Source organism: Streptomyces sp. NPDC051180 (assembly GCF_040689545.1).
Taxonomy (GTDB): domain Bacteria; phylum Actinomycetota; class Actinomycetes; order Streptomycetales; family Streptomycetaceae; genus Streptomyces.
Window position 1 is genome coordinate 395,019 of the sequence record NZ_JBFBBC010000001.1, and the last position, 55,978, is coordinate 450,996.

At 72.3% G+C, this 55,978-nt stretch carries 53 protein-coding genes, 2 pseudogenes and 1 riboswitch (2 of these 56 only partly in view); of the genes and pseudogenes, 26 read left to right on the forward strand and 29 right to left on the reverse strand.

What is annotated here, in order from left to right:
• On the forward strand, positions 1–923 hold the 3' portion of the coding sequence (locus tag AB0424_RS01745) for an amino acid permease (RefSeq protein WP_366301365.1). 610 nt of this gene lie to the left of the window's left edge; only the last 923 of its 1,533 coding nucleotides appear in the window; the start codon falls outside the window, past its left edge; the stop codon is at positions 921–923.
• Positions 924–980: 57 nt separating this feature from the next.
• On the opposite strand, the gene AB0424_RS01750 is transcribed toward AB0424_RS01745, so the two are convergent.
• Positions 981–1,745, reverse strand: a complete 765-nt coding sequence (locus AB0424_RS01750) for a GntR family transcriptional regulator (RefSeq protein ID WP_366301366.1) — start codon at positions 1,743–1,745, stop codon at positions 981–983.
• 184 nt (positions 1,746–1,929) lie between these two features.
• On the opposite strand from AB0424_RS01750, the gene AB0424_RS01755 reads away from it, so the two are divergent.
• Positions 1,930–3,270 carry a DUF2252 domain-containing protein gene (locus tag AB0424_RS01755; RefSeq protein WP_366301368.1) on the forward strand — a complete coding sequence of 447 codons (1,341 nt, stop codon included), beginning with the start codon at positions 1,930–1,932 and terminating at the stop codon, positions 3,268–3,270.
• A 127-nt stretch (positions 3,271–3,397) separates the two neighbouring features.
• Here the strand turns inward: AB0424_RS01755 and AB0424_RS01760 are convergent, their stop codons facing one another.
• On the reverse strand, positions 3,398–4,789 hold the full coding sequence (locus tag AB0424_RS01760) for an FAD-dependent monooxygenase (RefSeq protein WP_366301370.1): 1,392 nt from the start codon (positions 4,787–4,789) through the stop codon (positions 3,398–3,400).
• Between the two features lie 186 nt (positions 4,790–4,975).
• Here AB0424_RS01760 and AB0424_RS01765 point away from each other — a divergent pair, with 186 nt between their 5' ends.
• Positions 4,976–5,365, forward strand: coding sequence for a hypothetical protein (locus tag AB0424_RS01765; protein WP_366301371.1), 390 nt, complete (start codon positions 4,976–4,978; stop codon positions 5,363–5,365).
• A 42-nt stretch (positions 5,366–5,407) separates the two neighbouring features.
• Here AB0424_RS01765 and AB0424_RS01770 read toward each other — a convergent pair whose 3' ends face one another.
• The 9 genes from AB0424_RS01770 to dhaK all read right to left on the reverse strand — a co-directional run bounded on the left by AB0424_RS01770 (position 5,408) and on the right by dhaK (position 13,320).
• Complete coding sequence (locus AB0424_RS01770) at positions 5,408–5,944, reverse strand: PadR family transcriptional regulator (RefSeq protein WP_366301373.1); 537 nt, start codon at positions 5,942–5,944, stop codon at positions 5,408–5,410.
• Positions 5,945–5,990: 46 nt separating this feature from the next.
• Positions 5,991–8,006: an NADPH-dependent 2,4-dienoyl-CoA reductase gene (locus tag AB0424_RS01775; RefSeq protein WP_366301375.1), complete on the reverse strand. Its 2,016-nt coding sequence runs from the start codon at positions 8,004–8,006 to the stop codon at positions 5,991–5,993.
• A 115-nt stretch (positions 8,007–8,121) separates the two neighbouring features.
• Complete coding sequence (locus tag AB0424_RS01780; protein WP_366301376.1) at positions 8,122–8,991, reverse strand: ATP-binding cassette domain-containing protein; 870 nt, start codon at positions 8,989–8,991, stop codon at positions 8,122–8,124.
• On the reverse strand, positions 8,988–9,737 hold the full coding sequence (gene cbiQ / locus AB0424_RS01785; protein WP_366301377.1) for a cobalt ECF transporter T component CbiQ: 750 nt from the start codon (positions 9,735–9,737) through the stop codon (positions 8,988–8,990). Before cbiQ ends, AB0424_RS01780 begins: the two co-directional genes overlap by 4 nt.
• A gap of 6 nt (positions 9,738–9,743) precedes the next feature.
• Entirely contained in the window at positions 9,744–10,160 is a 417-nt protein-coding gene (locus tag AB0424_RS01790) for an energy-coupling factor ABC transporter substrate-binding protein (RefSeq protein ID WP_366301853.1), read from the reverse strand.
• A 5-nt stretch (positions 10,161–10,165) separates the two neighbouring features.
• Positions 10,166–10,864, reverse strand: coding sequence for an energy-coupling factor ABC transporter permease (locus tag AB0424_RS01795; RefSeq protein ID WP_366301379.1), 699 nt, complete (start codon positions 10,862–10,864; stop codon positions 10,166–10,168).
• 28 nt (positions 10,865–10,892) lie between these two features.
• A riboswitch (cobalamin riboswitch) is annotated at positions 10,893–11,128 on the reverse strand.
• Between the two features lie 50 nt (positions 11,129–11,178).
• Positions 11,179–11,571, reverse strand: coding sequence for a PTS fructose transporter subunit IIA (locus AB0424_RS01800; RefSeq protein ID WP_366301380.1), 393 nt, complete (start codon positions 11,569–11,571; stop codon positions 11,179–11,181).
• A 26-nt stretch (positions 11,572–11,597) separates the two neighbouring features.
• Entirely contained in the window at positions 11,598–12,296 is a 699-nt protein-coding gene (gene dhaL / locus AB0424_RS01805; RefSeq protein ID WP_366301381.1) for a dihydroxyacetone kinase subunit DhaL, read from the reverse strand.
• A 31-nt stretch (positions 12,297–12,327) separates the two neighbouring features.
• Positions 12,328–13,320, reverse strand: a complete 993-nt coding sequence (gene dhaK / locus AB0424_RS01810) for a dihydroxyacetone kinase subunit DhaK (protein WP_366301382.1) — start codon at positions 13,318–13,320, stop codon at positions 12,328–12,330.
• Positions 13,321–13,725: 405 nt separating this feature from the next.
• On the opposite strand from dhaK, the gene AB0424_RS01815 reads away from it, so the two are divergent.
• From AB0424_RS01815 to AB0424_RS01825, 3 genes are read left to right on the forward strand one after another with little or no spacing between them, the layout of a single operon-like run.
• Positions 13,726–14,166: a hypothetical protein gene (locus AB0424_RS01815; RefSeq protein ID WP_366301384.1), complete on the forward strand. Its 441-nt coding sequence runs from the start codon at positions 13,726–13,728 to the stop codon at positions 14,164–14,166.
• A gap of 50 nt (positions 14,167–14,216) precedes the next feature.
• Positions 14,217–15,659 carry a hypothetical protein gene (locus AB0424_RS01820; protein WP_366301386.1) on the forward strand — a complete coding sequence of 481 codons (1,443 nt, stop codon included), beginning with the start codon at positions 14,217–14,219 and terminating at the stop codon, positions 15,657–15,659.
• Positions 15,656–16,168 carry a hypothetical protein gene (locus AB0424_RS01825; protein WP_366301387.1) on the forward strand — a complete coding sequence of 171 codons (513 nt, stop codon included), beginning with the start codon at positions 15,656–15,658 and terminating at the stop codon, positions 16,166–16,168. Before AB0424_RS01820 ends, AB0424_RS01825 begins: the two co-directional genes overlap by 4 nt.
• Positions 16,169–16,610: 442 nt before the next feature.
• On the opposite strand, the gene AB0424_RS01830 is transcribed toward AB0424_RS01825, so the two are convergent.
• A complete protein-coding gene (locus AB0424_RS01830; RefSeq protein WP_366301388.1) occupies positions 16,611–17,792 on the reverse strand; it encodes a cytochrome P450 in 1,182 nt (393 codons plus the stop codon).
• A gap of 269 nt (positions 17,793–18,061) precedes the next feature.
• On the opposite strand from AB0424_RS01830, the gene AB0424_RS01835 reads away from it, so the two are divergent.
• Both AB0424_RS01835 and AB0424_RS01840 read left to right on the forward strand, forming a co-directional pair.
• The gene (locus tag AB0424_RS01835; protein WP_366301389.1) at positions 18,062–19,645 is read left to right on the forward strand and encodes an adenosine deaminase; all 1,584 of its coding nucleotides are present in this window, start codon (positions 18,062–18,064) and stop codon (positions 19,643–19,645) included.
• Between the two features lie 491 nt (positions 19,646–20,136).
• The gene (locus tag AB0424_RS01840; RefSeq protein WP_366301391.1) at positions 20,137–20,556 is read left to right on the forward strand and encodes a TOBE domain-containing protein; all 420 of its coding nucleotides are present in this window, start codon (positions 20,137–20,139) and stop codon (positions 20,554–20,556) included.
• 62 nt (positions 20,557–20,618) lie between these two features.
• On the opposite strand, the gene AB0424_RS01845 is transcribed toward AB0424_RS01840, so the two are convergent.
• The 6 genes from AB0424_RS01845 to AB0424_RS01870 all read right to left on the reverse strand — a co-directional run bounded on the left by AB0424_RS01845 (position 20,619) and on the right by AB0424_RS01870 (position 28,351).
• A complete protein-coding gene (locus AB0424_RS01845) occupies positions 20,619–22,571 on the reverse strand; it encodes an ABC transporter permease (RefSeq protein ID WP_366301392.1) in 1,953 nt (650 codons plus the stop codon).
• A 91-nt stretch (positions 22,572–22,662) separates the two neighbouring features.
• Positions 22,663–23,478 (reverse strand): molybdate ABC transporter substrate-binding protein, encoded by an 816-nt coding sequence (gene modA / locus AB0424_RS01850; protein WP_366301394.1) that lies wholly within the window; start codon positions 23,476–23,478, stop codon positions 22,663–22,665.
• A 92-nt stretch (positions 23,479–23,570) separates the two neighbouring features.
• On the reverse strand, positions 23,571–23,963 hold the full coding sequence (locus tag AB0424_RS01855) for a helix-turn-helix transcriptional regulator (RefSeq protein ID WP_366301395.1): 393 nt from the start codon (positions 23,961–23,963) through the stop codon (positions 23,571–23,573).
• Between the two features lie 109 nt (positions 23,964–24,072).
• Positions 24,073–24,582 (reverse strand): molybdopterin-dependent oxidoreductase, encoded by a 510-nt coding sequence (locus AB0424_RS01860; RefSeq protein ID WP_366301396.1) that lies wholly within the window; start codon positions 24,580–24,582, stop codon positions 24,073–24,075.
• A 131-nt stretch (positions 24,583–24,713) separates the two neighbouring features.
• Positions 24,714–27,512, reverse strand: a complete 2,799-nt coding sequence (locus AB0424_RS01865; RefSeq protein WP_366301398.1) for a molybdopterin-dependent oxidoreductase — start codon at positions 27,510–27,512, stop codon at positions 24,714–24,716.
• Positions 27,509–28,351, reverse strand: a complete 843-nt coding sequence (locus AB0424_RS01870) for an FAD binding domain-containing protein (protein ID WP_366301399.1) — start codon at positions 28,349–28,351, stop codon at positions 27,509–27,511. The genes AB0424_RS01865 and AB0424_RS01870 overlap by 4 nt, the downstream gene beginning before the upstream one ends.
• 228 nt (positions 28,352–28,579) lie before the next feature.
• Between AB0424_RS01870 and AB0424_RS01875 the strand changes: the two genes are divergently transcribed.
• Complete coding sequence (locus tag AB0424_RS01875; RefSeq protein WP_366301401.1) at positions 28,580–30,115, forward strand: PucR family transcriptional regulator; 1,536 nt, start codon at positions 28,580–28,582, stop codon at positions 30,113–30,115.
• 20 nt (positions 30,116–30,135) lie between these two features.
• On the opposite strand, the gene AB0424_RS01880 is transcribed toward AB0424_RS01875, so the two are convergent.
• Positions 30,136–30,534: a helix-turn-helix transcriptional regulator gene (locus AB0424_RS01880; RefSeq protein WP_366301403.1), complete on the reverse strand. Its 399-nt coding sequence runs from the start codon at positions 30,532–30,534 to the stop codon at positions 30,136–30,138.
• A gap of 191 nt (positions 30,535–30,725) precedes the next feature.
• Here AB0424_RS01880 and AB0424_RS01885 point away from each other — a divergent pair, with 191 nt between their 5' ends.
• Positions 30,726–31,550, forward strand: coding sequence for a maleylpyruvate isomerase family mycothiol-dependent enzyme (locus AB0424_RS01885; RefSeq protein ID WP_366301405.1), 825 nt, complete (start codon positions 30,726–30,728; stop codon positions 31,548–31,550).
• Positions 31,551–31,716: 166 nt separating this feature from the next.
• Positions 31,717–32,016, forward strand: a complete 300-nt coding sequence (locus AB0424_RS01890) for a dsRBD fold-containing protein (RefSeq protein ID WP_366301406.1) — start codon at positions 31,717–31,719, stop codon at positions 32,014–32,016.
• A 160-nt stretch (positions 32,017–32,176) separates the two neighbouring features.
• Here AB0424_RS01890 and AB0424_RS01895 read toward each other — a convergent pair whose 3' ends face one another.
• Positions 32,177–32,815: a CBS domain-containing protein gene (locus tag AB0424_RS01895; RefSeq protein ID WP_366301408.1), complete on the reverse strand. Its 639-nt coding sequence runs from the start codon at positions 32,813–32,815 to the stop codon at positions 32,177–32,179.
• 174 nt (positions 32,816–32,989) lie between these two features.
• Here AB0424_RS01895 and AB0424_RS01900 point away from each other — a divergent pair, with 174 nt between their 5' ends.
• Together AB0424_RS01900 and AB0424_RS01905 are read left to right on the forward strand one after the other, a co-directional pair.
• Positions 32,990–34,288: a YncE family protein gene (locus AB0424_RS01900; RefSeq protein WP_366301409.1), complete on the forward strand. Its 1,299-nt coding sequence runs from the start codon at positions 32,990–32,992 to the stop codon at positions 34,286–34,288.
• A 197-nt stretch (positions 34,289–34,485) separates the two neighbouring features.
• Positions 34,486–36,327, forward strand: a complete 1,842-nt coding sequence (locus AB0424_RS01905; RefSeq protein WP_366301410.1) for a cellulase family glycosylhydrolase — start codon at positions 34,486–34,488, stop codon at positions 36,325–36,327.
• A gap of 73 nt (positions 36,328–36,400) precedes the next feature.
• Here AB0424_RS01905 and AB0424_RS01910 read toward each other — a convergent pair whose 3' ends face one another.
• The 6 genes and pseudogenes from AB0424_RS01910 to AB0424_RS01935 all read right to left on the reverse strand — a co-directional run.
• Positions 36,401–38,473: a discoidin domain-containing protein gene (locus AB0424_RS01910; RefSeq protein WP_366301412.1), complete on the reverse strand. Its 2,073-nt coding sequence runs from the start codon at positions 38,471–38,473 to the stop codon at positions 36,401–36,403.
• Between the two features lie 123 nt (positions 38,474–38,596).
• Positions 38,597–39,190, reverse strand: coding sequence for a TetR/AcrR family transcriptional regulator (locus AB0424_RS01915; protein ID WP_366301413.1), 594 nt, complete (start codon positions 39,188–39,190; stop codon positions 38,597–38,599).
• Positions 39,191–39,223: 33 nt separating this feature from the next.
• Positions 39,224–40,000, reverse strand: coding sequence for an ABC transporter ATP-binding protein (locus tag AB0424_RS01920; protein ID WP_366301415.1), 777 nt, complete (start codon positions 39,998–40,000; stop codon positions 39,224–39,226).
• Positions 39,987–41,027, reverse strand: a complete 1,041-nt coding sequence (locus tag AB0424_RS01925; protein ID WP_366301416.1) for a glycine betaine ABC transporter substrate-binding protein — start codon at positions 41,025–41,027, stop codon at positions 39,987–39,989. The genes AB0424_RS01920 and AB0424_RS01925 overlap by 14 nt, the downstream gene beginning before the upstream one ends.
• A gap of 79 nt (positions 41,028–41,106) precedes the next feature.
• Positions 41,107–41,988: an ABC transporter permease gene (locus tag AB0424_RS01930; RefSeq protein WP_366301418.1), complete on the reverse strand. Its 882-nt coding sequence runs from the start codon at positions 41,986–41,988 to the stop codon at positions 41,107–41,109.
• Positions 41,985–42,560: pseudogene (locus tag AB0424_RS01935) on the reverse strand (LLM class flavin-dependent oxidoreductase); the annotation flags it as partial. The pseudogene AB0424_RS01935 and the gene AB0424_RS01930, both read right to left, overlap by 4 nt.
• Between AB0424_RS01935 and AB0424_RS01940 the strand changes: the two are divergent.
• The 4 genes and pseudogenes from AB0424_RS01940 to AB0424_RS01955 all read left to right on the forward strand — a co-directional run bounded on the left by AB0424_RS01940 (position 42,504) and on the right by AB0424_RS01955 (position 44,942).
• On the forward strand, positions 42,504–43,253 hold the full coding sequence (locus AB0424_RS01940) for a VCBS repeat-containing protein (RefSeq protein WP_366301419.1): 750 nt from the start codon (positions 42,504–42,506) through the stop codon (positions 43,251–43,253). The pseudogene AB0424_RS01935 and the gene AB0424_RS01940 sit on opposite strands and share 57 nt — an antisense overlap.
• A 179-nt stretch (positions 43,254–43,432) precedes the next feature.
• Positions 43,433–43,981, forward strand: a complete 549-nt coding sequence (locus AB0424_RS01945) for a GNAT family N-acetyltransferase (RefSeq protein WP_366301420.1) — start codon at positions 43,433–43,435, stop codon at positions 43,979–43,981.
• 103 nt (positions 43,982–44,084) lie between these two features.
• Positions 44,085–44,819, forward strand: coding sequence for a hypothetical protein (locus AB0424_RS01950; protein ID WP_366301421.1), 735 nt, complete (start codon positions 44,085–44,087; stop codon positions 44,817–44,819).
• A 35-nt stretch (positions 44,820–44,854) separates the two neighbouring features.
• Positions 44,855–44,942 (forward strand): annotated as a pseudogene (locus AB0424_RS01955).
• A 206-nt stretch (positions 44,943–45,148) separates the two neighbouring features.
• Here the strand turns inward: AB0424_RS01955 and AB0424_RS01960 are convergent.
• On the reverse strand, positions 45,149–45,457 hold the full coding sequence (locus AB0424_RS01960; RefSeq protein WP_366301423.1) for a hypothetical protein: 309 nt from the start codon (positions 45,455–45,457) through the stop codon (positions 45,149–45,151).
• A gap of 189 nt (positions 45,458–45,646) precedes the next feature.
• On the opposite strand from AB0424_RS01960, the gene AB0424_RS01965 reads away from it, so the two are divergent.
• The 8 genes from AB0424_RS01965 (at position 45,647) to AB0424_RS02000 (ending at position 53,927) form a co-directional block, all read left to right on the forward strand.
• Complete coding sequence (locus tag AB0424_RS01965; RefSeq protein WP_366301424.1) at positions 45,647–48,424, forward strand: lanthionine synthetase LanC family protein; 2,778 nt, start codon at positions 45,647–45,649, stop codon at positions 48,422–48,424.
• A gap of 44 nt (positions 48,425–48,468) precedes the next feature.
• Entirely contained in the window at positions 48,469–48,624 is a 156-nt protein-coding gene (locus tag AB0424_RS01970) for a VenA family class IV lanthipeptide (protein ID WP_366301425.1), read from the forward strand.
• A gap of 247 nt (positions 48,625–48,871) precedes the next feature.
• A complete protein-coding gene (locus AB0424_RS01975) occupies positions 48,872–49,984 on the forward strand; it encodes an ATP-binding cassette domain-containing protein (protein ID WP_366301426.1) in 1,113 nt (370 codons plus the stop codon).
• Complete coding sequence (locus AB0424_RS01980) at positions 49,981–50,988, forward strand: ABC transporter permease (RefSeq protein ID WP_366301428.1); 1,008 nt, start codon at positions 49,981–49,983, stop codon at positions 50,986–50,988. Before AB0424_RS01975 ends, AB0424_RS01980 begins: the two co-directional genes overlap by 4 nt.
• A gap of 141 nt (positions 50,989–51,129) precedes the next feature.
• Positions 51,130–52,170, forward strand: coding sequence for a vWA domain-containing protein (locus tag AB0424_RS01985; protein WP_366301429.1), 1,041 nt, complete (start codon positions 51,130–51,132; stop codon positions 52,168–52,170).
• Positions 52,171–52,305: 135 nt separating this feature from the next.
• The gene (locus tag AB0424_RS01990; protein ID WP_366301430.1) at positions 52,306–52,746 is read left to right on the forward strand and encodes a DUF6086 family protein; all 441 of its coding nucleotides are present in this window, start codon (positions 52,306–52,308) and stop codon (positions 52,744–52,746) included.
• 247 nt (positions 52,747–52,993) lie between these two features.
• Positions 52,994–53,287, forward strand: coding sequence for a hypothetical protein (locus AB0424_RS01995; RefSeq protein ID WP_366301431.1), 294 nt, complete (start codon positions 52,994–52,996; stop codon positions 53,285–53,287).
• A gap of 160 nt (positions 53,288–53,447) precedes the next feature.
• The gene (locus tag AB0424_RS02000) at positions 53,448–53,927 is read left to right on the forward strand and encodes a hypothetical protein (RefSeq protein WP_366301433.1); all 480 of its coding nucleotides are present in this window, start codon (positions 53,448–53,450) and stop codon (positions 53,925–53,927) included.
• 159 nt (positions 53,928–54,086) lie between these two features.
• On the opposite strand, the gene AB0424_RS02005 is transcribed toward AB0424_RS02000, so the two are convergent.
• A complete protein-coding gene (locus tag AB0424_RS02005) occupies positions 54,087–54,926 on the reverse strand; it encodes a LysR family transcriptional regulator (protein WP_366301434.1) in 840 nt (279 codons plus the stop codon).
• A 105-nt stretch (positions 54,927–55,031) separates the two neighbouring features.
• On the opposite strand from AB0424_RS02005, the gene AB0424_RS02010 reads away from it, so the two are divergent.
• Positions 55,032–55,757 (forward strand): SDR family NAD(P)-dependent oxidoreductase, encoded by a 726-nt coding sequence (locus AB0424_RS02010; RefSeq protein WP_366301435.1) that lies wholly within the window; start codon positions 55,032–55,034, stop codon positions 55,755–55,757.
• A 99-nt stretch (positions 55,758–55,856) separates the two neighbouring features.
• Here the strand turns inward: AB0424_RS02010 and AB0424_RS02015 are convergent, their stop codons facing one another.
• A protein-coding gene (locus AB0424_RS02015; protein WP_366301436.1) for a hypothetical protein crosses the window boundary here: on the reverse strand, positions 55,857–55,978 show its 3' portion. The gene runs 379 nt beyond the window's last position; only the last 122 of its 501 coding nucleotides appear in the window; the start codon falls outside the window, past its right edge; it ends in the stop codon at positions 55,857–55,859.

Below are 55,978 nucleotides of genomic sequence, written 5' to 3' on the forward strand. Positions count from 1 at the left end.
CCTTCGTCCCCGACCGCCACCAGTCCGCCGGATTCGTCTTCACCGAGTTCGTCAACGACACCGGCTGGGCCAACCCGTTCTACGTCGCCGCCGTCGGCCTGCTCCTCGCGCAGTACACCTTCTCCGGCTACGACGCCTCGGCCCACCTGTCCGAGGAGACGTCCAACGCCTCCGTCACCGCCGCCAAGGGCATCGTGCGGGCCATCTGGGTCTCCTGGATCGCCGGCTTCGCCCTCCTCGCCGGACTGACCTTCGCCATCCAGGACTACGCCGCCACGCAGAACAGCGCCACCGGCGTCCCGCCCGCCCAGATCTTCCTGGACGCCCTCGGCTCCGGCGGCGCCACCGCGCTGCTGCTCGTCGTCATCGTCGCCCAGCTCTTCTGCGGCAACGCCGAGGTCGCCGCCGCCAGCCGCATGGTCTTCGCCTTCAGCCGCGACAACGCCCTGCCCGGCTCGGCGATCTGGCGCAAGGTCAGCGGCCGCACCCAGACCCCCGTCCCCGCGGTGTGGCTCGCCGTCGCCGTCGCCGCGGTCCTCGCCGTCCCCTCGCTCTACTCGGCGACCGCGTACGGCGCCGTCACCGCGATCAACGTCATCGGCATCACGCCCGCCTACGCCATCCCGATCTACCTGCGCCTGCGCGCCGGCGACCGGTTCGTCCCCGGTCCCTGGAGCCTGGGCCGCTGGAGCAAGCCGATCGGATGGACCGCCGTCGTCTGGGTCGCCGTGGTCACCGTCCTGTTCTGCCTGCCCCAGAAGTCCCCGGTCACCGTCGACACCATGAACTACGCCGTCATCGCGCTCGCCGTCGTCCTCGTCCTGGCCAGCGTGTGGTGGTACGTCGCCCGCCGGTCCTACGGCACGCCCACGACGTACGGAACGGCCCGTGAGGAGGCGGAGATCGCCGAGGGCATCGTCTGAGCGAGCAGGGCGCGGTGGGGGCGTCGGGCCGTGCGGCCGGACGCCCCCACCGTGACGTCAGGCGCTGAACTCGTAGGTCCAGGAGGCCGACTGGGCCGAGAAGTCGATGTCGGTGATCTCCAGGGCGTGCCCGTGCTGGTCGCTGACGACCCGGTGGACGAACAGCCGTGCCGCGCCGCCGGCCGTCGTCGTGGTGGGTCCCGGGGGCACGCCCACCGACTCGCGGTGGGTGATCCGCAGCCCGGCCTGGTGCATCCAGTGGTACAGGAGGCGGAGATCGGGCTGCCGGTGGCCGTCCCGGTCCCGCCGGTAGCGGGCGAGTTGGGGGATCTCGGTGAGTGCCGCCCGGGAGAACCAGGACACCGCGCGCTGGAGCGCCGACCCGTGCGGCCCGAGGATCACGTGCCGGTGCACGAGGGTCGGTTCGCCGGGGGCGAGCAGCAGCCGGGGTGTCAGCGGGGTGGGCGGCGGCTCCCAGGTCAGCGAGGCCCGCACCTGTGCCCCGGCCGCGCGCGGGCCCCCGGGGAAGGTGGGCCGACGGGCCGTGAGCGCGGGCGCGGCCGGGTCGGCGTCGGCCGCGTCACCCCCGCCGGCGGCGAACGTGCCCCGTCGGTCGGTGACCACCAGGCGCTCGTCGCGCAGGAGCTGGAGCGCGCTGCGTACCGTCTGCCGGTTGACGTGGTAGCGCTGGACCAGGGAACGTTCCGACGGGAGCCGGCTGCCGGGGGCGATGCGCCGGCCGGTGAGGTCCTCGCGCAGGGCGGCGGCGACCCGGAGATAGAGCGGCGCTTCCGCCGCAGCCTCGGAATCGGGCTCGGCCATGTTCAACCCTCTCTTCGCTCAGCGTGACCACATGGGTCGTGTGGGTGATCAATTCCTATCATTGGTCTAAACCATTTTGCTAGGGCGGCCCCGCAGAGTGGCCGAAAGGAGCACCGCGCCTTCTAATGAGGTTCCAGGTGAAGGAGACGAGGCCGCGGCGGCGGAGGAGGGCGGGTGAGGCCGGATGACGACACCGTCGGAACGCGCCGACCGGGGCCGGGCGGCCCGCAAGCGCGTCTCCCGCTCCTCGCACGGACGCTGGATACCGAGCTCCCAGCGCCCCGACCCGCTGGACGTCCTGGAGCGCCAGTCCGTGGACCGGCTCCCCGAACTCGCCCCCCTCCGCTACGGCAGGATGGCCGTCTCGCCCTTCGCGTTCCTGCGCGGCGCCGCGGCCGTGATGGCCGCCGACCTCGGCGCCCAGCCCCACACCGGACTCACCGTCCAGCTCTGCGGCGACGCCCACCTGCTCAACTTCGGGGTCTACGCCTCACCCGAACGGACGCTCCTGTTCGACGTGAACGACTTCGACGAGACCCTCCCCGGCCCCTTCGAGTGGGACGTCAAGAGGCTCGCCGCCAGCGTCACCGTCGCCGCCCTCCAGAACGGCAGCGCCAAGCCCAAGGCACACCGGGCCGCCCTCGTGACCGTCGAGGCGTACCGGACCGCCATGCGCCGCCTCGCCGCCCTCGGCGAGCTCCCCCTCTGGTACGAGCGGATCGCCGCGGACGACCTCCTGCCCCTGGTCCACCGGGACGAGCGCGCCCGCGTCGCCGGCCGTCTCGCCCGCGCCCGCCGCCGCACCAGCCTCCAGGCCCTCGGCAAGCTCACCGAGACGGACGCCTCCGGTGCCCGGCACTTCGCCGACGACCCGCCGCTCCTGGAACGGACCACGGACCTCGACCGCGTCACCCTCGGCAAGATCTTCAGCGACTACCGCAGCTCGCTCTCCGAGGAACGACGGATCCTGCTCGACCGGTTCCGCTTCGTCGACGCGGCCCGCAAGGTCGTCGGCGTCGGCAGCGTCGGCACCCGCTGCTTCGTCATCCTGCTCGAAGGCCGTGACGCCACCGACCCCCTCATCCTCCAGATCAAGGAGGCGGCCCACTCCGTCCTGGAGCCGTACCTCACCCCGTCCGCATACGCGCACCAGGGCCGCCGCGTCGTCTGCGGGCAGCGCCTCACCCAGGCCGCCAGCGACATCTTCCTCGGCTGGATGACCGGCCCCCAGGAACGCCACTTCTACTGGCGCCAGCTGCGCGACATGAAGGGCTCCGCCGAGGTGGAGACCATGTCCCCGGCCCGGCTGCGCGACTACGGGCGGCTCTGCGGCCGCGCCCTGGCCCGCGCCCACGCCCGCACCGGCGACCGGGTCGCCATCGCCGCCTACCTCGGCTCCACCGACGTCTTCGACCGCTCCGTCGCCGACTTCGCCCTCGCCTACGCGGGCCAGAACGCCGACGACTACGCGGCCCTCGGCGCGGCCATCGCCGCCGGCATGATCACGGCGGCCCCGGGCGTCTGAGCCGGCGACCTTGCCGCCGCGCACCCGCCGTGCACCGGAGGACGGCACCACACGCCCGTCCCCGGCCGGGGCGGACCGGAAGGGGCCCCAGGCCCCCTCGGTCCGCCCCGGCCGGCGGGACGCCCCGCTACGCGTCGCGCCGCAGCGGCGGCTCCGACGGCGTCTCGCGGACCGGCCCGAAGAGCACCGCCCGGGCGACCGCCGGCGCGAACAGGGCCGACAGCGGCTCCGTCAGCGTCAGGGCCGCGCGGAAGGGCGCCCCCACCACCGGGTCGCCCGCAGCCCGCTGCTGCACCCTGCTCATGTACCAGCCGACCGCCTTGTCCGCCGGTCCCGGGCGGGCCGCGTCGCCCACGGCGCCCGGCATCTTCTTGTCGGCGCCCGCCGAGATGTCCCATGCCTGCCGCGACGCGTCCAGCAGCGCCCGCTGCACCTGGCGGGTGGTCGCCGTGCGCTTCGGGTCGGCGAGCGCCCGGCGCAGCGCGACCGCGGTCAGCGCGGCGACCGCCATCCCCTGCCCGTAGATCGGGTTGAAGGCGCACAGCGCGTCGCCGGTGGCGAGGAAGCCGGCCGGGCGGCGTCCCGGACGGTCGTACCGGCGGCGGATGTTGGCCGTCCTGCGGAAGCCGTACACCGGCGACTCCGCCTCGGCCCGCGCCAGCCAGTCGCTGACCACCGGGTGCGGCAGCCGCTTCGCGTACTCCTCGAACGCGCCCTCGTCCGTGGGCGGTTCGTCACCGCGCAGCCCGGACAGCGTGACCAGGTGCCGGCCGTCGCCGAGCGGCAGCACCACACCGCCGTACACCTGCGTCGGGTTCGGCACGACGTAGTAGCCGATCGCGTCCGTGCCCGGCACCTCGGCCGGCGAGCGGTAGACCCGCGTGGCGTACGCGAGTCCCGTGTCCAGGGTCTCCTCGTGCGGCGCCTCGGCCCCGATGTCCGCCAGCCAGTCGGCCGCCTTCGTGGACCGCCCGGACGCGTCCACGACCAGATCGGCCTCCAGGACGCGCGGCTCCTTGTCGGTCCCCGCGCCGCGCTCCCGCAGCCGGACGCCCCGGACGCGCGAGGAGTCGCCCGTCAGCCCCACCGTCTCGGTGCCCTCGACCAGTTCGATCCGCGGGTCGGCCAGCACCCTCTGCCGCACCAGCCACTCCAACTGGGGACGCGGGCCGGTGTAGAAGTGCGCGGTCGCCGGCGTCCGGCGGAACCACTTGCCGTTCTGCCACTGCACCATGTCCTCGGGAACGCCCACCTTCGGCGCGCCGAGCTCCCGCAGCTCGTCCATGAACCCCGGCAGCAGCTCGTCGAGCGCCCGCTGCCCGCCCGCGATCAGCACGTGCAGATGCCGCCCCTGCGGCACACCCGGCCGGGGCTCAGGGCCCTCCGGGAACCGGTCGCGCTCGACGACCGTCACCTTCTCCGCGTGGTCGGCCAGCACCCGCGCGGCAAGCAGTCCAGCGAGACTTCCCCCGATGACCACCGCATGACGTGTCACGCGATGCCCCAAGTCGTCGGCCATACCCGCCCTTTCCTGTCGTGGAACTCCAACCCCCCAGTATCCACACCCCCGCGTCCGCCGTCGCCCCTGCCTCGCCCCCACCCGGCCCCCTTAGGGTGGTCCCCCTGGCATCCGAACGCGCGACCGGACGCACCGGCTTCCGGTAGCCGCCGGGAGACACCCGGCGGTCGTCACCCATGGAGTCGTATGGCACGCACCGCACATCACATCCCCCGCTCGCGCCGCCCGCTGCCGGACGACCGGCTCCGGGGCGACCCCTGGTGCTCCCTCCTCGTGAGGGACCTCAGGTACAGCGCCGCGTCTGCCGCCGAGGCCGCGCGGAATCGTTCCAGGCCCCAGCCCCAGTCCGTCCGCAGGGCCGTCGACCTCCACAGCTGGCCCCGCTTCCGGCAGGACCGGTCCGTCGCCCGCTGGGCCGCGGAGGAGGAGCGCAAGGCTCGGCAGCGGCTGCGGGCCCGGACGCGGACGCTGACGCGTCTGGTGAACGGCGTCGGGGTCGCGATCGCCCACACGGCGTCCTCCACCGTGGACGTGCCGCCGGCCCGGCACCGACGGTGCGCGCTCTGGTGGGCGTAGAAGCGTACGGCCGGGGGGTCTGCTCCCGGCCGTCGCCGCTCCTCACCCCTCGCCGAGTTCCTTCAGCGCGCCGGTCAGCCATTCCACCCAGAAGCGCTCCATGTCGATGCCGCCGCGCAGGACGAGGTGGCGGAGGCGGTCGGGTTCCGAGCGGCGTCGCTCGGACGGGAAGTCGCGGGACTCGATGGCGAGGTACTCGTCCAACTGCTCCTGGTGGAGGACGAGATGGCGGTGCAGTTCGGCGCGCAGCCCGGAGGCGCCGACGACCGCGGCGGCGCGCATGCGCAGGAGGAGGGCGGCCCGCATCGGCTTGGGGTCCTCGGTGCGGGCGACCCAGTCGCCCAGTTCGGTCCGGCCCGCTGCGAGGACCTCGTACTCCTTCTTCTGTCCCCGTGCGGGGACCGGGGCGGGCAGGGCGCGGATGTGCCCCGCCTGCTCCAGCTTCCCCAGCTCGCGGTAGATCTGCTGGTGCGTGGCCGACCAGAAGTAGCCGATCGACTTGTCGAAGCGGCGCGTCAGTTCGAGGCCGGAGGACGGCTTCTCGAGCAACGCGGTGAGGATCGCGTGCGGGAGGGACATGCTCGCATCCTAGGTTCGGTCGGCCACGGCGATCAGGGGGCCGTCGTCACAGGGTGGCGGCGAGCCGGGTGCCCTGGTCGATGGCGCGCTTCGCGTCCAGCTCGGCGGCCACGTCCGCGCCGCCGATGAGGTGCGGCGTGCGGCCGGCGGCCACCAGCTCCTCGTACAGGTCGCGGCGGGGCTCCTGGCCGGAGCAGAGCACGACCGTGTCGACGGGCAGGAGCTGCTGCTCGCCGTCGATCGTCAGGTGCAGGCCCTCGTCGTCGATGCGGTCGTAGGAGACGCCCGCGACCATGGTGACGCCGCGGTGCTTGAGCTCGGTGCGGTGGATCCATCCCGTCGTCTTGCCGAGGCCCGCGCCGACCTTGGAGCTCTTGCGCTGGAGCAGGTGGACCCGGCGCGGCGGCGCGTTGCGCTCGGGGGCGCGCAGTCCGCCGCGGTTCTCGTAGGAGGTGTCGACGCCCCACTGCCGGAAGTACGTCTCGGGGTCCTGGCTCGCGCCCTCGCCGCCGTCCGTGAGGAACTCCGCCACGTCGAAGCCGATGCCTCCCGCGCCGATGATCGCCACGCGCTCGCCGACGTGCGCGCCGTCGCGCAGCACGTCGAGGTAGCTGACCACGCTCGGGTGGTCGACGCCGGGGATGCCGGGCGTGCGGGGCGAGACGCCGGTGGCGACGACGACCTCGTCGAAGCCGTCCAGGTCGCCGGCGGCGACGGGGGTGCCGAGCCGCACCTCGACCCCGCGCTCGTCGAGCTGGACGCGGAAGTACCGCAGGGTCTCGTCGAACTCCTCCTTGCCCGGCACCCGCCTGGCGACGTTCAGCTGGCCGCCGATCTCGGCAGCGGCGTCGAAGAGCGTGACGGCGTGGCCGCGCTCGGCGGCGGACACGGCGCACGCGAGGCCGGCCGGGCCGGCGCCGACGACGGCGATCCGCTTGGCGAGGCGGGTGGGGGAGAGGACGAGCTCGGTCTCGTGGCAGGCGCGCGGGTTGACCAGGCAGGACGTGATCTTCAGGTTGAAGGTGTGGTCCAGGCACGCCTGGTTGCAGCCGATGCAGGTGTTGATGGTGTCGGCGCGGTCGGCAGCGGCCTTGGCGACGAAGGCGGGGTCGGCCAGGAACGGCCGGGCCAGCGAGACGAGGTCGGCGCGGCCGTCGGCGAGGATCTCCTCGGCGACCTCGGGCGTGTTGATCCGGTTGCTGGTGACGAGCGGCACGGACACCGCGCCCATCAGCTTCTTCGTCACCCAGGTGTACGCGCCGCGCGGCACGGAGGTGGCGATGGTCGGGATGCGGGCCTCGTGCCAGCCGATGCCGGTGTTGATGATGGTCGCGCCCGCGGCCTCGATCTCCTTGGCGAGCCGGACGACCTCCTCCAGGGTGGAGCCGCCGGGCACGAGGTCCAGCATGGACAGGCGGTAGACGAGGATGAACTCCGCGCCGACCCGCTCGCGGATCCGGCGGACGATCTCCAGCGGGAAGCGGACGCGGTTCTCGTAGGAACCGCCCCAGCGGTCGGTGCGCTGGTTGGTCGCGGCCGCGATGAACTCGTTGACGAGGTAGCCCTCGGAGCCCATGACCTCGACGCCGTCGTAGCCGGCCTCCTTGGCGAGCTCGGCGCAGCGGGCGTAGTCCTCCACGGTCTGCTCGACCTCGGCGTCGGTCAGCTCGTTCGGCACGAAGGGGCTGATCGGCGCCTTGATCGCACTGGGGCCGACCAGGCCGGGGTGGTAGGCGTACCGGCCGAAGTGCAGGATCTGCATCGCGATCCGGCCTCCCTCGGCGTGCACGGCGTCGGTGATCAGCCGGTGCTCGGCGACCTCCTCGTCCGTGGTCAGCTTGGCGCCGCCGTCCCACGGCCGGCCGGCCTCGTTGGGTGCGATGCCGCCGGTGACGATCAGGCCGGCGCCGCCGCGCGCCCGCTCGGCGTAGAACGCGGCCATGCGCTCGAAGCCGTGCTCGGTCTCCTCCAGGCCGACGTGCATCGACCCCATGATCACCCGGTTGGGCAGGGTCGTGAACCCCAGGTCGAGCGGGCTCAGCAGGTGCGGGTACGGGGTCATCGGGGCGCCTCCTCGCGCAGGATCGTCGCCCTCAGTTCTAGGGGACCCGTCCGCCTTATGCAACTAGTTGCAGAAGAATCGGGGAGTGATGTCTACTACTCGGTAACCTCAAGGATCACAGGCTCCCCGCACCCGCCCACGCGTCCAGGTCCTCGGGCGTGCGGGGCTCCGGCGCGTCCGGGTCGAGCAGACCGCGGGCCCGGAGCAGCCGCGCCACCGCGGTGGCCCAGGGGCGGCGGAGCCGGGCGTCGGCGAGGAGCTCGTCGTCCGCGAGGAGGTCGGCGACCGGTCCGGTCCGCAGCCCCGCGGGGGAGAGGACGGCGGCCTCGTCGGCCCAGCGCAGGGCGAGGTCCACGTCGTGGGTCGCCATGACCACGGTCGTGCCGCCCTCGCGCAGCCGCCCCAGGGCGTCGAGCAGCCGCTCCTGGCCGTGGGGGTCGAGGCCGGCCGTCGGCTCGTCCATGATCAGGACCCGCGGCCGCATCGCCACGGCGCCCGCGATCGCGGCCCGCTTGCGCTGCCCGTACGAGAGCAGGTGCGTCGGCCGGTCCTCGAGGGCCACGATGTCCAGCGCCTCCAGGGCCTCGCGCACCCGCAGCCGCACCTCGTCCTCCGGCAGCCCCAGGTTCGTCGGCCCGAAGGACACGTCCTGGCCCACGGAGGCGGCGAAGAGCTGGTCGTCCGGGTCCTGCACGACCAGCTGCACGGTGGTCCGCAGCCGGGTCAGCCCGCGGCGGTCGTACGCCACCGGCGCCCCGTCCAGGAGCAGCGCGCCCCTCCCGCACTTCAGGCCGCCGCTCAGCAGGCGCAGCAGCGTCGTCTTGCCGCTGCCGTTGCGGCCCAGGAGCGCGATCGCCCGTCCCTCCGCCACCGCGAAGTCCACGTCCTCCAGGACCGGGGGCCCGTCCTCGTAGGCGAATCCCGCCCTCACCAGCTCCACGACGGGAGCCGGGCCCTGAGGCGTCGTCGGGTGCGGAGGCGTCACGGAAGGAACCTTTCGAGTACGAGGGTGAGGGCGACGAGGCCCCCGAGCAGCAGAGCCGTCGCCGCGAGGAACCGGCGGGAGACGGCGCACGCGGGCACCAGCACCCGGAGCGTCCCGTCGTACCCCCGGCCGGCGAGCCCCGACTGCAGGCGCTGCGCCCGGTCGAAGGCCCTGACGAAAGTGGTCGCGCCGAGGCCCGCCAGCGAACGCCAGGTCGCGGCCCGGCTGGTGTGCCCCAGCCGGGCCGCCTGCGCCTGCCGGATCCTGGCCAGCGAGTCGAGCAGCAGGAAGATGATCCGGTACATCACCAGGGCCACGTCCACCACCGGCGCCGGCACCCCCGCCCGGACCAGCCGGGGGAGGACGTCGGACACCGGCGTCGTGAACGCGAACAGCAGCACCCCGAGCGAGGCCGACGAAGTACGCAGCAGCAGCTCGACCGCGTGCGCCGGGCCGTCCGGCGCGAGCGCCACCGGCCCCCGGGCCCCGCCCACCTCGAAGAGCAGCGGAACCGCGCCCGTGACACAGAAGCCGAGCGGCACGCGGAACGCCCGCCACAGCTGACGGCCCGCCACGCCGGCCGGACCGAGCAGCACCCCGAGCGTGGCCGCCGCCACGAGCACGGCGCCCGGCCACGGCGGCAGACACACCGCGCACAACGTCAGACCGAAGCCGAGCAGCGCCTTCTCGGCGGGATGGCGGGCACGCCAGCGGCTGCCGTGCGCCGCCGCGTCGATGGGCAGCATCGGCGGCTACGCGTCCCGGCCGGGGACGGGGGCGTCGGCTCCGGCGGCACCGTCCTTGCCCGTGTCGCCCGCGGAGCGCTTCTCGGCGGCCCGCTGCTCGCCGTCGCCCGCGGCCGACGCGGCCCGCGCAGCGCCCTGGCGACGGCCGCGACGCAGACCGAAGTAGTACGCCAGGACGCCGGCGCCCAGTGCGGCCTGGAGGGCGAACAGGGCAGACTCGATCTCCCCGGAAGGAGGTTCGTACAGGGGGCTGAACCAGGGCTCGTAGTCCGGGTGGAGCTCGGTGATCGCGGTCTCCGCCTCGGCGTCGGCCCCGGTGAAGGGCTCCTCCTTGTGGTCGCCGAGGCCCAGCACGAGCGGCAGCACCGCGAGCGCCGCGACGGCGAGGAGCAGAAGGGCGTTGATCCTGGTGTTCCGGCTGATCCTGCTCATCGTGCGGCCGCCTCCTCGTGGCGCTCGGCGGACCGCGGGGCGAGGACGCCGAGACGGGTCAGCTCGCCCTTGCTCGACTGGGTCAGCAACCGCATCACGAGCACGGTCAGCAGGCCCTCGCTCACCGCCAGCGGGATCTGCGTCACGGCGAAGATGCCGCCGAACTTGGCCAGCGCCCCCGCGATGCCGCTGCCCGGGTCGGGGAAGGCCAGCGCCAGCTGCACACTGGTCACGCAGTACGTCGAGAGGTCGGCGACGAACGCGCCGAAGAAGACGGCGACCATCAGCGGCGCACCGAACCGGCGCACCAGCCGGTAGGTCCCGTACCCCGCCCAGGGCCCGACGATCGCCATCGAGAACGCGTTGGCGCCGAGCGTGGTGAGGCCGCCGTGGGCGAGCAGCAGGGCCTGGAAGAGCAGGGTGATCGTCCCCAGGACCGCCATGATCGGCGGCCGGAACAGGATCGCGCCCAGGCCCGTGCCGGTCGGGTGGGAACAACTGCCCGTCACCGAAGGCAGCTTGAGCGCCGACAGGACGAACGTGAAGGCGCCGGAAGCGCCGAGCAGCAGGGTGGACTCGGGGTTCGCGCGCACCTCGCGGGTCAGGGAGCGCACCCCGTGGACGACGAACGGGGCGGCCGCGACGCCCCAGGCGGCGGCGTGCGCAGGGGGAAGGTACCCCTCGGCTATATGCATGGTCGGAAGACCCTCTCCAGCACCTCGTGGATGGACAACGCACCCTGGCCGGTCTCCTGGCTGACGGTCATGCCGTCCGACTCCGCCTTCCCACACCGCGGCGGTCTCCCGTCGCGGTCCAGTGGCTTCCCCGAGGGTGTTCCCCGCGGAGGTGGAGCCGGACCTCCCGATCACAGTGGCGAGGGCCGCACCGGTACTGCACCGGTTTCCCGTACACCAAGGCCCTGCGACATTAGTGCGTTGACCAGGTACATCACAACACGGTCGCCACCCGGTGCGGCCTCTCCGTCACTCCGCGCACCCGCCGCCGGAGGTCACTCCTTGCGGTAGGAGTACGCCTCCGAGGCCGCTGCCGCCACCGCGTCGAGGTCCCCGCCGGCGCTCGCCGTCACCAGCGCCGCCACCGCTCCCTCGACGAACGGCGCGTCCACCAGACGGGATTCCTCCGGGAGTTCGTCGCCCTCGGCGAGCAGCGCCTTCACGGTGAGCACGGCGCTCCCCAGATCGACCAGGAGCGCCACCCCCGCCCCGCGGTCCACGGCCTGCGCCGCCGCCGAGATCAGCTCCGCGCTCGTCCCCAGCCCGCCGTCCGGCAGGCCGCCCGCCGCAGCCAGCGGCGCGAGGTCCCCGCCGCCCGCGAGCCCCGCGGCCAGCTCGGCGACGGCCGCCGCGACCGCCGAGCTGTGCGAGACGAGCACGATACCCACGGGCGCGGCCCCGCCCCCCGCCGGGCTCACGACGCCTCCCCGGCGCCGTGCCCCTCCCCGACGCCCCGGTCCGCGGCGCTCGCGTTCCCGGACGCCGGGTTCCCGGCCGACAGGCCCTCGGCCGCCGCCGTCTCGGCGAGCGCGGCGAACAGCAGGGCCGACGACGTCGCCCCCGGATCCTGGTGCCCCGTCGAGCGTTCGCCGAGGTAGCTGGCCCGGCCCTTGCGCGCCCGCAGGGGTACGGTCGCCAGCGCGCCCTCGTCCGCGGCGGCGCGGGCCGCCGCGAACGAGGTCCGCAGGCCCTCCACCGCCGGAGTCAGCGCGTCCAGCATGGTCTTGTCGCCCACCTGGGCACCGCCCAACCGGGACACGGCGGCCACCCCGGAGTCCAGCGCCTCCGCCAGCCGCTCCCGGGTGACCCCCTCGTCCTCGCCCAGGGTCTTCCCGGCGCTCCGCAGCAGGGTTCCGTACAGCGGGCCCGACGCGCCGCCGACCGTGGAGATCAGCTGTCGCCCGGCGGCGGTGAGCACCGCGCCGGGCGTCGCCGGCGGCTCCTTCGCCAACAGGTCCGTGACCGCGGCGAAGCCGCGCCTGAGATTGGCGCCGTGGTCGGCGTCCCCGATCGCCGAGTCCAGCTCGGTGAGCCGGTCCGCCTCCCGGTCGACGGCCCCGGCGACCGCGTCCAGCCAGCGCACCAGGAACGCGGCGCCGAAGGTCTCCGTCATGCCCGCTCCCTCGTCCGTACCCACCGCCGCCTCACCGGCCCCAGCGCAGCGCGGCCGTCTCGACCGGCGCGTCCCACAGGCGGAGCAGCTCCTCGTCCACCTCGCACAGGGTCACCGAGCAGCCGGCCATGTCGAGGGAGGTCACGTAGTTCCCCACCAGCGTCCGCGCCACCGGCACGCCCCGCTCGGTGAGCACCCGCTGCACCTCCGCGTTGAAGCCGTACAGCTCCAGGAGCGGTGTCCCGCCCATCCCGTTGACCAGCGCGATCACCGGGCCGTCGGGGTTGAGGTCCTGGACGACCGCGTCCACGGCGAAGTCCGCGATCTCCCGCGAGGTCATCATCGCCCGCCGCTCCCGGCCCGGCTCGCCGTGGATGCCGACGCCCAACTCCAGTTCTCCGGCCGGGAGATCGAAGGTCGGTCTGCCCTTGGCGGGAGTGGTGCAGGCGCTCAGCGCCACGCCGAAGGACCGCGACCGCGCGTTGACCCGGCGTGCGATCGACTCCACCCGCTCCAGCGGGGCGCCCTCCTCGGCCGCCGCGCCCGCCATCTTCTCGACGAACAGCGTGGCCCCGGTCCCGCGCCGCCCCGCCGTGTACAGACTGTCCGTCACCGCCACGTCGTCGTCGACCAGAACCTTGGCGACCTGAATGCCCTCGTCCTCCGCGAGCTCCGCCGCCATCTCGAAGTTCAGCACGTCACCGGTGTAGTTCTTGACGACGAACAGGACCCCGGCACCGCTGTCCACCGCCGCAGCGGCCCTCACCATCTGGTCGGGGACCGGCGAGGTGAAGACCTCCCCGGGACACGCCGCCGCCAGCATCCCGGGCCCCACGAACCCCCCGTGCAACGGCTCGTGCCCCGACCCGCCCCCCGACACCAGCGCCACCTTCCCCGCCACCGGCGCGTCCCGCCGCACCACCACCCGCCGCTCCACGTCCACGGTCAGCTCGGGGTGCGCGGCTGCCATCCCCCGCAGCGCGTCGGCGACGACGGTCTCGGGAACGTTGATCAACATCCTCATGGGTACCTCCTGGTGAGACGGGCAGGGAAGCTGCTGGGCAGTGTCTTTGCAGGTCAGGGCAGGTGAGGCAAGTGATGGATCGTGGCGGTTCGAGGCGGCGAGAGGCTGTTCCGAGCGGTACTGACGCCGACTCGATGCCGACTTCCCTGGTACACCATCAGGTCAGGGAGCCGCGTCCGGCCTTTGCGAGTGCGCATCATGGCGTCATTATCGGCGCGAGATCGTGAGCGCGCACGGGTGCGTGGGGCACTCCTGGTCGTGGCTGAGCACGACCTCCCGTAACGGCCGCCGCCCGGGCAAGCGCATCGCGAATCAGCCACTCCAACGCCCTCTGACCCGATCCAACTTTCTGTATGCAGCACCCGTTCCGTAAGTTATTTGAGGGACCATCAACGGGGGAGACGCATGGCTTGGGACGAATGGGAGCAGATCAAGGCGGGCGCGGAAGCCGGGCCGTCCGCGTCGATGCGGCTGAACCAGGTCGCTCCGGCGGCGGGAGGCGGCGGTTCCGGCAAGCCGGACCTGGCCTCCAGCCCGGCCGCCAAGAAGGCGGCGGCGAAGGCGATCGACGACGACCTGGAGCCGGGGGTCACGAAGGACGGCAAGCACGCTGCCGAGACCACGAAGGACGCGGCCAGGGCGTTCGGGGCGAAGGACGGCCACGGCTGGGACACCTCCGGTGCGCTGAGGAGAGCCCACGAGACGTGGGAGAAGCAGGTCAAGATGCTGCTCGGGCGCCTGTCCTCGGAGAAGCAGGCCCTCAGTGCGACCGGCATCAGCGTGCAGAACAACGAACTCGACATCGCCGCCCGGCTGGCCCGCCAGTCGCGGATCCAGGGCATCTGACGGACCGGCTGACCGGTCTCAGGGGAGTCATGCCGACCTATCACGAAGCCATGAGCACCGACCTGTCCACGCTGACCGCCGCCGCGGGCACGTGGGAGGAGATGGCCGCCAAGTTCAAGACACTCGAGGACCAATACGAGAAGGACGTCCACGGCGTCTCGCTCGGCGAGTCCTGGATCGGACTGAGCGCGAACGCCGCCAATGCCAGGTTCACCGTCACGCTCAAGGAACTCCAAGGAGCGCAGAAGGAGGCGAAGGCGGTCGCACGCATCCTGCGTGACGCGCACACCCAGCTCACCGACCTCCGCAACCGGCTCAAGACGATCCGTGAGGACGCCGTCAAGGCCGGCATGCGCGTCTCCGACCAGGGCGCGGTCGCCTTCGACACGGAACGGCTCACCCAGACCGAGCGCACGGCCTACGTCCACGACCCCGACTTCCAGCAGACCGCCCGCACCCAGGCGAACGAGTGGGCCGAAAAGCTCGTCCAGGCGGTCAAGGCGGTCACCGACGCCGACGACGGCATCCGCCTCGCTCTCGACGCCGCCGTCCTTGACTCCGACCCCATGGACGGCACCTTCAACGGCTTCAACCGGAACCCCCAGGCCAGCCCCTACCCCTCCCTGGAGGAGGCCGGCAAGGCCGCCAACATGCCCAAGGACCGCAAGGACGTCCCCGCGTGGTGGCGCAGCCTCGACCCGGTCACCCGCGGCATCCTCCTCCAGGAACGTGGCGACGAACTGCGAGCGGCCGGAATAATGGACCCGCAGTACCAGTGGAAATCCGCCGACCCGGGCTCCGGCCCCTTCAACGTGGAAGACCCCACACCACGCGACGTGGAATTCCATGCCTTGGCCCTCGGCCTCGCTACGGTTGGCGACATCACCGGCGAAACCGGAGCATCTCGGAACATGCTGCACTACCTGCGTGGCACCGGCGAAACCCTAGACGTCGACGTGAATCGCATGCTGCACGACGACGCCAAATTCCGGTCCGACATCGAAGAGATCCATATCGCGCGAAACCAGGAAGAGTGGCGTAGGAAGGCGCTGGCAGAATTCGAGAAGGCCGGGGGTGACAAACCCGTCACCATTCCGGTGGAGAGCCATCAGTACGGCGGTACGTTCACCAAGGACACCGACTGGTACCACGCCCTGGGGTCGCACCAGCAGACCATCTCGGGCATGGTCACAGTCAGACCCGGCGAGGGCGGCAAGCCTGACGTGTCACTGGATTACCAGGTCAACGTGTGGGACCGATACAACTGGGACAAGGGCAAGCAGACGCCATTCGATGGCGGAATCGTCATCAAGGATGACGATATGGGTCACCTGCATACTGTCGGTATCGCCCAGGAGTTCGACATGCGCGGTAGCAGCTCGATGTTCACCCACAACTTGAACGGCGACGCGAGCCCTACAGTGAACCCTGCCGACCCTGGCCGATCGGGCGGCCGCGGGGACGTCTCGCGGGGCGACGAGGAGAACCGGTGAACAGGCGACACAAGACGCGCGGACGTCTCTTCGTCGCGCTGATCTCCGCGCTGGTTCTGACGTCCTGCTCGACCGGGGCCCCCGGCAGCGCTACGCGCGAGAGCTCTTATCCCTATTGGGAGAAGGGTGCCGGCGCCACCGAAGCGGCCGCGTTCATGAAGATTCAGATCCCCAAGGGCGCCACGGAAGTGAAGGGCGCCGTGCAGGTCAACCCACGCGAAGACGAGTACATCCTTTCCTTCCGTACGGGCAAGGCCACCGCAGCCCAGGTCGCCAAGGACCTGCACTCCGAAGAGCCGCTGGCGCCATGGGGCATCAAGTCGACACAAGAGTCCGAACTCTTCGGGCACCTTGGACTCGCAGAGCCGAAAGCGCTCAAAGATGCCCTCTGGGCGGGTGTCTGCCCGCCGTGTGTCAAGGACTACCGACGTCGCGGCGTAGCGTGGATGGAGATCTACATCGAGAACCTGGACTCCGAGCAAGCCCGGGTGTACCTCCGCGCTTTCTGACCGCGACCGGCCGATGGCTCTCCCGGGCCTGTCCGAGAAAGGTCGCCGTACCCTGGCGCGAAAGTACGGTTCAGGCATGCGGCTGACGGGTGAATCGCAGCGGCCGGCCGGGTTCGAGTGGAAGGGCGACGTCCTTCACGGGCGCCTCATCGCTGAGGACGGGGGCGACGCCCTGGAGGTGCTGATCGCCGATCCGGTGAGGGGAACGCGGAGGCCATTGGCCGCCGCGTTCCGCCCCACGACGTAGCGGGAGGACGGATGTCGTCCTGGGCGAAGGCGTTCGACACGTTCTGCCCGCTCGGGCCGCTGAGCGGTGTTCCCGCAGGTCGGCGCGGGGAGGTGGCTCGGACCGGTACCCGGCGTGGCGAGACGGCTCCCTCCTCCGGTGTCACACGCTCCGACTCTTACCGGAGAGGGCCGGGAGAACCCCGTGACCGAGCGGCTATGTCAGGACGGGAAGCGACACGAGGCCGCGGACGAGCCGGGTGCGCCGCCACTCCAGCCGCTCCGGGGGCACGGCGAGCCGGATCGCGGGGAAACGCGCCAGGACCGCCCGCAGGGCGATCTCCGCCTCGGCCCTGGCGAGGTGGGCGCCGAGGCAACGGTGGATGCCGTGGCCGAAGGCGAGGTGGGCGGCGGCCTCGCGGTCCAGGTCGAGCAGGTCCGGTTCCGGGAACCGCTCGGGGTCGCGGTTGGCCGCCCCGAGGGAGATCTGTACGGGGACGCCGGGAGGGAGCTCGACGCCGCCGAGCGTGACGGCCTGCGTGGTGAACCGGAAGGTGGCCGTGGCGACCGGGGGATCGAAGCGGAGCAGCTCGTCCAGGGCGCCGGGGATCGCGTCCGGATCCTTCCGGAGCCGGTCCAGCGCGGCCGGATGCCGGAGCAGGGCCAGGACGGCGTTGCCGAGGAAGTGCGTGGTGGTCTCGTGACCGGCCACGAGGAGCAGCGCGGCCAGGGAGACCAGCTCCTCCTCGCTCAGGTGCTGGTCCCCGTTCCGGTCCTCGTCGCAGGCAGGGACGAGCCGGTCGAGGAGGGAGTCCCCGGGGTGCCGGCGCTTGGCGGCGACGAGCTCCGCCAGGTAGCCCGCCAGTGCGTGCGAGGCCGTGTCGACGGCGTGCGGATCGCCCGCGGAGAACAACTCCGCGGACCAGCGGCGGACGTCGGGCCGACCGGTCTCCGGGACCCCGAGCAGCTCGCAGATCACGATGACCGGCAGCGGCACCGCGAGCCCGCGCACGACGTCGAACGGCCCGCCGCCGGTCCACCGGTCCAGCAGCTCGTCGGTGACGCGGGCGATGAAGGGGCGCAGCCTCGTGACGGCACCCGCCGTGAACGCCCCGGTCACCGACCGGCGCAACCGGGTGTGCCGGGGCGGATCGGTGGCCAGCATCGTGTGGGCGACCGCCGGGTGCAGCGTACGAGGCGACCCCTTCCCCGCGAAGAAGGCCGCCGTGTCCTTCGACAGGCGCCCGTCGGCGAGGGTCTCCCGGGCCTCCGCGTACCCGGTCACCAGATAGCCGGAGCGCCCGCCGGAGCCGGTCGGCACGGACCGCACGGGGCACCCTGAACGCAGGGCCGCGTAGGGGGAGTAGGGGTCCTGGGGGCAGGGGGAGTCCTGAGACATGGCTCCATTGTCGAGGCGGTCGCACGCGCGTCCCGCCGTCCACCGGCGGTCCGGCCCGAGCGGCCGCGGGGGATCGCCTCTCCGCCGACCGGGTATCTCGTATGAAGGAATCCCTCATGCGGGTGGACTGACGGGCCACGGGCCCGTCACGGGCCCCGACCGGCACCGCGACTCGCGATCATGCCCCAGTGATCAATTCCGCACCCTCACCCTCACCCTCACCAGAGCTCAACCGCCCGGCGCCGCGCCGCACTTCACGCCGCCGCACGGTGCTCGTCGCCGCACTGTGCCTGCTGCCGGCCGCCGTCGCCGCACCCGCGGGCCCGGCGAGCGCCGCGCCCGGCGCCCCCGGCGGTCACGCGGCCGCGTCGCGTCCGGTGCCGACCGCGGGCGAGGTGGTGGCCTCCGCCCGGCTCGCCGGAATCCGGGACGACCCGGCCGCGCTCCAGTCCTTCTTCCGGGCCCTGCCCAAGGGCGGCGAGCTGCACAACCACCTGTCCGGCGCGGTCACCACCGAGTACCTGATCCGGCTCGCCGCCGAGGACGGGCTGTGCGTCGACACGGCGACCCTGACGGCCGTCGTGCCGCCGTGCGGCCCGGGCACCCGGCCGGCCGCCGACGCGAACACCGACACCGTCTTCCGCGACGCCCTCGTGCGCGCCTGGTCGATGCAGGACTTCCCGCCCGGCGGCAACGGCCACGACCACTTCTTCGACACCTTCGGCAAGTTCGGCGAGGTGACCTGGCGCAACCGGGGCAAGCTGCTCGCCGAGTTCGCCGACACGGTCGTCCGGCAGAACCAGTTCTATCTGGAGACCATGGTCAGCCCGGCCTCCGAGAGCGCGAAGAACCTCGCGAACCAGGTCGGCTGGGACGCCGACCTGGCCCGGATGCACGCCCGGCTCGTCGCCGACGGCAAGCTCGACAAGGTCGTCGCCGAGGCCCGCAAGGAGGCCGATGACGGCGACGCCGAGTTCCGCACCGAGGCCCGGTGCGGCACCGGCGCGGCCCGCCCCGGCTGCGGGCTGACGGTCCGCTGGATCTCCCAGGTGAACCGCGGCAGCACCCACGAGCGGGTCTTCACCCAGATGGCGCTCGGCATGCGACTGGCCGAGGCCGACCCGCGGTTCGTCGCCGTCAACCTCGTGCAGCCCGAGGACTGGGACACCTCCCTGGCCAACTACCGCACCCAGATGCGGATGCTGAAGTACCTGCGCGGCGTCTACCCCAAGGCGCACCTGACCCTCCACGCGGGCGAGCTGTGGCCGGGCCTCGTCAAGCCCGAGGACCTCGCCTTCCACATCGGCGAGGCCGTGGACGTCGCCGGCGCCCAGCGCATCGGGCACGGCGTCGACCTCGTCCACGAGGACGACTGGCAGCGGGTGGCCGGCACCATGGCCGCGCGACGGATCGCCGTCGAGGTGCCCTTCACCAGCAACGCCCAGATCCTCGGCGTCAAGGGCGCCGACCACCCCTTCGAGACCTACCGCGCGCACGGCGTCCCGGTCGTCCTCGCCACCGATGACCCGGGCGTCTCCCGGATCGACGTCACCCACGAGTACCGCTACGCCGCCGAGACCTACGGGCTCGGCTACCGGGAGCTGAAGGACCTGGCCCGCGCTTCCCTGGAGTACGCCTTCCTTCCGGGCGCGAGCCTCTGGAGGGGCAACCCCACCCGCGACGGCTACCGGCCCGTCGCCGCCTGCCGTCACGACGAGCCCGGCGCGGGCCGTCTCCGTCCCGCCTGCCGCCGCCTCCTCGACGCCAGCCCCAAGGCCACCGTCGAATGGCGCCAGGAAGCCGCCTTCCGCGCCTTCGAACGCCGCCTCACCCTCGGCCGTACGGCCGGCTGACCGCGCCGTCCAGCCGTCTGCTCCGGGCGGGCGGCGGGCCCCCACGCGACGAACACCGCGGACGGCGCGTGGGGCCCGCTGTGCCGGCTCACCCTTCACGGCGAGAGCCACTCCTCCGCGCCGGGGCCGACAGGAGGAGTCAAGCAGGCTCCGACCTCCGAGGGCGATTGGATCGGGGCACAGGATCGTGGGGTTTCGGCCTGCCCCCATGCGGTGGATCATCCAAGAGGACATCATGGCGATACACCTCACATCTGCGAGGTCGGTGGGGGATGCGTACTCGCCGTTGCGCTCGGGTGGCTCTCCGGCGTCCTCCCCGTCGCACGGAGGCGCTCCCGTCGCGCTCGTGGAAGGTGCGAGGACTCCGCGTCCATTCGGCGGGCGAATGAGACGCCTGCCGCGAAGCGGAATTACTTTTCCGATAGCGTCGACGACAGTGCAGGTCACAGGAGTGACGACTGCTCGTACCCAGCTTTGTGAGGCGCTTTCCCATGAGCCTGTCCATTCGCAACCAGCTCCCCGGCACCGTCACCGCCGTCACGACGGGCGAAGCCATGGCATCGGTGAAGGTACGCCTGACCGGTGGCCAGGACATCACCGCCGCCATCACCGCCGACGCGGTCAAGGAGCTGGGCCTGACCGAGGGCTCGGCGGTCAAGGCCCTGGTCAAGTCCACCGAGGTCGCCCTCGCGACCGGGCCGGTCGAGGGCATCTCCATCCGCAACCAGCTCGCCGGGTCCGTCACCGAGGTCGCGACCGGTGGCGCCATGGGTTCCGTGAAGGTCTCCGTGGAGGGCGGCGACCTGACGGCGGCGATCACCAAGGACGCCGTCGAGGACCTGGGCCTGGCAGCCGGCTCCTCCGTCGTCGCCCTCATCAAGTCGACGGAGATCTCCCTCTCCCTCGGCTGACCGCCGCCACGACATGCCAGGGCCGCGCCCCCTTCGAGGGGGGCGCGGCCCTGGCGCGTTCCTCAGAGCGTGACGACCGTCGTCTCGGTCGCCTTGACGCTGGTCCAGACGGGCACGCCGTCGGCCAGGCCGAGTTCGGCGGCCGCCTGAGGGGTGATCTCGGCGACGAGGTCGGGGCCCTCGGAGGAGGTGACGAGGACACGGAGCCGGCTGCCGCTGGCGGTGATCTCGCGGACGGTGCCGGGCCAGACGTTACGGGGGCTGCCGACGGGTTTCTCGCGGTGGACCGACACCGCCTCCGGCGCGACGATCGCGAGCGCCGGGGTCCCGGACTCCGGCGGATCGACCGCGACGAGGACTCCGCCGCCGTCGAGGGCCACGCCGTCCGCGGTGGCCGTGCCCGGCCAGGCGTTGCGGCCGAGCATGCGGGCGACCCACGGGGAGCGGGGGTGGCGGGTGACCTCGGCCGGGGTGTCGTCCTGGAGGGCGCGGCCGTCGTCGAGGACCAGGACCCGGTCGGCGAGGGAGACGGCCTCCACCGGGTCGTGGGTGACGATCAGGCACACGCCGCCGAAGCCGGCCAGATGGGTGCGGAGCGTGTGGCGCACATGGGCGCGGGTCGTCTGGTCGAGCGCCGCGAGCGGTTCGTCGAGGACGAGGAGCCGGGGGCGGGCGGCCAGGGCGCGTGCCAGCGCGACCCGGCCGGCCTGGCCGCCGGACAGCTGGCCCGGCTTGCGGTGGGCGAGGTGGCCGACACCGAGCCGGTCGAGCCAGGTCCGCGCCTCCCGACGGGCCTCGGCCCGCGCCACGCCCTGGGCGCGCAGGCCGTACGCGGTGTTGGCGAGGGCGGTCATGTGGGGGAAGAGGGCGCCGTCCTGCGGGACCCAGGCGACCCGTCGCCGGTGCGGGGGCAGGGAGGTGACGTCGGTGTCGCCCAGGGAGAGGTCCGCGTGGGCGCGGGGGGTGAGGCCGAGGAGGGCGCGGAGCAGGGTGGTCTTCCCGGCGCCGTTCGGTCCGACGACGGCGATGGTGGTGCCCGGCTCTGCGTCGAGGGTGAGCCGTGTGAAGCCGGTGACCTCGGCGTGCAGGGCCCAGCGCTCGCCCGCCGGGACCGCGGGTCCCGCCGGTGCCGGCGACACGGCGGCGATCGGCGGCGTGGTGACCGGTTCCGGGCCGGGGTCGGGGGCCGTGGCGGGGCGGTCGCGGTCGACCGGGGTGCCCGTCCACCGGCCCCGCAGGGCGACCAGGACGGTCATCGCGATGGCGAGCAGCAGCAGCGAGACGGACGTCGCCGCCTCCGGCTCGTCCTGGAGGAGCAGGTAGACCTGGAGCGGGAGCGTCTGGGTGGTGCCGGGCAGGTTGCCGGCGAAGGTGATCGTCGCGCCGAACTCGCCGAGCGCCCGGGCCCAGGTCAGGGCCGCGCCGGCGATGACCCCGGGCGCCACCATCGGCAGGGTGACGGTGAAGAAGACCCGGACCGGTGAGGCGCCGAGCGAGGCCGCCGTCTCCTCGTAGCGCGGCCGGAGCCCGCCGAGCGCGCCCTCCAGGCTGATGACCAGGAACGGCATGGCGACGAACGTGGCGGCCAGGACGGCGCCCGAGGTGTGGAACGGCAGGGTGATGCCGAAGGTGCCCTCCAGCCACGGGCCGAGGAGCCCGCGCCGGCCGAAGGCCAGGAGCATGGCGACACCGCCGACCGTGGGCGGCAGCACCATGGGCAGCAGGACGAGCGAGCGGACGAACGCCTTGCCGGGGAAGGACACCCGGGCCAGCAGCCAGGCCAGCGGGACGCCCAGCAGCAGGGAGAGGCCGAGCGCCCAGAAGGAGACGAGGAGCGACAGCTTCAGTGCCTGGACCGTGCCCGGCGAGCCGAGGTGCCCGCCGAGCCCGCTCCACTCCGTCCGTACGAGGATGCCGACCAGCGGCAGGGCCAGGAAGGCCACGGCCACCAGCGCGGGCAGTGCCAGCGCCAGGGGCGGTCGGGCGCCGGATGCGGCTGCGCCTGGTCGTTTCATCGAAGGTCCCGAGAGGTGTGGAGAGGCGGCCGAGGGGCTGCCCGTCCCCCCGGTCCGGGCAGCCCCTCGCGTTCTGGTCGATCCCCGACGGCTACGGCTTCTGGAAGCCGGCGTCCTGGAGGATCTTCTGGCCCTCGGGCGAGGACAGCCAGGCGACGAAAGCGGCGGCGGCCTCGGCGTTCTTCGAGCCCTTCAGCGCGGCCGCGGGGTACTTGGCGATCGCGTTCTGGGCGTCGGGGATCTCGACGGCGTCGACCTTGTCCTCGGCGCTCGCGGCGTCGGTCTTGTAGACGAGTCCGGCGTCGGCCTCGCCGAGCTCGACCTTGCTGAGCACGGCGCGCACGTTGGGCTCCTGGGAGACCGGCTTCACCGTGATCTTCTGCGCGTCGAGGATCTGCTTGCTGTACTTGCCGGCCGGGACCTCGGGGGCCGCGAGGACGACCTTGAGCTTCGTGTCGGCGAGGTCCTTGAGGTCGTCGACCTTGAAGGGGTTGCCCTCGACCGTGGCGATGACGAGCCGGTTCTTCGCGATGATCGCGGGCTCGCCCGTCTCGGCCTTCACCTTGTCCATGCTCTTGGTGTCGGCCGTCACCAGGACGTCGGCGGGCGAGCCCTGGGAGACCTGTGCGACGAGCTCCTGCGAGCCGGCGAAGGAGAAGGTGAGCTTCGTCCCCGGGTGGGACTTCTCGTACGCGGCACCGGCAGTCTTGAACACGTCGGTGAGGGAGGCGGCCGCGAGGACCGTCAGGTTCGCCTGGGGAGCGGCACTCGCGGAGCCGGACGCCGGCGACCCGGCGGTGTCCTTCTTCGTGTCGTCGCTCGAACAGGCCGCGAGCGGCACGAGCAGCGCGGCGGTGAGGGCGGCGGCGGCGGCACGACGTCTGGCCGGGGTGAGGGTGAGGAACATGAGGGTGTGAACTCCTTGGGGACGTAAGGGATGCGGTGGGGCGGGCCGGTCGCGCCGACGGCCGAGGTGCCCCGTACGGGCGTGAGGGGTGGTCAGGTGCGGTCGATGTGCACGCTGGTCGACTTCACGCGGGCGGTGGCCTGCATGCCGATCTCCAGTCCCAGCTCCTCCACGGCCTCACGGGTGAGGAGGGAGACGAGCCTGTGCGGACCGGCCTGGATGGTGACCTGGGCCGCGATGTCGCCGAGCTTGATCGCCGTGACGATGCCCGGGAAGGCGTTGCGCGCCGAGGTGTACGACGCGTCTTCCTCGTCGCCGCCCTGCGCGATCTCCACGGAGAACGCCGCCAGCGACTTGCCGTCGATCACGCGCCGGCCGCTCTCGTCGCGGTGGGTCGCGACCCTGCCCGCGTCCGCCCAGCGGCGGGCGGTGTCGGGGCTGACGCCCAGCAGACGGGCGGCCTGACCGATCGTGTAGGACTGCATATGCGACACGGTAGGGCGCGATCACGCTCATCTGCAACAAAGTCGTGGGAGTCTCCATGGCGGATGAGAGGTGGCTTGGAGGAAGGGACGACGGAGTGGCCGGACGGTCTCAGTCCTCGGACGGAGGGAGCCCGACGAGCCGGTGGGCGCCGATCCAGATACCCGAGACGGCGCTGACGTAGCGGGCGCCGCAGCGGTCGGACGGGACGACGAGCTGGGCGCCGGCCGTGTCGAGCTCCTCCTCGTCCATGCGGGTCGCCAGGAGCACCGGCGCGTTGCCGAAGTCGGCGTCGATCTCCGCCCAGGACAGGACCGTGTGATGCCCGTCGCCGCCGCTCACCGACACCAGGAAGCGCGAGCGCTCCTTGCGGCGGGCGGGATCGAAGCCCGGGGCCACCCCGGCCATGACCTCGCGCAGCAGCGGTCCGACGAACGTGTGGTGCTGGGGCCCCGCCGTGGCGCAGTCGAAGACGACCTCGGCGCGATGCTGCTCCCACCGCCCGCGCAGGTCGGCGACGGTGAAGGTGGCGGGGCGTGCCACCTCTCCCCAGACGGCGAAGGAGGCGGGTGAGGGTGCGGTTCCGGGTGCGGGGCGGGGTGCGGTGGTCGGTCGGCTCATCGTCGGCCCCCTCGGGCGGTCGGTACGGCGGCTGCGCGCAGTGATACCCGACCGTCGGAGCGGAGAACCGTGTTTGCCACCCGAAGTAGCCCTAGCCGCAAGGATTTGTGAGCTTGCTACGAGAAGCGGCCTCATATTTCCCCGGTCCTTCGGCCGACGCCCCGAGCCTGGCGGTCGAGCGCGAGCCAGACGCGGTCGCGGGTCAGCGGCAGCTCGGTGAAGCGGATGCCGGTCGCGTCGCGCAGCGCGTTGGCGAAGGCCGGGGCGACGGGGTTGAAGGGGCTCTCGCTCATCGACTTCGCCCCGAGCGGGCCGATCGCGTCCCTGGTCTCGGTGAAGTGCACCTCGGTCCGGGGGACGTCGGCGTACTGGGGGAGGCGGTAGCGGCGGAAGGCGGCCGTGGTCACCTCGCCGCGTTCGTCGGTCCGGACGGTCTCGAAGAGCGTGGCGCCCAGGGCCTGGGCGACGCCGCCCTCGACCTGGCCCCGGCACTGCATCGGGTTCATCACCTTGCCGGCGTCGGCGGCGTGGACGCTGCGCAGGATGCGGATCTCCCCGGAGCCCGGATCGACGGCGACCTTGAACCACTGGGCGTTGAAGGCGACCGAGCGCGGTGAGCCGCCCCAGTGCCCGTCGGCCGCGAGCTCCTCCGCCGCGCCGAGGGCGTGCCCCGCCTCGTACAGCTCCTTCAGTGTCACCGTGCGCCCGGCGCAGTCGACGGACTCCGCCCCGAGGACGCACAGGTGCCGGGCGACGCCGGTGTGCCGGGCGGCGAGGGTCCGGAGCCGCTCGGCCAGGGAGCCGGCGGCGAGGAGGACGGCCTTGCCCGCGACCACGGTTCCGGCGGAGCCGAAGGCGCCGGTGTCGTGCCGGACGACGTCGGTGTCGGACTGGCGGACGGCCAGCCGGTCCTCGGTGGTGTTCAGGGCCCCGGCGGTGATCTGCTGGTGGACGGTCGTGGTGCCGTTGCCGAACTCGGCGGTGCCGACCGCGATGTCGTACGTCCCGTCCTCCAGGAGGGAGACCCGGGCGTCGGCGTAGTGGCCGCCGGGCGGCCCGGTGGCGATCATCGCCAGCGCCGTCCCCTGCCCGACCAGCCACCCCTCGGGGGCCTCGTCGGTGCCCCGGTCCTCGTCGAGGGCCCTGCGGACGACGGACAGGCACTGGTCGAGGCCGTACGAGGCGATGTGCAGGTCCTCCTCCTCTCCGATGGGGCTGTGCATGCCCTCGCCGGGCCCGATGACGTTCTTCTCGCGGAAGGCGAGCGGGTCGATGTCCAGGCGCCGGGCGAGTTCGTCCATGACGGACTCGACGGCGAACGTGACCTGGCCGAGGCCGTACCCGCGGAAGGCGCCGGCCGGGACCACGTTGGTGTAGACGGAGTACGCGTCGACCTTCTTGTGCGGGGCGCGGTAGACGGCGAAGGACTCCCCGACGCTGTGGAACATCACCGCCGGCCCGTGGTTGCCGTAGGCGCCGGTGTTCGACACCACGCGCATCTGCACCGCGGTGAGGGTGCCGTCGGCGCGGGCCCCGACCTTGATGCGGATGGAGAAGGGGTGGCGGGTGGTGGCACCGTGGAACTGCTCGGCCCGGGTGTACTCCAGCTTCAGCGGCCTGCGCAGTTTCAGTGCGGCGAGGGTCACGACGTCCTCGGTGAGCATCTCCTGCTTGCCTCCGAAGCCGCCGCCCACACGGCCCGCGACCACCCGGACCTCGTCCTCCGGGAGGCCGTACAGCGCGCAGAGCGCCCGCCGGGTCAGGAACGGCGTCTGGGTGGAGGAGCGGACGGTGAGCCGCTCCCCGCTCCCGTCCTCCTTCGGCTCGAAGAACGCGACGCAGCCGTGCGTCTCCAGGCTGGCGTGCTGCACGCGCTGCGTGCGGAAGGTCTCCTCGTACACGACGGCGGCCTCGGCGAAGCCCTGCTCGACGTCCCCGATCTCGCCGTGCACCTCGCCCGCCACGTTGTCCTCCACGCGGGCGATGCGCACCTCGGGGCCCTTGCCGGCGTGGATCACGGGGGCGCCGGGCCGCATGGCCTCCTCGGGGTCGGTGACGTACGGGAGTTGCTCGTAGGTCACCTCGATGCGGCGGCAGCCCTCCTCGGCCGCCTGCTCGCTGTCGGCGACGACGGCGGCGACGCGCTGTCCGACGTGCCGGACGACGTCGTCGAGGACGCGGGTGTCGTCGGGGTCCTCGGTGGGGTGCTCGTGGCGGGCGGAGGAGTACAGCGTCCGCGGGGCGTCCTCGTGGGTGAGGACGGCGACCACCCCCGGCACGCGCAGGGCGGCCGAGCGGTCGATCGCGACGATCCGGGCGTGCGGGTGCGGGGAGCGCAGCAGCTTCATGTGGAGCAGGCCGGGCACGTCGACGTCGAAGGTGTAGCGGGCGGTGCCGGTGACGACCTGCGGTCCGGCCGGCGCCCCGACGTTCCGGCCCACCGCCTTTCCGGCACAGGGCCGTTCGGTGTGCCGGACACCCCGGACGGCGTCCTCGATCGCCCGGTAGCCGGTGCAGCGGCAGATGTTGCCCTTGAAGGCCCGGGGGAGGTCGTCGAGCTTGCCGTCGTCGTGCGGGGTGCCCCGCTCGGCCTCCAGGGCGGCGGTCGTCATGACGAACCCGGCGGTGCAGAACCCGCACTGGTAGCCCTGTGCGTCGAGGAACCTCTGCTGCACGGGGTGGAGTTCGCCGCCCGGCGAGGCGAGACCCTCCACCGTCGTGACGGACCGGCCCTCGGCCCGCACGGCGGGATAGAGACAGCTGTGGACGGGCTCGCCGTCGACGTGCACGGTGCAGGCGCCGCAGTCCCCCGCGTCGCAGCCCTTCTTGACGCCGAACCAGCCGCGTTCCCGCAGGTACGTGCGCAGGCACTGGCCGGCGCGCGGCTCGGCGTCGGACGGCCGGCCGTTGACGTGGAGTTCGAAGCTCACAGGGCACCTTCCTCGGGGCGGCGGGACGAGGTGAGTTCGCGGCGGACCTCCTCGGCGAGGCGCAGGCCCATGTGCCTGCGCCACTCGGGAAGGCCGTGGATGTCGTCGAACCACGCGTCGGGCGCCACCGTCTCGTCGATCGCCGCGGCGAGGCGCTCGCGGCTCGGCGGCAGCGGGAACCAGAACTGGAACGGGCGGACGGTCGCGGCGGTGACCGTCACCGCCAGCGAACCGTCGACGGGGTCGACCGTCCCCGTGACCAGCGCGCCGGAGCGGCCCAGCCCGTACAGCGAGACCTGCCGGAACGCCGTACGGCACTCCAGGGCTCGGGCGGGCAGGGTCACCGAGCGGAGCAGCTCGCCCTCCGCGAGGTCGTTGGCGCCCGCGCCGAGGACGAAGTCGACGACCTTGGCCTCACGGAGGGAGCCGTCCTGCGCCTGGAGGAGACACGTTCCGTCGAGCGCGGCGGCGAGCGAGATCATCGGCCCGGCGGGCAGGGCGTTGCACAGGTTCCCGCCGACGGTCGCCATGTTCCAGATCTTGAAGGAGGCGAGGAACGCCCGGCAGCACTGCTCGAACAGCGGAGCCGCTCGCGCGTCGAGCGACTTCCGCCCGTAGCGCGACAGTTGGGCGATGGTGCACGTCGCCGCGATCTCCAGGGACCCGTCCGTGTGCCGGATGAGGGGCTCCCAGCCCATCCGGCCGAGGTCGATCAGCCGCCGCAGCCCCGGCTGAGGTTCGGAGAAGAGGTACGTGCCGCCGCCGAGCCACGCGTCGCCGGGCCGCCATGGCTCACGTCGCCGCGCATCCCGCACGTCCGTGATCGTGTTCAGATCCATCCGTTCCCCATGCCTTCCGACCGGTGCCTTCAGGCCAGTGAAGCCGGGCGGGCGCGGGCGGCACGACTGGACGGGAACCCGGAAATCGTCCACCTCGCGAGGCTGCGCCCTGGACGATCGACCAAGAGCTGTTTCCCGCCCGCCACCGGGCATTTACGATGACTCATCTCGCATTCGCCTCGTGAATGTGAGTGCGGGCCCCTCCCGCGACCGCGCTAGGAGTCACTGATGCACGTCGACCACCTCCTCCGTCTGGACCGTCTGGACCTCTCCCTCGTCTGGGGCGACGAGGCGTTGCTCGGCCAGGAGATCGGCGGGGTGACGGCGACCGATCTTGAGGACCCCGCCCGGTTCCTCCAGTCAGGGGAGATCGTCCTCAGCGGCCTCGTGTGGTGGAGCCCGGGCACCGGCGCCGCCAAGACCGAGCGCTTCGTGTCCGCCCTGCGCGACGCGGGCGCGGTCGCGCTGCTCGCGGGGGAGGAGACCCACGGGGAGGTGCCGCGCGAACTGGCCGAGGCATGCCGGAGACACCGCGTCGCGCTGATCTCCGTACCCGCCCACACCAGCTTCCGGGCGATCACCGAGGCGGTCTACCTCCGGCAGTGGGGCGAGCTCAGCCGGCGCCCCACGGACCACTACGCCCTGCCCGAGAACGTCCGCCTGGACCTGGACCGGGCCTTCGAGGGCGGCGCGACGACGGGGGAGTTGCTCGACAGGGCCTTCGCCCACCTCGGCACGCCCGCCTGCCATCTGCTGACCGCGGCCGGCCGCACGGTCGCCCGGACCGGCGCGGCTCCGGCGGCCCTGTCCGCCCGGCGGGCGGCGGAGGCGGTGCGCGCCGGACACGGCACGACCGTACGCGTCGAGGCCGACGGCACGGTCTACGACACCTGGCACCTCCACCTGCCCGAGGCGGGGCAGGTGCCGCCGCGGGTCCTCCAGGAGATAGCCGAACTCCTCGGCCGCCACCGACGCCGCCGGGACCGCGAACGCGCCGCGAACGATGGGGCGTTCGCGGAGCTCGCCGACGCGATGGGCACCGTGCGGTTCGACGCCCACCGCGTGCGCCAGGCCCTGGAGTCCTGCGGCCTCGCCGGCGCCGACGCCTACACCGTGGTCGCCGCGGCCACGGAACCGCACGCGGAAGCCGGCACCGGCGCCGCCGCCGCGCTGGGCGAGGCCCTCCGCCACGTCCCGTCCGTCACCTTCGCCGTGGCCGACGGCCCCGGCGGCGAGGCGACGGCGGTCGTCGCACACGAGAGGAAGGCGGCGACCGAGGTGAGGGAACGTCTCGGAGACGCCTGGCCGCTCGTCCACGCCTGCGGCCCGGACGTCCCCCTGCACGCCGGCGTCAGCGCGCCGGCCACCGCCCCGGAGCAGCTGAACGCCTCGCTCGGCCAAGCCCGTTACGCCCTGGCCGCCGCCCGCGCCACGGACCCGTCGGCCCCCGGCGTCGCCGGTCTCGGCGATCTCGACGGCCTCGGCAAACTGCTGGCCGGCATCCCCGCCGACGTGCGGAACGCGTACAGCGAGACGGTCCTCGGCCCCCTCCTCGGCGCGGGCCGGGGGTCGGGAACGATGCTCCTGGAGACCCTGGAGGTCTTCCTCGCACACGACTGCTCATGGGCCAGGACCGCCGAGGCCCTCCACGTCCACGTCAACACGGTCCACTACCGGGTCGAACGCATCGAGACGCTCACCGGCCGGGACCTCGCGCGGCTCGACCACAAGGCCGACCTGCGCGCCGCGCTCTTCTGCCGCTGACGGCCCGCGCACCCGACCGGTCAGGGCAGGTCGATGTGCACGCTCGTCGACTTCACCCGGGCCGTCACCGTGACGCCGACGTCGAGCCCCAGCTCCTCCACGGCCTCCCGCGTCACCAGCGAGACCAGCCGGTGCGGGCCCGACTGGACCTCCACCTGGGCGGCCACGTCGTCGACCCGCACCCCCGTGACGATCCCGACGAAGGAGTTGCGCACCGAGGTGGTGACCTCGTCCTCGGGGACGGCGTGCAGCCCCGCCCCGCGCTCCTGGGCGAAACGCGCCAGCGCCGTTCCCTCGATGACCCGCTTGCCGGCTCCGTCCCGCTCCATGGCCAGCCGGCCGCCGTCCGCCCACCGGCGAACGGTCTCCGAACTCACTCCGAGCAGCTGCGCTGCCTGCCCAATGCTGTACGACGGCACACGAGCACTCTAGGCGATGTGCTGCCGGTCATGCCGGGCGCGGGCACGCCGTCAGGGCCACCCCGACGGGACGGTGCGGCCGGCCGCAGAGGGTGCGGGCGGTGCCTGCCGCTCGGGGCTACTCGCTGGTACGGTCCTTCCCCATCGGCACTCCACGAGGAGCCGCCGGAGGCGGTCGAGGGGCGGATCCAGTGACGGTGCTCAAGGGCGGGGTGCTTCCCGGCGGGCTCGCGGAGGCGATACGGGCGACGGCCGAGGACATCGCCGCCGTGCTGCGCTCGCAGGGCGCCGATCCGGGGCGCGGCGGAGCGCTGCCCGTACCCCGCTCCACCTGGACCGTCGGCGAGGCCGCGGCCCACCTGGCCCAGGCGAACGCGCTCATGGCCGACCTCGCCGCCGGCCACGAGCGGCCGTACGGCGACGGAACCCCCGGAAGCCTGGCCGAGGCGAACGAACGGGCCCTCGCGGGCTTCGACGAGAGGGAGCCCGGGCCCCTCGCAGAGATGATCACGGCCCAGGCCGCCGCCTTCCTCGACGCCGTCGAGCAGCGCGACCACGACGAGCTCCTCACCACCCCGCTCGGCCGGATGAGCCCGGCGGTCCTGGGCTCGTACCTGCTGACCCACATGCTCGGGCACGGCTACGACCTCGCCCTGGCCCTCGGCCGCCCGCACATGCTCGACGCGCACCGGGTCGAGCTCAGCCTGCCGTTCATGACCCACGCGATGCCGACGGTGACGGACCCCGAAGCCGTCGCCGGGCTCACGGCGACCTTCGCGGTACGGCTCCGGAGCGGCTCCGGTTTCGGTGTCACGGTCACGGACGGGCGCGTCCGGGTCGACCACGAGCCGCCCGCGCGGCCGGACTGCACGATCCTCACCGAGCCCGTCACCTTCCTGCTGCTCGCCCTCGGCCGGATCGACCCCTGGCCGGCGATCGCCCGCGGCCGGGCGCTCGGCTGGGGGCGCAAGCCCTGGCTCGCGCCCCGCTTTCCCCGCCTCTTCCGCGCACCCTGAGTTCCCGGCGGGCACAGCCCGCGACGGCACGGCACGGCCCGCGACCGCGACGGCACGGCCCGCCCCGACGTCCCCGTGCACCGCGGCCCACGGCGATGGATGCTGGAAGTATCGGAAGGGGCCGTGCCTCGGTTCCGCGCGGCCCGACGGTGCGAGGAGGCAGACCATGACCCGCACTCTGGAGTGGAAGGTCGGCGTGGAAGTGGTGGAGGACGGCGGCCGCACGAAGGCCGAGGCCCGACTCACCACCGGCACCACGACCCTGACGGGCCACGGCACCGCCCGGTGCAACCCGGGGGACGTGGACGTACCGGCGATCGGCGACGAGCTCGCCGCGAGCCGCGCGATGAAGGACCTGGCCGGCAAGCTCATGCGGGAGGCCAACCGGGACATGGAGGCCGTGGGCGCCGGGACGGTGCCCCAGCACACCGGTCCCGGCTACGGCTGGCCGGAGGCGGTGTCCTGACGGGACCGCCGACCGGTACGGGAACCCGGCCGGGGCGCTACGGCCACCCGGCCGGGCTCGGGGTGTGTCGCGGCGTGCGGACACCCCCTGGGGGTGTTCTGCCGATCGCGCCGGGCTCACGGCGCCTGGCACCCGATCGGCCTGATCGCCCCCACACCTCTCAGCCCTGCCCGGCGGCTCCTGCCGCACCCGTCGCTTCCGGCGTCCCCTCCGGGCCCTCGAACACCAGGCGGTCGACGACCTCCACCACGCCGTCCACGGTCTCGCAGAGGCGGACGAGGATCGGGCCGAGCGTCTTGCGTTCCAGGGTGCCGCTGAGGGTCACGCGGCCCTCGTCGACGTCGATGTGGACGGCGGAGGGGGCGAGGCGCAGGATGCGGACGAGGACGTCCTCGCGGATCTCCTCCTGGATCGAGCGGTCGCGGCGCAGGAAGAGCTGGAGGAGGTCGCTGCGGCTGAGGACGCCGATGAGCCGTCCGTCCGCGTCGACGACCGGCAGCCGCTTCACCCGTTGGCGCTCCATCAGGCGGGCGGCCTCGACCGCGGTCCACGACGGGCGGGCCGTGACGACGGGGCTGGACATCATGGCCTCGGCGGTGCTGGGGCCGCCCTTCGCGGAGTGCCGGCGCAGGAGGTCGGCCTCCGACACCACGCCGACGGGGCGGTTGTCGTCGTCCACCACGGGGACCGCGGTGATGCCGTACTCGTCGAGGAGCCTCGCGATCTCCTTGAACGAGGTCCCGCGCTGAACCGCGACCGCGGCCGGCGTCATCAGGTCCGCGACACTGCGGTGCCTCATCGTCCGTTCCGTCCCTTCTGCGTTCCGGATTCCATGGTCCCGCACCGGGGGCCGACCCTGCGCGAGGGGGGTGCGGAGCGTGGCGTGAAGGGGGGCGTGACAGGGGCTTGTGGGCATGACGTGTCCATGGTTACCTCCGGTAAGTCATCGTCGCGTCACGGAAGAAGGACCCCCATGCCCTCTCCCCGCACGTCCGGGACCCGCCGTCTCCTCGGAGCCCTCGCGGCCTCCCTCGCCCTCGTCGCCGCGTCCGCGGGCGCCGGTTCCGCATCCGCCGCGCCCACCGCCGCCACGCCTCCCGGATCGCCGGCGTCCGCCCCGGGCGCCGGGCTGCGCGAGGTGATGTTCGTCGGCAACAACTGGGACGGCACCGCCGACGTCATCGAGTCCCGGGGAGACTTCCGGCGTGTCGGACGGGTCGACGTCATCCCCGACAAGGAGCAGCGGCTGCGCGAGATCCACCTGAACCCGATCCGGCTCGCGTACTTCCTCGGCGTGCGCAGCGGCCCGGGGGAGGGACACGACCAGTTCGTGGACGACATGTACGCGACGCCCGACGGTTCGGCCATGGTGGTCTCCCGGCCCAGCTTCGCCGACGTCGTCTCGCTGGACATACGCACGGGGCGGATCAACTGGCGCTTTCCCGTGGCCGGTTACCGTGCGGACCACATGGCCGTGTCGCCCGACGGCACCCGCGTCGCGGTCTCCGCCTCCACGGCCAACACCGTGCACGTCCTCGATGTGTCCACCGGTCGCGAGCTGGGCTCGTTCAAGACGGGCGACAAGCCGCACGAGAACGTCTTCACCTCCGACGGCCTGCTGTGGAACATGTCCATCGGCGAGGTGACCACCGCCCTCGACGCCCCCTGGCTCGACTGGACGAAGGGGGACCGCAGGATCACCGTGGTCGACGCCCGGACCTTCGAGACCGTCCGCGTCATCGACATGCGCGACCGTCTGGACGCCTTCGGCCGCGGGGACCTGTCCGACGCCGTCCGCCCGCTGGTCTTCACGCCGGACGAGAAGAAGGTCTACTTCCAGGTCTCGTTCCTGAACGGGTTCCTGGAGTACGACGTCGCGTCCGACCGCATCACCCGGCTCAAGAACCTCCCCGGGAACCCCGGGACGAACCCCGACCGCACCACATGGGTCAACGACTCGCGCCACCACGGTCTCTCGATGAGCCCCGACGGCACCAAGCTGTGCGTCGCGGGGACGATGGACGACTACGCCACCGTCGTGGACCGGGAGAGCCTCCGGCAGGGTCCGCTCGTGCCGGCCTCCAAGCCGTACTGGGCCACGGTCAGCGGCGACGGCCGCTCCTGTGTCATCTCCGAGAGCGGCTCCGACCGGGTCACCGCGATCGACTTCGCCACCGGGCAGCGCGTGGCCTCGGTGGACGTCGGCGACCACCCCCAGCGGGTTCGGCTCGCCCGGGTCCCCGCCGACTGGACCGGCCCGACGGCCGGCTGACGGCCCCGCACGGACCCCCCGCGCCCACCTCGTACCGCTCACCGTCCCTCCCGCTCACTCCCCTCCGAGCCACTCGTCCCACTCGTCCCACTCGCCACCCCTCACACCCTCCGAAGGGCACCGTGAAGAGAACACTCCTGGGGGCCGCGCTCGCCGCGGCCCTCCTGGCTGCCGGAACGCCGGCAGTGTCCGCATCCGTGACCACCCCCGCCCCCGCGGCCGGCACCACCCCGGCCGGGCTCTCGGCGGGAGCCGCCCTGGCGGACAGTTGGACGCCCCCGCTCAGCACCCGGGGCCGCTGGATCGTCGACGCGGACGGCGACCGGTTCAAGCTGAAATCGGCCAACTGGCACGGCGCGCAGGGCTCGTGGAACGGTTCGGGAGACATCGCCGACCCGGCGAACCATCACGACGCCGAGAAGTCCGACCAGCTCCCGCTCGGTCTCGACCGCGCACCCGTGGCCGGCATCCTCGCCGACTTCCACGCCCTGGGCATCAACAGCATCCGTCTGCCGTTCTCGAACGAGATGCTCCACGACCAGCGGCCCGTCCCCGACGCGGCGGTCGCGGCCAACCCGCAGCTCCGCGGCAGGACCCCGCTCCAGGTCTTCGACGCGGTGATCGCCGCCACCACGGCCGAGGGCTTCGCCGTCGTCCTCAACGACCACACCAACACCTCACGCTGGTGCTGCGGCCTGGACGGCAACGAACGGTGGAACACCAGCCAGACCACCGCCCGCTGGGAGGAGGACTGGCTCTTCCTGGCCAGGCGGTACAAGGACAACAAGCGGGTCGTCGGCGCCGACCTCTACAACGAGGTCCGCCGCACCATCACCGACGACGCCAACTGGGGCCGGGGGGACGGCCACGACTGGTGGGCGGCCACCCAGCGCCTCGGCGACCGGCTCCTCACGGAGGCCAACCCCGACCTCCTCGTCGTCGTCGAGGGCATCAACTGGCAGGGCATCCCGGCCGACGGCCTGTTCCACTGGCGCCCGACCCTGGAGCCCGCCCGCACCCTCTCCCACACCCTCGTGGCCTCGGACAAGCTCGTCTACTCCGCGCACTTCTACGGCTACACGGGCCCGAACCACACCGGGGCCACCGGCACCGGCGAGACCCACGACTGGCGCTACCAGGAACTCTCCCGCGACGACCTCTTCGCGACCCTGCGCCGCCAGGCGTTCTTCGTCTCGGCCGACACCGGGCGCCACTACACCGCACCCGTGTGGATCAGCGAGTTCGGCATCGGAGCCGACGAGACCGACCCGAAGGCCCGCGCCTGGTTCGGCAACTTCGTCGACGACCTGATCGCGAACGACGCGGACTTCGCCTACTGGCCCCTGGTGGGCTTCAGCGGCCACGGGCGCTGGAAGCTCCTCGACTACGACACCCAGGGCCGCCGATCTGGGATCCTCGACGGCCCGGACTGGCGCGCCGACGACTGGCGGCGACTTGTCACGGCCCCCGGCCGCACCGGGCCCGTGCCCGCCGGGGACACCTGGGACATGCTGAACCTCGACCACGCCGACGCGGTGCAGTCGCTGCGCACCCGGGCCCGCGGCGACTGGGACCAGGGCGCCCGCAAGGGCGTGTGCCCGGACGGCCAGCGGCTCGTCGGCCTCGCCCATCGCGACGGACGCGGCCTCTGCACGGACGCCGGGGCTCCCCGGCTCGCCGCCCCCGGCGGGCCGCTGACCGTCGTGACCGACGAGCGGTTCGTCAAGGAGGGCGACTGGGCCGGCGGCTACAGCAAACTCCAGTGCCCCCGGGACCAGTTCATGACCGGCTACAGCGTCCGCGGCCAGGCCGTCTCCGCCGTCCTGTGCACCGGCGCCGCCCGCGCCCTGCCGGTGACGGGCCGCACGGTCTGGTTCGACCGGGGCGACAACCGTCCGGCCGGGCAGCCGGGCGGCGAGTTCGCCGAGGGCAACTACAAGGGGCAGTGCGCCGAGGGCGAGTACGCGGCCGGGATCGCCTTCACCGGCGCCTGGGCCAAGGGCAAGACCCCCGACGCCCTGCTCTGCCGCACCCTGTAACGGCGCGGGACGGCACACGGAGGGGCCGGCCGGATCACCCGATCCGGCCGGCCCCTCCTCGCGTGCCCGGGTCTCAGGACCTCTTGACGCTCACCTCGACGAGCGAGTAGCCCCACTGGGTCGCCCGCCGCACCCCGTGGATCCGCACGTACCGCGCCGACTGCGAGGCGAACTCGGCCGTGTCGTAGCCGCCGTCACCCGTCTGGGTCGACCAGGCGGTCCGCCAGTTCGCGCCGTCGTCCGACAGCTCGATCCGGTACTCCCGCGCGTACGCCCGCTCCCAGTCCAGCGAGACGCGGCCGATCCGGTGCGCGGAGCCGAGGTCCACCTGCCACCACTGGTCGTCCGACCACTCGCTGGCCCAGCGGGTCCCGGTGTCGCCGTCGGCCGCGCGGCCGGGCGCGAAGCTGACGAACGGGTTCCACCACTCCGACGTGCTGGCCCCGGTGGGCCGGCCCGCCGCGAGGTTCACCCCCGGCTCGTGGTCCTCGGTCCGCTTCCACGTGGTCAGGTACGACTCGGCGCCCCGCGAGAGCTCGTCCACGACGCCCGGTCCGCCGGGGCTGAGCCGGATCTGCTCGACCCAGTCCGGCACGAGGCCGTTGTGCGCCGCGCCGTCCGTGTTGAGGTCCCAGGTCCGCTCACCGGTGACCTGGCGGTCGAGCACCGAGCCGCCGTCGAAGCTGCGGAACGGGTACTTCACCGCGTTCGGCGCGTCGTTCCCGACCGGGCCCGGCCAGCCGCCGACACCGTTCATGTCCGTGCCGTAGCCGTAGCCGACCCCGTACTTCTTGCGCAGGGCGGCCTTCTGCGACGCCTCGCCGACGAACCCCTCGGCGTTGTGCATGTAGGAGGCGGCGAACCCGCCGAGACGGTACAGCCGCTCGGTCCAGTCCAGGTCCATCCAGCTGTGGCTGGAGAGGACGCCCGGGTACTCCTCGGCCTCCAGGATGTCGAGCGCCCGCCCGGCGGCCTTGACGCTCATGTGGTCGAGCTCCAGCATCATCCCGCGGTCGATCATGCCCCGCAGCGCGTACTCGCCCAGCCTCGTGAGACCGCGCGTGTTGCACTTGGCGTCGGAGGCGTACGAGGGCACGGCGACCCCCGGCGGCAGCTTCTCGGCCATCGCGGCGGGCGCGGCGGCGAGACCGATCGGGTTGTCGTGCTGCGGCCCCGCGCACTTCTCCGTGGTCCAGAAGGTGCCCGTGGACAGGAACTGGCCGATGTTGACCGCCACGCCCGTCGTCCCGCTGTCGAACCGCACGCCGCACAGCGCGTTGTCGAACTTGTGGCAGAGGAACATGCTGCGCACGCCGAGCGCGTACAGCTCGTCGAGGCCCTTGTCGATGTCCGCCTGCCCGCACTGGGCGACGTCCAGGATCTGCTTGCAGCCGAAGGGCTCGGAGGTCTCCACGCCGAGCACGACCGCGAGCTTGCCCTGCTCGATCACCGAGCGGGCCTGGGCTGCGCTCGTGACGATCCGGAACCAGCCCTTTCCGGGGCCGCCGTACATCGCGTCGACGTAGTCCTGCATCTCGTACGTCTTGCGGGCCTCCAGACGGATCGCCGTCATCTCGTCGCAGCTCCGGTCACGGGGCAGGAGCGAGCAGATGAGCCCGTTGGTCACCAGGTCGTTGACGAGCACGCGCTGGCCGCCGCGCCAGGCGCGCTCGACCCAGGCGTAGTAGTTCTGCTGGTGGCTGAGGGAGTTGTTCGCCGGCCAGTCCTTGAACGTGGGCCAGCCGACCGGGTCGTGCTTCCCGTTGTCGCCGCCGGTGAGGTGCTCGAAGAGGGCGCCCGAACCGTCCGGATAGTGCTCGGGACAGTCCTTGAGGGCGTCGGCGACGCCCGCGGGCGAGAACGGGCTGCCGCAGATCATCCGGCCGCCGAAGCCCTCGCTGGACATCAGGTGGTTGTGCGCGTCGACGAACCCGCGCACCTTGCCCTGGGCGTCCGTCCCCTTGAACGGGGCGCCCGTGACGTTGATCTGCGAGTCGGCCGCGGGCCGGGACGTGGGCTCCCACCACCCGCCGCCGGCGTCGGCGGCGGGGACCGGAGCGGAGCCGAAGAGCACGGCCGCCAGGGCGAGGAACAGCGCCAGGAGGGCGGATCTGCCGCCGGTCCCGCGCGTAAAGGGTCGAGTCATGATCAGCGATGCCTCCGGACGGTGGGGGAGTACCGGGCGCCCCGAGGATCGCGGTGTCGGAGGAGTGAGTCAAGAGTCCGGGTCAAATGACCTGTTGGTGATTGCGGAATCTCCCTCGATTCCTCAACCCTCTATCAGGGAAACGAGTTGATCAGCCGTCAGGTCGAGATGGCCGTCCGCCGCGCGGGCGTCGCCGAGCACCAGGAACTGCAGCGTCAACCCGTCGATCGCCGCCGCCAGATACCGCGCGAGCACCTCCACCGGCACCCGCGGCTCCAACCCCCGCCCCGCGCCGACCTGCCGGATCAACGCCTCCGCCGACGCCACGTACTGGTCGTACTGCGCCCGCGCCAGGTGCTCGAACCCCGGCTCCCGCAGCGCGTACTGGGTCAGGTCGTACGTCAGCATGTGCTCGCCGGGATGCGCCGTCACATGGTCCCAGTACGTCTGCAGCGCCCCCCGGACCGTCTCCCGCAGCGTGCTGCCCGGCACCACCGCCGACATCACCCGCGCCACGTAGTTCCCGGTGATCGTCTCGATCGCCGCCTCCAGCAGTGCCTGCTTGGACTCGAAGCAGTAGTGGAAGACGCTCAGCGACACACCCGCCTCGGCGCAGATCGACCGCGTCGTCGTCCGCGCCACCCCGTCCCTGGTCATCGCCCTGATCGCCGCCTCGACCAGCTGCCTGCGTCGTTCGGCCGACGGCATCCGCGCCATGGTTCCTCCTCGCGTCCGGCGCAAGGGTAACGGTCAGGGCGCCACCGGACTCCGCGCGGCCGACGCCAGTTCCGCGCGCAGCGCGGCGAAGGCCGGGGTGCCGCGCAGGGCCGCCACGTCCGTGTCCGGCTCACGGGGGAGGGGCACCGCGATGTCGGCGACCAGGCGGCCGGGATCGGCCGCCATCACCAGGACGCGCGAGCCCAGGACGACCGCCTCCTCGGCCGAGTGCGTCACGAAGAGGACCGTCGTCCCGCCGGTGGAGGCCAGCGCGCGGACCTCCTCCTGAAGACGCTCCCGGGTCAGCGCGTCCAGAGCGGCGAACGGCTCGTCCATCAGCAGGATCTGGGGTTCCGCGGCGAGGGCCCGGGCGATCGCGACCCGCTGCCGCTGACCACCCGACAGCTCCCAGGTCCGCCGCCCGGCCATGCCGGAGAGTCCCACCAGCGCCAGCAGCTCCTCGATCCGGGAACCTCGTTCGGACCGCGCGACACCGTGCCGGGAGAGCGCGAACGCCAGGTTTCCGCCCACCGTCCGCCACGGGAACAGACGCGGCTGCTGGAAGACGACGCCGACCTTCCGGCCCACCGCCACGGTCCCGTCGGCGGGCCGCTCGAAGCCTGCGACCAGCCGCAGCAGCGTCGTCTTGCCGCAGCCCGACGGGCCGACCAGGACCGCGAACTCACCCGGCTCCACGGTCAGGGACACGTCGGCGACCGCCGTCACCGGCGCCTTGGAGGTGCCGTAGCGGACGGTCACCTCCGACAGCTCGATGTCCGCGGCGCGCCCGCCGGAGTCAGCGGACGACACGGGCCAGCTCCTTCACCGCGAGGGCCTTGCCGAAGACCGCCTGGTCCGGCACGGCGTCGATGGCCTTCTGGCCCTTCAGGAAGACGGCCGCGTCGTGCAGGTTCGCCGCCAGCCCGCCCGGCGCCCCGGGCTTGCCCAGGTACGCGGCGCCCTGCTGCTCCCGGGCGGAGAGCAGGACCAGTTCGGCGAGCTGCTTCCCCGCCTCGTCGGGGCTCAGGTTCAGCTCCGCGCCGATCGCCGTGGCCGCCTTCCCCGGGTCGCTCCGCGTGAGCGCCACCGCCTGGTCCTCGGCCTTCAGCCAGGCGTCGACGATCTCGGGATGCTGCGCCGCGAACGCGTCGGTCACCACGCCCAGGTCGGCGGTCGGCTTGCCCTCCGCCGCGATCGCCCGGCTGGTGACGAGCACCTTCCCGTCCTTCTTCAGCTCGGTCAGGCTCGGCGTCCACACGTAGGCGGCGTCGATGTCACCGCGCTGCCAGGCCGCGAGCGCGTCCTGGGGCTGGAGGTCGACCAGCGTCACGTCCGCGGCCGTCAGACCGGCCGACTCCAGGGCCACGAGCAGGGAGTAGTGCGACGTCGACCCGAACGGGGCCGCGATCTTCCGCCCCTTGAGCGCGCCGACGGACGCGATGTCCTTGCGGGCCACGAGCGCCTCGTTGTCACCGATCAGATCGTGGATCCACAGCACCTTGTACGGGATGTCCAGCGGCGCGGAGAGGCCCTTGGTGACCGGACTGGAACCGATGAGTCCGAAGTCCACGGCCCCCGCGATCACGGCGGTGTTGACGTCGCCGCCCGAGTCGAACTTCACCCACGAGACCGAGGCGTCGGGCAGTGCCTTCTCCAGGAGCCGCTGGTTCTTCACCACCAGGTCGGCGTTGGGTATCGCCTGGTACGCGATGCGCACCCGGACCTTGCCGTCGGCCGCGTCCGCCTCCCCGCCCCCCGTGCAGGCGGTCGTGGTCAGCGCGAGCAGCAGTGCGGTGGCGGAGGCGGCGAGGACGGCGCCGCGGCGGAGAGAGGGCATGACGGTTCCTTCGGGTGAGGGACGAGGAGGTGAGGTGGTGTGGGGTGAGGAGGGGCGGAGGCAGCGGGAGCGGGGAGGCTCAGGCGCGACCGCGCCAGGGGACCGCGATCCGCTCGGCGCCGCGGAACAGCGCGTCGAGGGCGATCCCGGAGAGACCGATGGCGATGATCCCGGCGATCACCACGTCGGTCTGGTTGTAGCGCTGGGCGTCGCGGATCATGCCGCCGATGCCGGGCACGCCGTTGATCGTCTCGGCGGCGACCACCGAGGTGTAGGCGATGCCGACGGCGATCCGTACCCCGGTGAGGATCTCCGGCAGCGCGGCAGGCAGCCGGATGGCGAACAGCAGCGCCGTGCGTCCCGCGCCCAGGGCACGCCCCGCCTCCACCAGGTCGTCCGGCACGCCGCGGACGGCCGCGGCGGTGGCCGCCGCGATCGGCGGCAGCGCGGCGATGAGAAGCAGCCAGATCTTCGGCGACTCGTCGATGCCGAACCAGATGACCAGCAGGGAGAGGTACGCGAGCGGGGGAAGCGTACGGAGGAAGGTGACGGCGGGCTCCAGGACGACCGCGAGCGGTTTCACCACGCCGATCAGCAGGCCCAGCGGGACGCCCACCAGCGTCGCGTAGCCGGTCCCCACCGCGATCCGGCGGAGGGAGACGCCCAGGTGCTCCACGAGCAGGTGACCGCTGACGCCGCGGACGCCGTCGTGCACGGTGGACGCCCTGACGAACGCGCCCCACACCTCGCCCGGCGAGGGCACCAGGACGCGGGGCCAGACGCCGGCGGCGACGACGGCCTGCCAGGCGGCGAGCAGCACGGCGAGGGCGAGCAGCCGCAGCGCGGTCCAGCGCAGGGCGGCGACCCCGGCCCAGGCGCGGCGCGCCGGCGGCCCGGAGGCGGCGAGGGCGGCGGTGGCGGACGGTGCCGGCACCTTGTCCGGGGTGTCGACGAGGGTCATGCCGCCACCGTCCCGGGCGCCGCGGCGACCAGGGCCCGCAGGCGCGGCGCGACCTCCTCGCCGACCCGGTACGCCTCTTCGAGATGGGGGTAGCCGGACAGCACGAACTCGTCGATGCCCGCCTGCCGGTACTCGAAGAGCCGCTGGGCCACCTCGTCGTGCGACCCGACCAGCGCGGTGCCTGCCCCCTCGCGGACGAGGCCGATTCCCGCCCACAGATTGGGTGCCACCGTGAGGCGCTCGGCGGACCCGCCGTGCAGCGCGGTCATCCGCGCCTGGCCGGTGGAGTCCCTGCGCGCGAACCGCTCCTGGGAAGCGCGTACCGCGTCGGGATCGAACCCGGCGAGTATGCGGTCCGCCTCCCGCCACGCCTCGGCCGCCGTGTCACGGGTGATGACGTGCAGTCGGATGCCGTACCGCAGGGTGCGGCCGACGGCGGCCGCCTTGGCCCTTACCCGGGCGACGCGTTCGGCGACGGCGGCCGGCGGCTCGCCCCAGAGCAGCTGCACCTCCGCGTGGCGCGCCGCGACCTCCTCGGCCTGCGGGGAGGCGCCGCCGAAGTACAGCGGAACACGCGACTCCACAACGGCGACATCTACGGCGGCGACGGTCTCCAGGACCTCGTGGTCCGGCTCGGCGACAGACTGTGGGTCTACCCCGGGGACGGATACGGGGCGGTCAACGTCGACCGTCGCCGCGAGATCCTCCTGCCCGCCAACGCGCCGAGCCCCGCCGCGTTCACCCAGATCATGTCGGCGGGCGACATGACCGGCGACGGAAGGGCCGACTTCCTGGTGACCGTCGGCGACGCGCTGTGGGCCTTCACGGGGTACCACGGCGCCACCGTCCAGCAGGCTCAGCAGCTGGCCACGACGCCGTGGAACACCCAGGACATCGTCACCGTGCTCGACATCGACGGTGACGCGGTGACCGACCTCGTCTTCCGTCAGGAGACCGGAAAGCTGATGCTCCGCAAGGGCAAGCCCGCTGCCGGCGGCGGGGTGGACCTCGCCTCCCTGGCGACGGCTGCCGCGTCCAAGGACGGCGCGGACACCGTCTACGGGTCCGGCGGCTGGTCCAGCGCCGCCATTCCCCGCCTCGTCGGCACCCCCGACGTGACGGGGGACGGCATCCCCGACGTGTGGACCGTTCCCGCCAATGGCAGCGTCCGCCTGTACGCGGGTGCCAGGACCGTGCTCCCCGGAGCCGGTACCGAGATCCTCACCCCGAGAAGCTACTGGCAGACACGCCTCGCCATCGGCTGAGCGCCGGCTCCCTCCGGCGCATGCGGGCCGTCGCCTTCGGGCGGCGGCCCGCACGGCCATGGGCGCGGGTCGACCGGCAGAACGCTCTCCAGCCGTGCGCCCGGGATCGACGGGGTCGGCAGGATCAGCAGGATCGGCAGGATCGGCAGGATCGGCAGGACAGCCCCTAGCATGACCCCATGTCCCCTACACCTTCGCGCGTCGAACTGTGTCCGCTCACCCTCGCCGACGAGGACGAGTTCTGCTCGCTGGTCAGAGCCAGTGCGGAGCTCCATGCGCCGTTCATGCAGCTTCCGTCGCAGGCGGCGGAGTTCCGGAGTTGGATGCGGCGTTTCGACGACGGCAGCAACCGGGGGTATCTGATCCGCGTGCGGGAGACCGGTGAGGCGGCCGGCACGGTCAACATCAACTCGATCATCCGGGGCCGCTACCAGGGAGCGTCGCTCGGGTACGCGGCCTTCGCGCCGTCCGCGGGGCGGGGGTACATCACGGAGGGGCTCGGGTTGGTGCTGGAGCACGCCTTCGGCGAGCTGCGGCTGCACCGGTTGGAGGCCAGTATCCAGCCGGCGAACAAGGCGTCCTCGGCCGTGGTCCAGCGGCTGGGGTTCCGGTACGAGGGGCTGTCCCCGGACTACCTGTACATCAACGGCGCCTGGCGGGACCACGAGCGCTGGTCTCTGTCGGCGCCCGCGCCCTGGACGCCCGACCCCTCCCTGCCCGAGGTGTAGGCAGGGGCCGGACGGTCGTTCCGGCCCGGTGTCTCCCACCCGGGCCGGGCCTCCGTCGAAAATCGTTTCTCCTGGAAGGTGTTCGCGATCTAGGGTCGGTGACGTGGCAACGAAACTGAACCAGATCATCGCAGTGGAGAAGGGCGTCAAGTCCCGCGCGCACCAGGACCTGACGGTGGCACATCACGGCCTGCAGAAGCCCGCGTTGCTGGCCGGGATCTCCCGTACCTACCAGCCGAAGGACGAGGAGGGCGAGCAGCTGCCGCCCGAGTCGACGCTGGTGCAGGTGAAGGCGGAGGACGTACTGCGCGAGACCGCGCGGGCGTTGACCCGTCTCTTCGATGTGACGGCCACCAAGGACTGGGCGAACTGCGAGGCCCGGGCGGACATCACGGTCGACGGTCGGGTGCTCGTCGCGCGGGTTCCGGTCGCGTATCTGCTGTTCCTGGAGAAGCAGTTGACGGACATCAACACGTTCGTCCGCAAGCTTCCCGTGCTGGACGCCGCCGAGTCGTGGACGCAGGACCCGTCGACGGACGCGTGGAAGACCGAGGTCGTGCGGACGGTCCGTACGAAGAAGGTGCCGCGCAACCACGTCAAGGCGGAGGCGACGGACAAGCACCCGGCCCAGGTCGAGGTGTACTACGAGGACGTGCCCGTCGGTTACTGGACCACGGTGAAGTTCTCGGGCGCGCTGCCGGCCCGGCGGGTGAACGAGCTGCTGGCGCGGGTGGAGAACCTGCAGCAGGCGGTGAAGTTCGCCCGTGAGGAGGCGAACAGCGCCGAGGTCACCGACCAGCGGGTCGGCGACGCCGTCTTCGGCTACCTCTTCGGGTAGCGGGGACACCATGAACTCCCCGGCCACAGAACACGGCCGGGGTGCGCGAGGAGCGCAAAGCTGAAGCTGAGCCTTGTCGTGACATCCGCGGTTCCAGTGGAGGTTCGAACCCTCCCCCCGGCACTCCCTGTCGGGGTAGCCCAATCAGGCAGAGGCAGACCGCGGTCAATCTCAGACTATTGCTCCAGACTCAGCATGCGCCGCTCATCGCCGGATCGACCGGGCCCGGGCCCAGGTGCGTCGAAATGCCAGTTCGAATCTGGTCCGCCGAGCTCGATCGGCGGTGGTCCAAAGGCAGGACGCGACGCAATGACGAATGACCCGGGTCCTCAAGTGTGCCGGCGTGTGATGTGAGCGGCATCGACAGGGTCCGGGGGCAGGCTACGCCCTCGGACCCGCTCCTTTTCCCTGCGCTTCTCCTCGCTCTCGCCGACAGCCGCCCGGTGTGTCTCCTCGCACTCGGCCGCGCGGTGTATCTCCTCGAAGTCGGCCGCCCGGGGTGTGTCTCCTCGTACCCGGCCGCGCCGGTATACCTCCTCGCGCACGGCCGCCCGGTGTATGTCCCCGTCCTCGGCCGCCTCGCCGTCGACGTCTGCTCCGAGCCCCTCGTGTTCGAGGATTTGTCGATGCTGCCGCACCGCGCGCCCCTCCCGTCGACTCCCGCCACGGTTTGAAGTGCGCCTCCGGCTGCGCCGGGCGCGCCTCTTCTTCGGATATCAGCCCCCCTGCGCTCGCTGAATCCGGTGAATACGGTGGGGTGCTGGTTGGAGTCGCGTCCGGGTCGGGCACCTTCTCGCCAGCGGTCCTCACGGTCGAGAGGGACACGAATGACGAGCCACGCCACCGAAGTTGATCTGGAAGCGATTCTCCGGCACGAGCTGCGCGCGACGGCCACCGACGCCCGGTGGACGGTCGACGCGGACGAGATGTGGTGCCGCCTGGCACCGCGGTCCGGGACGCGTCGGGAGCAGGGGTGGAAGCTGCACCTGTCGGCGACGACGGCCTCCGCGCCGACGGTTCTCACCCGAGCCCTCGGTGTGCTCCTGGAGAACGCCTCGGGGTTCAAGTTCGCCCGTTCGCTCGAGCAGGTGAGTGCGCTCAACTCCCGTGCCACGCCGCGGGGGAACTCGGGGAAGTTCATCACGGTGTATCCGCGCTCCGACGCCGACGCGGCCGAGCTCGCCCGGGAGTTGCACCGGGCGACCACGGGGCTCGCCGGGCCGCGGATCCTCTCCGACCAGCCCTACGCCGTCCGCAGCCTGGTGCACTACCGCTACGGGGCGTTCGTCGGCCGGCGCCGGCTGTCCGACGACGGGTTGCTCGTGTGGTTCATCGAGGATCCGGACGGCAACCCCGTCGAGGACAAGCGCACGGGTCAGTACTCCCCGCCGTCCTGGGCCGTGTGTCCCTTCCCCGCTGTGGCGGCCGTCGCGCCGCGCAGCGGGGGTACCAAGGGTGGTCCGGTGGTCCTGGCGGGTCGATTCGCCGTGCGGGAGGCCATCCGGCACACGAACAAGGGCGGCGTCTACCGGGGCAGCGACGTGACCACGGGCGCCGGTGTGGTCATCAAGGAGGCCCGGCCGCACGTGGAGGCCGACGCCTCCGGGTACGACGTGCGGGACTGGTTGCGCGCCGAGGCCGACATGCTGGAACGCCTCAAGGGTCTGGGACTGGCTCCGGAGCCGCTGGGGATGTTCGAGCACGGCGGGCACGTGTTCCTGGCGCAGGAGGAAGTGCCGGGTGTGACGCTGCGGACCTGGGTCGCCGAGCACTTCCGCGACGTGGGCGGCGAGCGCTACCGGGCGGACGCGCTGGCGCAGGTCGCACGGCTGGTGGAGCTGGTCGAGGCGGCGCACGCTCGGGGATGCGTCCTGCGGGACTTCACGCCGGGGAACGTCATGGTCCAGCCGGACGGTGAGCTGCGGCTCATCGACCTGGAGCTCGCGGTCCACACGGGTGAGGCCGCGGTGCCGACCCGTGTGGGGACCCCCGGTTTCAGTGCCCCGGAGCGGCTGTCCGACGCGCCGGTGCATCCGACGGCCGACTACTACAGCCTCGGTGCCACGGCCTGCTTCGTCCTGGCCGGGAAGGTGCCGAACCTACTGGCCGAGAAGCGCGGCCACACGGCCGAGAAGCCCGGAGCGACCCCCGACGAGTCGCCCGCCGCCTCACCCGTGGGCCATGTCGACGCGGACGAGGCGCGGGCGGGGGCCGACGAAGGGTCGGCTCCGGCCGGCAGAACCACGGAGGAGCGGCTCGCCGCGTGGCTGGCCGCCTGTGCGGGGTCGCTGCGGCTGCCGGACGGCGTGACGGAGATGATCCTCGGGCTGATGCGGGACGACCCGGCCGAGCGCTGGGATCCGCCCCGGGCCCGCGAGGCCCTTCGGACGTCGGACGCGACCCGCCCTGTGCCTGTCGCCGCCGTCCCTGGCGGGCGGAGCGACGACGTGCAGGACGCGGTGGCCGGCATGGTCGACCACCTCGTCGACTCCATGACCCCGTCCGACGAGCAGCGGCTCTGGCCCGTGTCCACGCGGTCCGGGGAGAGCGATCCCTGCACGGTGCAGCAGGGTGCGGCCGGCGTACTGGCGGTCCTGACGCGGTACTTCGAGCTCACCGGCGACCAGAGGCTGCCGGGACTGCTCGCCGCGGCGGGCCGGTGGATCGAGGACCGTACCGACCCCCGGTCCATGCGTCCCGGCCTGCACTTCGGCGGACGCGGGACGGCCTGGGCGCTCTACGACGCCGGACGCGCCATCGACGACGACCGGCTCGTGAACCACGCGCTGACCCTGGCACTGGCGCCCCAGCGGAGGACACCCCACCACGACATCACCCACGGCTCCGCGGGAAGCGGACTCGCGGCCCTGCACCTGTGGCACCGCACCGGGGACGCGCGCTTCGCCGAGCTGGCCGTCGACGCGGCCGACCGCCTGACCGCCGCCGTGCAGCGCGAGGCGGGCGGAGTGGGCTGGCCGGTCCCCGCCGAGGTCGCGTCGTCCGAGGGCGGCAAGCGCTATCTCGGCTTCGCCCACGGGACGTCCGGCATCGGCACCTTCCTCCTCGCCGCGTCGGAGGTGTCCCGACATCCGGCGCACCGGGACCTGGCCGTGGAGGTCGGTGAGAACCTGCTGGCCAACGCCGTGCGCGTCGGCGAGACGGCTCAGTGGCCCGCCCAGTCCGGGGACGTGCCCACCGCTCCGTACTGGTGCCACGGCTCGGCCGGCATCGGCAGCTTCCTCGTCCGGCTGTGGCAGGCCACCGGGGACGACCGGTTCGGCGACCTCGCCCGCCGCAGTACGTACGCCGTCGCGGAGCGTTCCTCCCGCGCCGCCCTGACCCAGTGCCACGGCCTGGCGGGCAACGGTGACTTCCTCCTCGACATGGCCGACGCCACCGGCGATCCGGAGTACCGCGCCATGGCCGAGGACCTCGCCCACCTCCTTCTGGCCGAGAGGGCCCACCACCACGGCCACGTGGTCTTCCCCAACGAGTACGGGGACGTCTCGACCAGCTGGAGCGACGGATCGGCCGGAATCCTGGCCTTCCTCCTGCGGATCCGCCACACAGACCCCCGGCACTGGATGGTCCAGCCGCCGGTGTGAGCGACAGCAGAGGCTGTCGCCACTTCACAGAGAAGGAGAACGTCATGGAGAACCAGGACATCGAACTGCTCGCCCAGCTCCACGCCCTGCCCGAGACCGACCCGGTCGGCGTCGACGGCGCGCCCTTCGCCGCCACCTGTGAGTGCGTCGGCCTGCTGACGCTCCTCAACACGGTCTGCATCGGCATCAGCTGCGCGTAGGACAGCCTGCACCATCCGGCCGGCGGCCCTAACCCGGGACGGTCGCCGGCCGGTCTCCTACCGCACCACTTCCTGACGGTGTGCGGCCGCCCTCGGCCGCACACCGCACCGGACCGATGGTCCGGTCGCCTGCGGGCCGGCCGCCCTGACGCGGTCGGCCCGCATCTCGCGCGACCGGCCCCGGTCCCCTCCCCCGCCCCGGGTGCGGGCGACCACGGACGGCGAACCGGAGACGAGGACCAGCCCCATGCAGCGACAAGCCGGTGACGACGCTCTCGACCGCGCCGCCCTCCTGACCGCCGCCCCCGCCGCGCCGCCCACCGTGCCGCGCGCCCCAGGGCCCCCGTACGCGATCAGCACCCGTGGACTGGTCAAGAGCTACCCCGGCCCCGACGGCACCACCACGCATGCCGTCCACGGCCTGGACCTGGACGTGGCACAGGGCGAGACGTTCGCCTTCCTCGGCCCGAACGGGGCGGGGAAGTCCACCACCATCTCCCTGCTGTGCGCGCTGGCCCGTCCCACCGCCGGTCACGCCACCGTGGCCGGCGCCGACGTGTCCACCCAGCCCCACGCCGTGCGCCGACAGGTCGGCATGCTCTTCCAGCACAGCGCCGTCGACCCGGACCTGACGGCCGAGCAGAACCTGCACATCCACGCGCGCCTCTACGGCATGCGTCGCGGCGACGCCCGGCGCCGTACGGCGGAGGTGCTCGAAACGGCCGGCCTCGGCGACCGGCGGCGCTCCCCGGTCCGCACCCTGTCGGGCGGCATGCGCCGCCGCCTGGAGATCGCCCGCCAGCTGCTGCACGCCCCCCGGGTCCTCTTTCTGGACGAGCCGACCACCGGCCTCGACCCCCACGCCCGGGCGCAGGTCTGGCAGCATCTACGCGCACTGCGCGAGCAGCACGGCAACACCCTCTTCGTCACGACCCACTACCTGGACGAGGCGGAGAACTGCGACCGGATCGCCATCATCGACCGGAGCCGTCTGGTCGCCCAGGGCACACCCCTCGCCCTGAAGAACGCGATCGGCGACGACCGGGTCGTGCTGCGCACCGGCGACGACGTGAGAGCCCGCCGCATCGTCCGCGCGCTCGCGCCACCCGAGAGTTCCGTCGCCGTGGACACGGACGGTGTCTGCCTGCGCGTTCCGGACGGCAGTGCCTGGATCCCCCGGCTCTGCGCGGCACTGGGCAGCCACGACATCGCCGTCCACGCCGCCTCCGCGACACCGCCCACGCTCGACGACGTGTTCTTCCACCACACCGGCCGCGCCTTCGACGCTCCACAGAACGGTCGGCCGGCCACCCACCCCGCCCCGATCCAGGCCGGGGCAGAAACCGAGGGCGGCCGATGACCACCGCGAGCCGGAGGGCATCCGGCGAACCCGAGAACACGAACGAGGCCGATGTTCACGGCGGCACCGGCGGGTCGTCGTCCCCGGACCGCGGTGTCAGCACCGGCGGCGCGGGAAGCTCCGACCGCGCGGGGGGCACGGGAAGCACCGAGCACCCCGGCGGCGCGGGCGAGGCGAACCCCTCCCGCGACGAGCGGCACTTCCGCCTGCGACACGAACTCCGCGCGGTCCACGCCCTGATCCACCGCGATCTCCTGCGCCTGGCCGGGTACCGCACCCAGACCGCCCTGATGCTGCTCCAGCCGGCGCTCTACCTGCTCATCCTGGGAGGCGGACTGGCGGCCCTCATCCCCCGCTCCCAACTGGGCGTCGGCTACCAGACCTACCTCTTCCCCGGCATCCTGATGATGACGGTGCAGACACCCGCCATCATGGTCGGCGTCCGGCTCATCACCGACCGTCAGAGCGGGTACCTGCGCGAACTCCTCATGGCTCCGGTCCACCGCACCACGCTCCTCCTGGGGAACTGCGCCGGCGGCACCCTCGTCGCCACGGTCCAAGGGGCCGTACTGCTCGGCCTGGCCGGCGCCGTCGGCCTGCCCTACGACCCGCTCCTCCTGGGGTTGCTCCTCGCGGCCATGATCCTGGCCTCGTTCACCATCACCGCCCTGGCCCTGGCCCTGGCCGTGAGCCTCAGCCGACCCGACCTGTTCCACACCCTGCTCGGTCTGGTGATGATGCCCCTCCTGTTCCTCTCGGGCGGCTTCTTCCCCCTCTCCTCGCTGCCCGGCTGGGCGCACACCCTGGCCGCGGCCAATCCCCTCGCCTACGCGGTGGACCTGCTCCGCCGCTGCATCGCCCTGCGCGTACCGGACCAGGCGTCCGTGAGCGGCATCGAATGGGCGGGCGGGCCACCGCCCCTCCTCGTCGAGGCGGCGCTGCTCCTCGTCACGGGAATCCTCGCCTTGCTGTGGGCGGCCCGCCGCTTCAGTCGACCCGAATGAGCCGTCACCCACGTGCCTCTGACGGGCCGGCTTCCACCCGATCCTCAGCCCGTCGGAAGGAGCCGACGAGGCGTCCGAGGTCGATTGTCAGTGGTGGATGAGAGGCTAGGAGCATCCAGTCGGAAAGAGGGGGATGCTGCCTTGTCCGGAAACCAGAACTACATCAACCACGTTGCTCTCGTGTTGGACGCGAGTTCCTCCATGTCGCATCTGAGCCGTAAAGTCGTCGAGGTCGCCGATCAGCAGATCGAGTACCTTGCCCGACGGTCGAGGGAACTGGACCAGGAAACCCGCGTGACGGTGTACGCGTTCGCCGACAAGGTGGAATGCGTCATCTACGACAAGGACGTGCTGCGCATGCCGTCCCTGAAGCAGCTCTACCGCGTCGGCGGCATGACGGCCCTGCTCGCGGCGGCTCTGAAGTCCCAGAACGAGCTGGCGCAGACGGCGCAACTCTACGGCGACCACAGCTTCCTGACGTTCATCCTGACGGACGGCCAGGAGAACGCGAGTCACCGTTGCCCGGACTCCCCCACCAAGAACGCGCGCGAATTGGTGAATTCCGTCTCCGAGATGATCTCGACGCAAGGCGACAACTGGACACTCGCCGTACTGGTGCCGGACCAGATGGGCAAGCGGGAGGCGATGAACTGCGGATTCCCGAAGGAGAACATCGCCATCTGGGACGCCACCAGCACCCAGGGCCTGGAAGAGGCCGGCCAGGTCATCCAGGAGGCCACCGAGAAATTCATGATCGGCCGCACCAAGGGAATTCGAGGTTCTCGCGCCGTCTTCTCCACGGGTGCCGACGCGGTCAACAAGGACACCATCAAGGCCGCCGGCCTCAAGCCCGTCGACCCCTCCGCCTATCACCTGGTGCCCGTCGCCCGCGACGCGGCGATCCGCGAATGGGTCACCGAATCCGGACACACCTACCGGACCGGCTGCGCCTTCTACCAGCTGAGCAAGTCCGAGAAGGTCCAGGCACGCAAGCAGATCGCGGTCCTGGAGAAGAAGACCGACCGGGTGTACACCGGCCCCGAGGCCCGCGCCCTCCTCGGCCTCCCCGACGTCGAAGTCCGCATCAAGCCCGACCACAACGACGACTTCACCATCTTCGTCCAGAGCACCAGCGTGAACCGCAAGCTCGTCTCGCAGACCCAACTCCTCATCATGAACTGACGCCAGCCCGCCCCTCAGGGCCCGCGCCGCCACTCCGGCGACGCGGGCCCCGCGCGCTCACCCCGCAAAATCCGGACGCCGAAACCCACCCCCCGGGTACGCTCACGGCCTTGATCAACTGAGAGGCGGCCGCGTATGAGCCAGTACTTCCACATCGGCAACGAAACCCTGTGGAACCCTTCCAACGGGGCTTCCCGCATGTTCCGACACCACGTAGCACTCTTCGAGTCGGAGCTCGCCCTCCCCTCGGGCATCGCCCCGATGGAGAACGACGAATGCCAGATCGACCCCGTCGTCTTCGGGACCTTCGTCCACGCCCTCCTCGCCCACCACCGCAGAACCACCCACGGCATCCTTCTCGCCCTCTCCGAAGGCTTCGCCGCCACCACCCTCGCCCTCGCCACCCGCGCCGGCATCCCCATCGACTGGTCCCGCCTCCGCTCCCACCCGACAGGCCCCTTCACCGACGTACAGGTATCCGTCACCACCGGCATGTCCACACCTGCCGACGACGACTCCTGGGCCGAGGCGCTGCGCGAACGCGCACGTCACCTGTCGCACCACATGGCCCGCTGACACGAGCCCGCGCCCACCCGGTCGACGCACTTCCTCGCCTTCGTCTGCAGAGCAGCGGCACTCATCGGCCATCGGAGGCTGACCTCCGGCAGGAAAGCCCGAGCCGAAAATGGGAGATGCCCAGGTCGCCTGCCATGAGGGAGGGTTTCATTGACTGGTCGGCTAAGGGCATTCCTCAGAGAGGACTGCTCCTGACCTGCGGCGACCCGCCTTGCTCAGGTCGCCCCCAGCAGTCGATCATTCCTGCATGAGACCCGAAGTCCAGGCGTTCGCCGCCTCCGGCCCCCTCCCCGACTGGGACGCCGACGAGGAGGAGATCGACCGCCGAGTCAATCAACTCGAAGCCATCTCCGCGCCCGTCACAGCCGACGAGGCGCATGTTCTGGCTGCCTGCTTCGGCCCCGACGACTGCTACGGCGTCGCCTGGTCGCTGCTGCACCTGATCGAGACCAGCCCAGGGCCGCTGCCGCCGGTCACGCTGCCCGGAGCCGATGCCACCGAATGGCATCACACGCTCTGGAATCGCTGGGGAAACCGGTGAACTCAAGGATGACGACCTGAAGGCTTGATGCGGCCGAGCCCTGAGGTGTCCGAAAAGCTCCGTTCGCCGGTCTGGGACCGAGTCGGAGGGCTCATTCAGGGCGGACGGAGGGTGGCATCGTTGCCTCCTGTTGTCGTAGGTAGCGCCTATGGTTCCGCCCGTGAGCGTTCCCGAGGTCATCCCCATCAGACACGAACCTGAATACCGCACGAGCACCATCGGGCGGTGGCAGGGCGGCCAGTTCTTCGCGTCGGTCACCGCGGCCTTTCCCGAGGACTGGAGCGGCGACGACTGGCAGTCCCAGAAGCGGTGGTGCGCCGTGCTCCATCGGTTCGACGAGGCCGGCCGACACCTGGACTCGCGTATCCAGTTCACCGGCAGCACGGCGGAGGGCGAACAGAAGGCGATCGACGCGGCCCGGCTGCTGCTTGCCGAGTGGCTGGACGCTCTTCCGGAGCGGCAGTACCAGGACATCACGATCGCGCCCTTCGAGGTCCGGTTCGAGGGTGCCCTGTTCGGGTTGGTCGTGGAGGAAGACGTGGACTTGGAGGATGAGGAGGAGGACCGCGGTGCGTGGGCCGAGTTCTACCCCGACGGCCTGGGCTTCAACGCACCCTGGAACGGCTGCTACGACACCTGAGCCGAGCCGGCGAGGAGTCGTGGGCCGGGCTCCGGACGGCTGCTCGGCCTTGAGCCGGCCGACGCACCATGACGCCGATCACCGCCCAGCGGATCATCGTCTCGGCGTGCGCCGGACTGGCTGCAAGGCGCGGGCACCGTCCTCGCTCGCAGGACGGCGTCAGAGGCGTGTCGCGGTGTGGACGAGGGCGGCGACGGCTGGGGATCTGCTGTGGGGTGGCCAGGCGATGACGGTCGTGACAGGGGGTGCGTCCGGCACCGGTACCGTCGCGTGATCGTCGCGGAGGTGGGCGCGGAGGGACTCGGGGACGAGTGCGCAGGCACGTCCGAGTGCGATCAGCTGGAAGAGCTGGGTGTGGTCGCGTACCTGCGGGCCGGGGCCGTCCGGGTAGGTTCCGTCCCGTCGGGGCCAGCGCGGCAGGGGCAGGTGCGGCAGGGTGGTGACCTCGGCCATCGACAGACGGGGGCGGCCGGCCAGGGGGTGTCCTGCGGGCAGGACCACGACCTGCTGTTCGGTGTGCAGCTCCTCGGTGTCGAGTCCGGCCGTCGTGTCGAAGGGCCGTTGGAGCAGGGCGACGTCGGCACGCCCGTCGCGCAGCAGCCTCTCCTGCTCGCCGGGCCCGCAGAGCATCACGTCGACGGCGACCGCGCCGGGCTCAGCGGCGTAGGCGTGGAGCAGCTTCGACAGCAGTTCGCTGGACGCTCCGGCCTTCGTGGCCAGTACCACGCCGGGACGTTCGGCAGCCGCGCGGCGGGTGCGGCGTTCGGCGGCCTCGACCGCGTCGAGGGCGGCCCGCGCCTCGCGTAGCAGGACCGATCCGGCCTCGGTCAGGGCGACCGCGCGGGCGGTGCGGTGCAGCAGGGCCACTCCGATTCGTCGCTCGAGCTGCTGGATCGCCCGCGACAGGGGTGGTTGCGCCATGGCGAGCCGCTGCGCCGCCCGCCCGAAGTGCAACTCCTCGGCGACGGCGACGAAGTATCGCAACTCCCGCGTCTCCACCGCGTCATCGTATCCGGCGCTCACCTCGGTCGATATCCGTGCGGTATCACCGCCCACCCAGACGGTCTTGGACGGGCCACCCCGTTCCGCACGAGGCTTGACGACATGAGTGAACAGACGATCGCGCTGGTGACCGGTGCGAACAAGGGAATCGGATACGAGATCGCGGCGGGCCTGGGCGCCCTCGGCTGGCGCATCGGTGTGGGCGCGCGGGACCGACAGCGCCGCGACACCGCGGTGGAGAAGCTGCGGGCGGCCGGGGCCGACGCGTTCGGCGTTCCGCTCGACGTGGCGGACGACGCGAGTGTGGCCGCCGCGGCGGAGCTGATCGCCGACCGCGCCGGAGGGCTCGACGTCCTGGTCAACAACGCCGCGATCACCGGCGCTATGCCGCAGACGCCCACCACCGTCGATCCCGCGACCGTACGAGCCGTCGTGGAGACCAACGTCATCGGGGTCATCCGCGTCACCAACGCGATGCTGCCCATGCTGCGCGGCTCGGCGTCGCCGCGGATCGTGAACATGTCCAGCAGCGTCGGCTCGCTCACCCTGCAGACGACACCCGGCTTCGACATGGGCCCTGTTCCCGCCGCGTACCTGGCGTCCAAGACCTTCCTCAACGCCGTCACCGTCCAGTACGCCAGGGAACTGGGCGACACCGACATCCTGATCAACTCCGGCTGCCCCGGCTTCACCGCCACCGACCTCAACGGCTTCCAGGGCGTCCGCACTCCCCATCAGGGCGCGGCGATCGCGATTCGCCTCGCGACCCTGCCCGACGGCGGGCCGACCGGCGGATTCTTCGACGACGGCGGATCAGTGCCCTGGTGACCTGCTCACCGGCCCCTCCAGGGCGTCTCGCAGTCCAGGGGATGTTCGTTGTCGGGGTGCCAGGTCGGGCAACAGGCTTCTCCACCCGCCGGACTCGTCTCAGTGCTCGGCGGGCTCCTCGATCGGCCAGGCGACCTCCAGGTGGTTGTCCGGGTGGTCCGGGGTGCCGGTCCATCGGCGGTAGACCATGCGGGCGGGGCCCGCGAAGGTGAAGCCGTGGC

Excerpts from the sequence above, each read along its gene's own strand:
- AB0424_RS01750 (WP_366301366.1), bottom strand. The coding sequence starts at position 1,745 with ATGGCCGAGCCCGATTCCGAGGCTGCGGCGGAAGCGCCGCTCTATCTC.
- AB0424_RS01755 (WP_366301368.1), top strand. The coding sequence starts at position 1,930 with ATGACGACACCGTCGGAACGCGCCGACCGGGGCCGGGCGGCCCGCAAG.
- AB0424_RS01760 (WP_366301370.1), bottom strand. The coding sequence starts at position 4,789 with ATGGCCGACGACTTGGGGCATCGCGTGACACGTCATGCGGTGGTCATC.
- AB0424_RS01765 (WP_366301371.1), top strand. The coding sequence starts at position 4,976 with ATGGCACGCACCGCACATCACATCCCCCGCTCGCGCCGCCCGCTGCCG.
- AB0424_RS01770 (WP_366301373.1), bottom strand. The coding sequence starts at position 5,944 with ATGTCCCTCCCGCACGCGATCCTCACCGCGTTGCTCGAGAAGCCGTCC.
- AB0424_RS01775 (WP_366301375.1), bottom strand. The coding sequence starts at position 8,006 with ATGACCCCGTACCCGCACCTGCTGAGCCCGCTCGACCTGGGGTTCACG.
- cbiQ (WP_366301377.1), bottom strand. The coding sequence starts at position 9,737 with ATGCTGCCCATCGACGCGGCGGCGCACGGCAGCCGCTGGCGTGCCCGC.
- AB0424_RS01795 (WP_366301379.1), bottom strand. The coding sequence starts at position 10,864 with ATGCATATAGCCGAGGGGTACCTTCCCCCTGCGCACGCCGCCGCCTGG.
- dhaL (WP_366301381.1), bottom strand. The coding sequence starts at position 12,296 with ATGACGGAGACCTTCGGCGCCGCGTTCCTGGTGCGCTGGCTGGACGCG.
- dhaK (WP_366301382.1), bottom strand. The coding sequence starts at position 13,320 with ATGAGGATGTTGATCAACGTTCCCGAGACCGTCGTCGCCGACGCGCTG.
- AB0424_RS01815 (WP_366301384.1), top strand. The coding sequence starts at position 13,726 with ATGGCTTGGGACGAATGGGAGCAGATCAAGGCGGGCGCGGAAGCCGGG.
- AB0424_RS01820 (WP_366301386.1), top strand. The coding sequence starts at position 14,217 with ATGAGCACCGACCTGTCCACGCTGACCGCCGCCGCGGGCACGTGGGAG.
- AB0424_RS01830 (WP_366301388.1), bottom strand. The coding sequence starts at position 17,792 with ATGTCTCAGGACTCCCCCTGCCCCCAGGACCCCTACTCCCCCTACGCG.
- AB0424_RS01840 (WP_366301391.1), top strand. The coding sequence starts at position 20,137 with ATGAGCCTGTCCATTCGCAACCAGCTCCCCGGCACCGTCACCGCCGTC.
- AB0424_RS01845 (WP_366301392.1), bottom strand. The coding sequence starts at position 22,571 with ATGAAACGACCAGGCGCAGCCGCATCCGGCGCCCGACCGCCCCTGGCG.
- modA (WP_366301394.1), bottom strand. The coding sequence starts at position 23,478 with ATGTTCCTCACCCTCACCCCGGCCAGACGTCGTGCCGCCGCCGCCGCC.
- AB0424_RS01855 (WP_366301395.1), bottom strand. The coding sequence starts at position 23,963 with ATGCAGTCCTACACGATCGGTCAGGCCGCCCGTCTGCTGGGCGTCAGC.
- AB0424_RS01860 (WP_366301396.1), bottom strand. The coding sequence starts at position 24,582 with ATGAGCCGACCGACCACCGCACCCCGCCCCGCACCCGGAACCGCACCC.
- AB0424_RS01870 (WP_366301399.1), bottom strand. The coding sequence starts at position 28,351 with ATGGATCTGAACACGATCACGGACGTGCGGGATGCGCGGCGACGTGAG.
- AB0424_RS01875 (WP_366301401.1), top strand. The coding sequence starts at position 28,580 with ATGCACGTCGACCACCTCCTCCGTCTGGACCGTCTGGACCTCTCCCTC.
- AB0424_RS01890 (WP_366301406.1), top strand. The coding sequence starts at position 31,717 with ATGACCCGCACTCTGGAGTGGAAGGTCGGCGTGGAAGTGGTGGAGGAC.
- AB0424_RS01895 (WP_366301408.1), bottom strand. The coding sequence starts at position 32,815 with ATGAGGCACCGCAGTGTCGCGGACCTGATGACGCCGGCCGCGGTCGCG.
- AB0424_RS01900 (WP_366301409.1), top strand. The coding sequence starts at position 32,990 with ATGCCCTCTCCCCGCACGTCCGGGACCCGCCGTCTCCTCGGAGCCCTC.
- AB0424_RS01910 (WP_366301412.1), bottom strand. The coding sequence starts at position 38,473 with ATGACTCGACCCTTTACGCGCGGGACCGGCGGCAGATCCGCCCTCCTG.
- AB0424_RS01915 (WP_366301413.1), bottom strand. The coding sequence starts at position 39,190 with ATGGCGCGGATGCCGTCGGCCGAACGACGCAGGCAGCTGGTCGAGGCG.
- AB0424_RS01925 (WP_366301416.1), bottom strand. The coding sequence starts at position 41,027 with ATGCCCTCTCTCCGCCGCGGCGCCGTCCTCGCCGCCTCCGCCACCGCA.
- AB0424_RS01930 (WP_366301418.1), bottom strand. The coding sequence starts at position 41,988 with ATGACCCTCGTCGACACCCCGGACAAGGTGCCGGCACCGTCCGCCACC.
- AB0424_RS01945 (WP_366301420.1), top strand. The coding sequence starts at position 43,433 with ATGTCCCCTACACCTTCGCGCGTCGAACTGTGTCCGCTCACCCTCGCC.
- AB0424_RS01965 (WP_366301424.1), top strand. The coding sequence starts at position 45,647 with ATGACGAGCCACGCCACCGAAGTTGATCTGGAAGCGATTCTCCGGCAC.
- AB0424_RS01970 (WP_366301425.1), top strand. The coding sequence starts at position 48,469 with ATGGAGAACCAGGACATCGAACTGCTCGCCCAGCTCCACGCCCTGCCC.
- AB0424_RS01975 (WP_366301426.1), top strand. The coding sequence starts at position 48,872 with ATGCAGCGACAAGCCGGTGACGACGCTCTCGACCGCGCCGCCCTCCTG.
- AB0424_RS01980 (WP_366301428.1), top strand. The coding sequence starts at position 49,981 with ATGACCACCGCGAGCCGGAGGGCATCCGGCGAACCCGAGAACACGAAC.
- AB0424_RS01990 (WP_366301430.1), top strand. The coding sequence starts at position 52,306 with ATGAGCCAGTACTTCCACATCGGCAACGAAACCCTGTGGAACCCTTCC.
- AB0424_RS01995 (WP_366301431.1), top strand. The coding sequence starts at position 52,994 with ATGAGACCCGAAGTCCAGGCGTTCGCCGCCTCCGGCCCCCTCCCCGAC.
- AB0424_RS02010 (WP_366301435.1), top strand. The coding sequence starts at position 55,032 with ATGAGTGAACAGACGATCGCGCTGGTGACCGGTGCGAACAAGGGAATC.